Source organism: Bacillus paranthracis, from assembly GCF_024296885.1.
GTDB classification, from domain to species: domain Bacteria; phylum Bacillota; class Bacilli; order Bacillales; family Bacillaceae_G; genus Bacillus_A; species Bacillus_A paranthracis.
Genome location: NZ_CP101135.1, coordinates 3,947,923 through 4,002,134 on the forward strand (window position 1 = coordinate 3,947,923; position 54,212 = coordinate 4,002,134).

Consider the following 54,212-nt stretch of genomic DNA (forward strand, 5'->3'; position numbering starts at 1 on the left):
CACTAATAATGTTCGTCAAATTTAAATAGCTTTCTTTCGAAATCGTTGGTCCTACACAATACGCCTCATCAGCAATTTGTACGTGAAGTGACTCTTTATCTGCTTCTGAATAAATTGCGACTGTTTCAATATCCATTTCTTTACAAGCACGAATAATTCGTACAGCAATTTCCCCACGATTGGCTATTAATACTTTTTTTATCATCACAAAGACTCCCTTATTACGCTTTTACAAGAAATAGCGGTTGTCCATACTCAACAAGCTGTCCGTTATTAACAAGAATCTCAACAATTTCTCCATCTACATCTGCATCGATTTCGTTAAATAACTTCATAGCCTCGACAATACATACGATAGAATCTTTCGATACTCTATCCCCAACACTTACATATGGAGGCGTATCAGGAGAAGAAGAAGAATAGAATGTACCTACCATTGGTGATGTAATTTTATGTAGGTTTTCATTCTGAACAGCTTTTTTCTCTTCTTGTTTTGGCACTTCCACTTGTGCTGCCGCTACTGTCGTTTCAACTTCAACAGGTGCTACTGGTTGCACGGCTTGTTTTGCTACAGGTGCTTGCACCGCAACAACTTCATTACCACGCTTTTTCATTTTGATTGTCGTACCATCTTTTTTGTATTCAAATTCATCAATATTAGAGCTATCAATTAATTTAATTAATTCACGAACTTCTTGAATTTTAAACATGTAAAATCCACTCCCATACTCTTGTTTGTCCCGTTTTTACAGATTTCTCTTCACTAAAACTAGATTGACTGTAAAAATACGATGTACTCTATTAGAAAATGTATTTCATTTACTAATAGAAATAGTTACTATTTCCATCTTACGATAAATTTTTTAAACATTCCAATTTATATTTCTTTATAATAAATCGAAACTCCTGTAAAAATATTATTCCAATAAAAATTTATTACCTAGTAATAATACCAAGTTTCACACAAAATTGGCAAGACCACTTCCGAAAAAACATTCCTTACTTTTCAAAATACTATAAAGTAAACCTACCATTACCGCTTTACTCGTCACCTCATCTATAGTCAATAACGTATTTTTACCAAATATTATTTTTTTGTTTACACGTCGTTCATCATTCCTTCATATAAGAATAGTATGTTCAAAGTGTAGAAAATATATCGTATCGAGGTGTGGACATATGATATGGCTCATTCTCTTCTTACCTGCCGTAATGGTCTGGGCATTCGTTCTCTTCATCCACGTCAAATCCGGAAAAAGTAATCATCACTACCATGAACCGCTAATCTTTTACTCACAACGTATTTCTCCGTTCCGAGTTGAACATAGTAAAAACAAAGACGAAACAGAAAAAAGCTATCGAAAATGATAGCTTTTTTCTATTATTATTTTTATCTAACTATTTTCAAACAATCCGATTACTAAAAACGAATAATCCGCGGAGGAATTCCCCGCGGATTATTCGTTTTATTTTGTTGGTGGATCAAATTTTACACCTACATCTTTTGATCCGCCTTCACTTCTTACAAGTTGTATAATTTTATTCGCTTCTTTTTGTGAATGTTTTGCTGCTTTTACAGTTACTTTAATGTCAGTTCCATCGGCTCTTACAAGGGCATCTTTATATCCACCTTGAGATTTAATTACTGTCTCAAGTAATTCTTGCTTCGTTTCCATTGTAGTGATTGCATCAAAATTTTCTTTCGCTTTATTCTTTTCTGTTGCTGAAGCTTTTGTTGAACTCATCACTTCTTGTAATTTTGCTTTTTGTTCACTTCGCTGATCTTCCATTTGCATACGTAATGCTGTGAAATTTTCATCACTTGATTGAACTGTTACGTTAGCTTCTTTTTTGCTTGTTTCTTTTGTAGCACTCTCTTTTTTATCTGTTTCTTTGTTTGTTTCTTTATTTGATGTTTCTTTATTTGATGTTTCTTTATTTGATGTTTCCTTGTTTGTATTTTCTTTTTTAGGCGTTTCTTTAGGTGCTTCGTTTGTTACTGCTTTATCAGTACCTTGTTTTTCTTGTCCAATCTTTTCACCTGTTGCCGGCGATGCTGTATTCATTTTGTCTGGAGTTGTTACGTAATACACAGATAGTACAACAACTAAACTTAACATCGTTAATAGCCAAACCGTTTGTTTTTTTAACACTTTATTTCCTCCCTATCAATTTTTCGGTGAAACTGAAACGCGATGGGCTGGTACATCTAGTAGCCGTATGACAGCTTCTTTTACCATCGCTTTAACTTGTATATTATCCACTCCCTTTGCTACGACAAGAACACCTCGCACTTTCGGTTTCTCTGTTCGTAAAACAACGGGAGTTTCTTTATCCCCTTCACGTATAATGACTGTCTTTTCATCAAGAGACTCATCTTCTACTTCCCTCTTGCCACCTGTTTTATCTGTTTCACCTGTTGTTTGTGAACGTTTCACTGTATTTTTTTCTAATATTTTTTCCTCTGATGAGTCTAAATTTACATTAATCGTTACATCTTTTACTCCTGCTATTTCTTCTAAGGCTGCTTTTAATTCTTGTTCATACGCTTTTTCATATTTTTCTACATTTGACATATTATCATTATTTTTTTGTCCAAAAGTTGGTACGTCTTTTTCTTGGTTTTGAGTTTTTTGTTCTTTAAATACAGGTACTTCTTCTTTTTTACTTGAAAAGAAACTACTAGAAAACATAAGCAACATTCCAAGTATGAGTAGGACAAGTAAGAACTTAGGTGTTACCTTTTTTCCCTTCTCATTACTTTCTTTTTCATCTCCATTCAATAAGTTTCGAAAAAATGAGAACTTCGAATTTTTATCTTTATTGTCCATTTACTCTACCTGTCCTCCCTTCCATTTGAACTTGGATTTGTTTATTCTCTAGTTGCCACCTGCTTGAAAAGAAGTCTTTCATTTCTCCATTTGTTTCCTCTACTTTTTTCGGTGGTTCTTTCGTATTAATTTCAACTGGTTTTACTGTTTCGATTGCATCATTTTTACTACGTTCTTTTTCTTTCAACGTCACAACAACAGATTGAATATCTTTCGCTGACTTTACTTCCGCTGTGTTTTCCGCTGCGACTATTTGTATTTCAGAGACTGACATACCATACTGTTTCTCAAACTCTTTTCCTACTTCTTTTTTCATTTTGGTAGCCATCTCTTCTAAACTATATGCACGTGTTAGAGCTTGTATTTCTTTTTTCTTCGAATCTATTGAATTTTTTACAGATCCTTCTGCTACGTACTTCTCTTCATTAAAATTTGCGATTACTTCATTTACATCTGTTTGCAATAGTTTAAATAGAGGCGTTAAAATTAAAACAACTAATAATAGACTTACAACGAATTTAACGTACTTTTGCAAATTGGAATTTGGAAGAATAAGATGAAGCATTGTCGCTAAGAGTAAAAAAACGATAATATTTCTAATCCACTCTGTAACAAATTGCATACCCTTCACCTCCTACCGCATCATAAGTGTAATGTTCCCCGCAGCAATAATAATTGTGATACTTAAAAAGAACATAAACGATACGATAGCTAAGCAAGCAAATACATAAATGATGCTCCGTCCAATGATATCTAAACATTGAATGATTGCTCCGCCGCCAACTGGTTGCAATACTGCTGCTGCGAACTTATAAATAAATGCGATGCAAAAAATTTGAATCGCTGGAAAAGCGACAATTAAACATAGAATGACGAGTCCGATAATTCCGACTGTGTTTTTTAATAATCCCGACGCACTAATAACTGTATCCGCCGCCTCTGTAAACATTCTTCCTACTACGGGAATAAAGTTTCCTGTTACAAATTTAGCTGTTTTCACAGCGATTCCATCAGCAACAGCTGTCGCTGTTCCTTGTACAGATAATACGCCTAAAAAAATCGTTAAAAAAATACCGATAATCCCGACGCTAACGTTTTGCAGAAGCTTGGACAATTTCGTAACTTTATATTGATCACTCATCGTACTTACAATACTTAATATCGTTGCAAGTAATAAAAGTGGTAGAACGATATAATTCATCAAAAGCCCACTCGTATTCATTAAGAAGATGATAATCGGATGAAAAAACGATACGGATACAACACCACCGCCTGTCGCTATGAGTGCAAGCAAGATAGGCAATAACGCTAATATGAAATCTACCATTGTTTGTATCGTTTCTCTTGCATATGTCATAACAACATAAAAGCTATTTAAAGCGAAAATAATTAGTACCATATATACAACTGCATCGGCTATTTTGCTTACGCTACTCTTTGAAAATGCAGATTGCAGTGATTGCAACAATGCACTAAAAATTGTGAGCATAATGAGCGTTCCGAGTAGTTTCCCATTTGCAACAAGTTCGTGAAATAAGTACTTTAATAAACCTAGCATCCACTCTTTTATAGAGATTTCTTTTTCTCCCTTTACAAACTCCATAAAGCTACCTTTTTGACTCTCTGGTAAATAACCTCCATATTTTGTAACAAGCCCGTCCCAAAATTGCTTCACATCTTCAATTCCGAGCTTATCCAATTGTTGATCAACGACGTTTGTCTCTACAGGAGAAGCTTGTACAACAACCGGTAAAGAAAAGAAAAGGAAGCAAGCAAATAGCAGCTTAGCTCCAAACCCCCTCAACATTCACTCCCCCTTATCCCGTCGGTAAAAATCCGAGAATAGTTTCAATTACAACCGTCAAAATAGGGATCGCCATAACGAGAATTAAAATCTTTCCAGCTAATTCAATTTTCGAAGCGATTGCCCCCTGCCCTGCATCCTTTGTAATTTGCGCTCCAAACTCAGCGATATAAGCAATCCCAATAATTTTTAGCAACGTTTCTACATATACGTTGCTAACTTTCGCTTCACTCGCTACTCTCTCAATCATTTGTAAAATAGCGTGAATTTGATCGATTAAAAGAAGGAACATTACGCTACCTACGAACACAATAAATAATGACGTAATGCTAGATTTATGCTGATTCAATACAGCCGCTAAAAACGTAGCAACGAGGCCTAATCCGACAATTTGTATAATTTCGATTCGAACCGCCCCCTTTACTGGAAGAGAAAGACACTTTTAATCTTGTCGAATAGTGTATTAATTAAAAATGCGACATGAAATAAAATAACGACAAAACCGACGAGGATAACCCAATTTGCAATATCCTCACGCTTTAATTCTTTTAGTACAGTATGAATGAAAGCTAAAACAATGCCGATTCCGGCGATTTGAAATATTAATCCAACATCAATGGACATCGCCTTTCTCCCCCCTATAGCAGTAAAATTACGATAAGTAGCCCCGCTAGTACTCCTAAGCTCTTAATCATCTTTTCATATTGCAGCTGTAATGCTTTCGCTTCTTCTTCTTCTCTCTCTAAATGTGTAATACATAACCGAATATGTTTTTGTTGTGATTCACGATCATGTTGTCCGAGCGTTTCACCAAATTGCTGCAAAATCTCATACTCAGTTTGTTGAAATGCTGTTAGCTTCCAATTTTCTTTCAAACTATCTATCCAAGCTTCTCTAACTGTTTGTTCTCCACTTTCTAGCCTGCTAGCGAAACTTTGAAATATCCAATTTAACGGCTTCGGCATTTGTTTCACTAATCGCTCAGCAGCTTCAGACAACGGTGTATGCCCATACATAATTTCTGCCTCTAATGATTGCAGTGCCGCTTTTAATAATCTAAGTTGCCTCGGTCTCTCACTGTATCTTTTGGCGTATGAAAACCCGAAAAAGGTGCTGACCGCAACGATTAACACTGCACCAAATATTTTCACCATACGCCCTCAGCCTTTCTATGAGGTAATACCGGTTTTCCATATTTATCTTTCACTTGCATAACTGTTCCTGGCCCTCTTGCTTTTGACAATTCCACAAACCTATCAAAAATGCCGAGCTCTAGCACTGCTTTTAATGATGGGCGTTTCACAACATCATCATAGGAAAATCCATGTGCACTTATAAAAAGCTGAACCCCTGCATGTACAGCCTCCATAATTGCTTCACTATCTTCTTTACGACCAATTTCATCCACAATTAATATATCTGGGCTCATAGAACGGATCATCATCATCATTCCTTCAGCTTTTGGACATGCATCTAACACATCTACTCGTGTGCCAAAGTCATATTGCGGAATGCCTTTCACACAGCCAGCAATTTCTGACCGTTCATCAACAATCCCGACTTTACAAGAAGGAATTTTCGAAGTACTTACACCTTGACTCATGCAACGCGCTACATCTCTTAAAAGTGTTGTTTTTCCCGTTTGTGGCGGGCCAATTACCATCGTGTTTAACCATCGTGATTCATACAAATACGGTAAAAGTGGTTCAGCAATGCCTATTTTTTGACGAGCAATACGAATATTAAAAGAAGAGACATCTCGAATCATTTTCACTGTGCTTTTTTCTGTAATAACTTTTCCTGCTAAGCCTATTCTATGCCCACCTCGGAGTGTCACATACCCACGCTTTAATTCTTCTTCCATTGTATAAATTGAGAAGTGGCTTAACTTATTCAATAAGTAAATAGCATCCTCTGCTGTAACGATATAGTCATAAAAAAACACTTCACCTTGAGCAATACACTCTAGCGGTCTTCCAATTCGAACACGGATTTCCTCTAGAGCATCGTACTGCTTACAATTTTCCACTAACTGCTTCATCGTTTTTGGTAAAACTTCTAATACTTCTTTCATCAGCTTCGCCCCACTATACTCGACTTACTTATTTCAACAACGCGATAAAAATGCAGCCAATTCCAAGCGCTAGAAAAAAGAGTTTCAAGAAAGAGATCTCACTTGCCACACTCGCTATGCCTATTGTCATTGTTAAAATTAATACGGTCGGTCCAACAAACGCCAACATACCATTTATAAACAATGCTTTCTTCGCATCATTCACATAAAGCATAAGCAAAGCGGCGAATATTTCCGCGCTACCTGAAAACAACCGAAGTAGCCCCATTACAAGCACAGATGTTTCCATTGCCGCTAGCCACTGTTTCATTCTCCCACCTTCTCCCATAACGGTTACTAGTGCATGTGCTAAAAAAGAATATATTTGTACAACCATATGCAGAGGTTGTCTATTTCAGAATTAAAAACATAATTTTTATCTACCGCCTATAATAATTTGAATATTCTTAATAATAATGGTATTTTATGGTATATTTATTGAAAAGGAGGGAAAATGATGCAACGAGTTACTTTACTACCACTCGATTTCCGTTATGCAAATGCGATTTTCAAGCTATCAAGTGATCCACATGTAAAAAACGCATTAGGAATAAAAGTAGAAACAATCGAAGACACGAAAGCATTCCTTCTTTTCGCCATAGAAGAACACCACCAAAAGAAGTCTTTATCGAGAGTGATTGTAAATGCAGAGAATGAAATAATTGGTCTCACCACACTTAAACATATTAATTATGAGAAGAAACAATCTCACATTGGCAGCTGGCTCGGCTATCCATACTGGGGAAAAGGATATAATGAGGCTGCAAAAAAAGAAATTTTTAAGATTGCTTTTTTAGACTTACAACTTTCCTATGTATTTGCTGGTGCTAAAACGAATAATATTCGCTCTTTAAAAGCACAAGAAAAACTACCTTATATTTCATTGCATGTGGAAAACAAATTTCCAGATGAACACGCTGCACTAGAGAAAGAAGTAAGGTCACCTTGCTCTCTGCACGTCGTGTCACGTGAAAAATTTTTAAACTGGTTGGAATTACAAAATGAGGAGGAAAAATATGAAGAGATTAAAAATTAGTTTAACAATCGTAGTAGAAGTAACTCTTATTTATCTTTTTTCATCATTGGTCGGCTGGTCATTCATGGAAGCCTTTTTCCTTGGTAGTTTAGCGATATTCGGGGCAATTTGGCTCGTTGCTTTAAATATAAGCCAAAATAACAACATTGATCACACTATATATAAAACAGGTACAGTAAAACCTTTTCAAATGAGATGGGGTCCTTACACAACAGGTGCTGCTAGTCTTACAGCTTTCAGTTTTATAATAACTACTATTTATTATTTGCCCTATTTTCTATAAAAAAAGCACTCGTGATAATCACGAGTGCTTTTCTACTATGCACGAGAAACGTATTTACCTTCACCAGTGTTGATGATAAGTGTTTCGCCTTCGTTAATGAAGATTGGTACTTGTACAACAAGGCCAGTTTCTAATGTAGCTGGTTTTGTTACGTTAGAAGCAGTATCACCTTTAATACCTGGCTCTGTTTCTGTAACTTGTAATTCAACTGTGTTTGGAAGTTCAACACCAAGTACTTCGCCTTGGTAAGTCATAATAGATACTTCCATGTTTTCTTTTAGGAATTTAAGCTCGCGCTCGATTTGTTTTTCACCAAGTTCGATTTGCTCATAAGTTCCGTTATCCATAAATACGTGAGACTCACCGCTTGCGTATAAGTATTGCATACGACGGTTTTCGATGTGTGCTTTTTCTACTTTCTCACCAGCACGGAATGTTTTCTCTTGAACAGAACCTGTGCGAAGGTTACGTAGTTTAGAACGAACGAATGCAGCACCTTTACCTGGCTTTACGTGTTGGAAATCAAGTACTTGCCAAAGGCCATTATCCACTGCAATTGTTAAACCTGTACGAAAATCGTTTACTGAAATCATGTAAAAAAATCCTCCTGTGTATTACAAAATAATAAGTTCTTTTGGTGATTTCGTAATTACTTCATTACCTTCACTTGTCACAATGATATCATCTTCAATACGTACGCCGCCAATACCTGGAATATAAATACCTGGCTCTACTGTTACAGCCATACCTGGTTCAAGTACTGTATCAGAACGGAATGCTAAACCTGGTGCTTCATGGATTTCAAGACCGATTCCATGACCAGTAGAATGTCCGAAGTATTCACCGTATCCTTTTTCCGTTATGTAATCACGCGTTAACGCATCCGCTTCACGGCCAGTTAAACCAGCTTTAATACCGTTCACACCACGTAATTGTGCTTCTAAAACGATATTATAAATTTCTTTCAATTTATCAGATGGTTCACCAACTGCAATCGTACGAGTAATATCAGAGCAATATCCTTTGTAATAAGCGCCGAAGTCTAATGTAACGAAATCTCCTGTTTCTATCACTTTTTCAGATGCCACGCCGTGCGGTAATGCCGAACGAAGACCTGAAGCAACGATAATATCAAACGAAGAAGATGTTGCTCCTTGTTTTCTCATGAAAAATTCAAGTTCATTTGACACTTCAATTTCAGATACTCCCGGGCGAATGAATGATAGAATATGTTCAAAGGCAGCATCTGCAATCTGTGCAGCTTCCTTTAATATCTTAATCTCTGAATCAGTCTTTATCAAGCGTAACTTTTCTACAAGCCCAGAAGTTGGGATAAATTCAGCATCGATCGCTTCTTTATGAGCTGAATAAGAACTATATGTAAGAGTATCTTGCTCAAAGCCAAGCTTTTGAATTCCTAATTCTTTCACTTGCTTTGCAACTTCATCGATAATTAATCCCGCATGCTGTACAATCTCGTACCCAACCGCTTGTTTAGTAGCTTGCTCTACGTAACGGAAATCTGTAATAAATTGAGCGCGGTTTTTCGAAATGAGTACAACACCAGCTGTTCCTGTGAAGTTAGCCATATATCTACGACTATGTTCATTTGTTAACAAAATACCGTCAATACCAGCCTCATCAAATGCACTTCTTAATCTTTCGATTTTCTCCATTACTTTATGCCTCCCTCAATTTCTCCATTAATGCAAATAACGCTAACTTATAGCCATAAAAACCAAATCCAACAATTTGTCCCGCACAAACAGCTGCCGTCACAGATTCGTGACGGAACGACTCACGTTGATGAATGTTAGAAATATGTACTTCAATAACAGGAATCGAAATGCTTGCAATTGCATCTCGAATCGCATAGCTATAATGCGTAAATGCTCCAGGATTTAAAATGATCCCTTCATATATATCTTCCGCCTCATGAATACGATCGATAATCGCACCTTCATGATTCGATTGGAAACATTCTAACTCCACTCCCATTGTTTCTGCTTCTTGCTTCATATCTGCTTCAAGTGTCGCTAGCGTGCCCTTTCCATATACATTTACCTCTCTGACACCGAGGCGATTTAGGTTAGGACCGTTTACGAGGAGTACCTTTTTCATATGCTTAAAACTCCTTAATATTAAATGTCTATATAACATTTTAACATAGGAGTTACTTGTTTGAATAGTTTGTCTTCTCTTCCCCTTCTCGCTCGGCCTTATTGGTATTTACTGCGTAAGAAACAGAGTATGCTATAAATACACCATACAATATAAAAATGCATATCGTCGTCACAATTGTTTCTTTCGGTAAATGGAGTGCACTTTTAATAGCAGGCGCTATTAACCCCACTCCGAAAAATAGTAACGCCCACCAAAATAGACCATAAATAATCCCTGGCAGAATTCCTTCAAACTTTGCCAAAAACGCTTTATACAAAAAGGCAATTAAAATCGAAAGTAGTCCCATACAAACAATTCCTGACACATTTCCCCATACCCCTTCTTTCCAACTTCCAAAGGCAAATGGTAGAAGTAAATAGTTCGGTCCCGCTTCTGTAAATGAAAATATATGAAGAAAATACCATATTCCTCCCCAAAAGAGTCCACCAAATAAACCAATTTGCACAAAATTTCTTGTTCCTATATGTTCTTGACTCACATCAACACCTCCGCTCAATAGTATGCCCGAAACTATTTTGAACCATGTTTAAATACTGCGAAATTTGTCTATAAAAAGAATAAGAAATGTCCGACTCTCGTAACATTTTTCCTTGTCATCTACTTGTATTTGTCGATAAAATAAAGGAAACTCGGTGATTGTCTTATTTCAAAACGACAGAACCCAGTATGACAATTGCCTCTTTTTCTACATAAGAGAGAAACAAATACAGGTTGGTGTTAACATGGCAGAAGAGTCAAAACAAATATATGGCGGGCAAGCAGTCATAGAAGGAGTTATGTTTGGCGGTAGAGAATATACTGTTACAGCGGTTCGTCGTAAAGATAAATCGATTGAATTTTATCGATTACCACGCGTTCGTAATAAAGCATTATCTATCCTGAAAAAAATTCCATTTTTACGAGGGATTGCCGCTATTGTGGATGCAAGCGCGAACGGGGCAAAACATTTAAACTTTGCTTCAGAACGATTTGATGTTCACCCAGAAGAAGATGAACAAATTGCAAATAAAAAAGAAGAACAATCGAAGTTAACGATGGTATTAGGAGTTGCAGCAGTTGGCGTTTTATCTTTCATATTCGGTAAAGTCATTTTCACAGCAGTTCCTGCATTACTAGCTGAATTAACGAGACCGATTTTCCCATCTCATACAGGGCAAATCATTGTCGAAAGTGTCATTAAGCTCATGTTATTATTGAGCTATATATACTTTATTTCTTTAACGCCACTCATTAAGCGGGTATTTCAGTACCATGGTGCGGAGCATAAAGTAATTAATGCCTATGAGAATAATCTTTCATTGACTGTAGAAAATGTTCAAAAACAAACTCGCCTTCATTATCGTTGTGGCAGTAGCTTCATTATATTTACAGTCATTATTGGAATGTTTGTTTATTTCCTTGTCCCTACAGATCCACTTTGGGCCAGAGTGGTAAACCGAATTTTATTAATTCCAGTCGTTCTCGGTATTTCTTTTGAAGTGTTACAATTTACGAATCGATTACGCGATATTCCAGTATTACGCATACTCGGATATCCCGGATTACGGCTACAACTATTAACAACGAAAGAACCAACAGATGATCAAGTGGAAGTAGCCATTGCATCGTTTGAAGAATTATTACGTTTAGAAAACAAACAATAATTATTTAAAAATGGTGTTCAACTCCTTTCCTCATCGTTAATATACTAATTTTAATATATGTTTTTAGGAGGTGTTCCTTATGAACGGTCGTTCGTTTACTTTCGCTATATTTGTGCTTATTATCGGATTAGCAATATTCGGCCTTGTTTCATCTGTCATTACAGATCCAATGGGAGTGTTAAGAAATATTGGTATCATGTTGGCTGTCGTTGGTATCTTTTATTTACTCTACAAAATGTTTACAAACTCTAGCGGTTCAGCAAATTCGCAAAGCTCATATAAGCGCGCTGCAAAACAATCGAGCCGCAAGCATGGGAAACAAAATGTAGCACCCCTAAGCAATTCTTTCTTTAAATCAAACGCTTCTAATGACAAAGGGAAAAAAGGGAATCTTTCTTCTTTAAAGCGAAAAAGAAAACAATCTCATTTAACTGTCATTGAAGGTAAAAAAAACAAAAAGAAAGACCGTGCTTCCTTTTAGGAAATACGGTCTTTCTTTATATTTTGCAGTACTTCTTTCAAGCTTTTATCTTTCATACTTTCAATTCGAAGATGGTGATTTGCAAATGGTAAATTACGTGTCACATCATTAGGTACAACGACGTACGTTCCCCTTAATTACTTTTCTCTTCATTTGCTTTTTGAACGCCACGAAGTGTTTCCACTCGAACCTCATCTTGTTCAAAGTATTGCACTAAATCACCAATGCGATCAATTGCTTCCCAGCTTAAATGATGTTCAATTCCTTCTACATCATTGTAAATCTTACTTTCATCCACACCGATAATACGCATAAATTGCTCTAACAATTCATGACGATATACGAGACGTTCTCCGATTTTTTTACCTTTTGATGTTAATACAAGCCCTCTATATTTTTCATAAATTAGATATTCATCTTTGTCTAATTTTTGCACCATTTTTGTTACAGAGGATGGATGTACACTAAGCGCTTCAGCAATATCAGATACGCGGGCATAACCCTTTTCATCAATCAACAAATAAATTTGTTCAATATAATCTTCCATACTAGGGGTAGGCATCGGTTTCCTCCATCCAATTTCATTTTGCTCATTCCGTACGAAGCAATCAATAAAATGATACACCAGAAAGAATAACGTGACAAGTTGAAAACAAGCCTAAATATATAAAACAAAAAAGAATCTGTATTTGTATACAGACTCCTCTTAAGTAAAGTATTGTATTTCTGCATCAGGAAAAAACTCATATATATAGCCTCTTATTGTTTCTTCCAATACTTCCGCATCATCTTTTTTATATACGTATTTCCCGATGCCGTACCGTCCCCATTTATATTTACGCTTCTCTTCATCCATTTCAAGCTTCGTACTCGGATAACGCTCCTGAATGACCTTTTTTGCTGGTTTTGTAAAGCGATGTTGAATTAATTCAAATGTTAAATTCGGTATGGACAAATCTTTTAGTGCATTGTACAGTCTTTCAAATAATTCACGGTATCCTTCTTCCCATCCTTCATGCATATAAAGTGGCGCAACTATAAAACCAAGTGGATAATCAGCGCCTGCTACTTTACGTGCTGCTTCAATACGCTCTTCAAAGGGTGACGTCCCCGGCTCAAAATTTTTAATTACATACCGTGAATTAATACTAAACCTAAAACGAGTTTTCCCATTATGTTTTGCATCTAACAAATGATCAACGTGCGAATATTTCGTAACGAAACGTAAACGCCCATGCTCACTTTCTCCAATGAATTCAATCGCCCGCTTTAATGCATGTGTTAAATGATCGATCCCAACGATATCTGATGTACAAGCAGCTTCAAACCTTGTTATTTCAGGTGCTCTTTCATCCATATATTGCTGTGCCTTCTCAAATATTTCATCAAGATTCACATACACGCGAACGTAAGGCTTACTCCCAAGTGTCGTTTGCAAGTAACAATAATGACAATGTCCCATACATCCTGTTGCAAGCGGAATTGCATATTCAGCTGACGGTTTTGACGTATCAAACTTTAATGTCTTCCTCACCCCAACGACAAGCGTCGCTTTTGCATTACGATACTTTTGCAAATCATTTTCACCCGGCAAATTTCGAATTTGATTATGGGATGTCGTTTCACGAATCTCTAGTCCCATCTTCGTAAACTTCTCATATAGCTCTTTTCCAAGTGGATATTCAAGTGCCTTCGGTTCAAAGTAAACGAGTTTTGGCATAAACGGTTTCATATACTTCCCTCCTCTCGTTAGTATGGGGAACGTGGAAAAATTAAAACGCATTAAAGTTTTCCACGTTTTAACAGCCTTTCAAAAGGCTGTTTTTCTTCTGTCTAATTTTACAAATTGAAAAATTTCATAAAGAAAATAAGAAAAATGCAAAATAATTAAAGTTAATTGTTGACGTGATGCTTTTATTATCGGTATCATAAATCTTCGTGAGCAATTATTTTTCGTTATACGATTTTTTTATTATTACTGAATTTTTGAGAGGAGAAATTAGATGTCAGTTAAGAAGAAAACGCAAGTACGCACCGGCAAAATGGTACGTGAACTAATGTTAGCAGACGAAGATGTAAATGCTTCGCTAATTATGGTATATAGTGAAAACGGTGTAAACGCAGAAATTAAAATCGAGGGCTTAACGCCGAAATGTAACGAAGAATTATTTTTGAGCGGAAACGTGGATTGGAACAAGAGTGTTATTTATAAAATTGTTGATTTCACTGGAAACGCTGAAGTTGGTAAAGTTACATTAACAGCGATGAACAAAAATAATGTTTCTCTAGAAATAGAACGCGTTATGTGGAGTAAAGAAAATAAAGAGGCTGCTGAACAAGAAGAAACAGTTGTAGAAGCTACTCCGAAAAAAGAAGTAATTGTAGAAGCTCCAAAAGCAGTTACACCTGCTCCAAAGCCTATTACACGTGTGGAAACACCTACTACAGCACCAACACCGAAGCCTACTCCGGCACCGAAGCCAGTAAGTGTAGAAGCAGCTGTGGAATTATCTACTCCAGCACCTGTGAAACGAGAAGTACCAACTCCGGTTACAAAGCAAGAGACAGCACCGGTCGCGCCTGCAAAACCGAAGCAACCTGCTTTGACTGAAACAAATTCAAAACTACAAGAAAATTATGTGAAACTCGTGAAAAAGACAATTGAAGTTTGTCAAGATTACGAGCTTGGCATCGACATAGATGATTCTATTGAAGGCTTAAAAGAAGAACTACAAAGCCAAGGTATTAGCGTTACATTTGACAAAGAAATTATGGACGTTGTCAATCGCCTTCGTTCTTTACAAGATAAAGGAATCAAAGTAGAAAAAGTACTTAATTTACTATAAAAAAATAAGAGGCGGCAATTGCCACCTCTTATTTTTTATAATTCCATTCTTTACTTTCATACTTTTCTTTTGCTAACGTTTGCACTTCATGTAATTGTTCTTCTGTTAATTCATACGGAACAAGCTCTACATCTAATCCTTTTTCAAACCCAACCTCAAACGCTTTAATTAACTGCTCGATTGTAAACGTACGGTCTGTTAATTCATTAATTGCTACCGCTTTAGATGAGAACATACTCTTCATACGTTCTTTCACACGTTCATTCGGGAATAAAAACAGATCATATAACTCATCTAAATCTATTTCTAATGGAATCGACCCGTGCTGTAAAATAACGCCTTTTTGACGTGTTTGCGCACTACCTGCGATTTTTCTTCCTTCTACTACAATTTCATACCAAGACGGCGCATCAAAACATACGCCTGAACGTGGATTTTTTAAATTTTCACGATCTGCTTCTGTTTTTGGAACTGCATAATACGCTTCTAACCCTAATGCTTTAAAACCATCTAATAAACCTTGCGAAATAACACGATACGCTTCTGTAACTGTTTTTGGCATATTTGGATGATCTTCAGACACAATAACACTGTACGTTAATTCTTTATCATGTAGTACACCCCTGCCGCCTGTTTGACGACGAACGAATCCATATTTCTTTTCGTTAACTACATCCATATTAATATCTTTTTCAACACGCTGGAAATATCCGACTGTTAATGTTGGTACTTCCCATTCATAAAAGCGAATAGTTGGTGGCATTTTCTTTTCACTTTGCCAATTTAATAGACATTCATCTAACGCCATATTAAATGCCGGTGAACATTGACCAGAGTTAATATAACACCATTTTTCTTTTCCCATCCTGCACCTCATATAACCAATTATTTTTCACATTCTCTAGTCTACCAAATTCGACAAAATTTGTGAAAGAATACGAAATTTCTTCTTATATACAAATGAATCTGTTGCATAAATACATACGGGCATTATAATATTGAAAGTAGGATAAGAAAAAAGGGAGCGATAGAATCGTGTCAACAACTTGGATTATTTTATTAGCCGTAATCGTAGCGTTCATCGGTTACACTGTATGGATGTATTTCTATCAGAAGAAATTAACTACAACACTTTCAGAAGAAGAGTTTCGCGCTGGCTACCGTAAAGCACAGCTTATCGATATTCGCGAAGCAGACGAATATACTGCAGGGCATATTTTAGGCGCACGTAACATTCCGTTATCACAAATTCGCCTTCGTCATAAAGAACTTCGTAAAGATCAACCAGTTTACTTATACTGTCAAAGTGGATTCCGTACCGGTCGTGCGGCTCAATACTTAAAGAAACAAGGCTACAAAGATTTCTACCAATTACAAGGTGGATTTAAAACGTGGACTGGAAAAATTAAAAAGAAATAATAACATACAAAAACTAGCTGAATAATTCAGCTAGTTTTTTCATTTGAAAACTTTCCACGTTATTCTCACACATTTTGACAAAACTTCTTTTATAGACGCAAGAAAGACCCCTATCATTCTCACGCCCAAATAAAAAGGTTACGCGAATAACAGAAGTCATATTTATAACATAGTTTGTGAAAAGCTTTTCAGGTCAAGATTTTTTCATTCTTATTATTTTCCCTTTATAATAAGGAGAGAGGTGATACATATGGCCAATATAAAACAAATTGCAAAAACCGCTGGTGTATCCATATCAACTGTTTCTCGTGTCCTGAATAATCACCCTTACGTAAAAGAAGAAAAACGTAAGCGTGTTCTAGATGCTGTTGAAGAATTGAACTATGCCAAAAATATAAATGCTATTCATTTAATAAAAGGAAAAACATATACGATCGGTGTTATGCTCCCTTTCATTAACCTTCCATACTTCAGTACCATTATTGAAGGAATCGGGAACGAAGCGTTAGCAGCTGGATATCACATTAATTTATGTCAAACGAATTACGATAGTATCGAAGAAATTCGTGTTCTGGAAATGATGAAAATGAAACAATTCGACGGGATGATTATTTGCTCTCGAACGAGTTCATGGGAACAAATTGAACCTTTCGCAAAATTTGCTCCTATTATTTCATGCGAAAAAATGCACCACCCCCTCATTTCATCTGTCTACGTAGATCATTATGAAGGCTTCCGTCTCGGCACCGCCTATTTACTCAATAAAGGTCATGAAAAAATCGGGATTTGTTTAGCAAGAAAAACAAGTGTAAATTCTATGGAACGTGAAAAAGCGTTTGCTGATACACTTCGTAACGAAGGCAAAACGTTACATCCCGAATGGATTTTTCACCAATGCTATACAATGCAAGACGGTGCACAAATACTCCATCGTATTTTAAACATGAAAAATCGTCCAACCGCTATTTTTACAGCGAACGATCAAGTTGCAGCTGGTTTATTAACAGAGGCTCGAAAGCAAGGTCTTCGAGTACCCGAAGATCTTGCTATCCTCGGATTTGATAATCATGAAATTTCAAAGGCGTTAGAAATTTCAACAATTGAACATCCCGGTCTCGAAATGGGCTCACATGCGTTTTCTTTATTCCATAAACAAATCCAAAGCGAGCAAATTATCGGGAACGCAAAAGAGCTTTCATTCCATTTAATCGAACGAGATACTGTCTAATAAGAGCGTTACCTATAGCGCTCTTTTTCAGCTCTTCACCTATTGACTTTATATTTTTACTCGCATATAATAAACCTAACGAACGGTAGGTAGGGGATGAAAATGACAGCAAACCGCATTAAAGCTGTAGCACTTTCTCATTTCGCACGCTACGGCTACGAAGGAACTTCATTAGCAAATATTGCTCAAGAAGTCGGGATTAAAAAACCATCAATTTACGCACACTTTAAAGGAAAAGAAGAGCTATATTTTATATGCTTAGAATCCGCTCTTCAAAAAGATTTACAGAGCTTCACAGGCGATATCGAAAAGTTTTCCAATTCGTCTACTGAAGAATTGCTCTTACAGCTACTAAAGGGCTATGCAAAACGATTTGGTGAAAGTGAAGAATCAATGTTTTGGTTACGAACTTCTTATTTTCCGCCTGATGCATTTCGCGAACAAATTATTAATAAAGCAAATGTACACATTGAAAACGTCGGAAAACTTTTATTCCCTGTATTTAAAAGAGCAAGCGAACGAGATGAGTTGCATAACATTGAAGTAAAAGACGCCTTAGAGGCTTTTCTATGCTTACTTGACGGTCTTATGGTTGAACTACTATACGCAGGTTTAAATCGTTTTGAGACACGTTTAGACGCTTCTTGGAAAGTATTTTGGCGTGGACTTTCAAACTGACGGATTGCTCCTTTGCAATGCGTCGTTTTTAAGCCCTTTACCTAACGACTGGTAGGAAGGAGAAATGACATATGGCATGGATTTATGTAATCTTAGCTGGTATTATTGAAATCTTTTGGGTAATTGGATTAAAACACGCGGAGGCTCCACTTGAATGGGCTGGTGTTGCGTTATTAATTACAATTAGTTTCGTCTTATTATTTAGAGCTTATAAAGATTTACCTGTTGGTACTGTATACGCAGTCTTCACTGGAATTGGAGCTGGTGGAATCGTTCTTACAGAAATTTTCGTTTTCGGAGAGCCATTCTCTATCGTAAAAGTATTATTAATTGGTTTAATCTTCTTTGGCGTAATTGGTTTAAAGCGAGTAACAGAAGAAAAAGAAGCGAAGGAGGCCGCATAAAATGGCTTGGGTATTTTTAATTCTAGCTGGTATTTGTGAAATTATTGGTGTACTCTTTATGAAAGTAGCCACTGAAAAGAAAGGCTGGGCACCAAAAGTTATTCTAATCGCTAACTTCGGCGTAAGCTTCTTCTTCTTATCCCTTGCGATGAACACATTACCGATGGGAACTGCTTACGCGATTTGGACTGGAATCGGAACTGCCGGAAGTGCACTTCTAGGCATCCTTATTTTCCGCGAATCAGCGGATTGGCGTCGTCTTGCTTTCTTAAGCTGCATTCTATGCGGCGCTGTTGGCTTAAAACTATTAAGCTAACGTGAGGTGAATGTCATGTGGAAAGAAAAAGGGAAGCAACTGTTAGCATGGATCACACTTAGTATCGTCATTCTATTACAAATAAGTTTTCACATAATAGAATGGTTGTTTCATAAAGTAGTATCCATTCTCACATTCCTTCCTAACATGACACTTGAAATAATATCAATCGTTTGGTCCATTATTGCCTCCATTGCAATCGTTATTATATGGAGCATCGCCAAGCTATGGAATAAGTTATTTAAAAAGGACAGTTCTTCTGAAAAAGAGTAACTGTCCTTTTTTATATTCATTCGGACTTTCTGTAGACGTTTGATGTGATAAGACAAAGAAGACCAACTATGACAATACTTATACCCATCCCTTTATGCAAACTTGGAAATAGCGGTGGTATATCTGAATAAACATTTGCTAATATGAGACCAATTGAAAATAAAAATACCCCTATTCTATATAACCATTTTCTTTTGTTCATCATTCTCCCCTCCTAAAATTTTTCATACACTCCTTTCTTTTGGACATACTACCTAAAAAAGGAGTGAATAATATGCAAAATTCTATACATAAGCAGATCCTATTTTTATTTTTCCTCTTTCTTATTCTCGTTATCGTTTTCAGCTTTATATTACATACTCCAAAAGATGTTGTACCGAGTAACCTCTCTGTTTATAAAGTGAAACTTTAATCAGTGGGGGTTTTGTTCATCCCCACTGATTATTAGTTGAACCAATCGGACTTTTACGGACAGTTGATCCCCCACCTAACTTCTTTGCTTCCACTGAATTTTGAGGTGGGGGTCTTACTGCCCGTTAAAGCGGGATAAACTTTTACTTTCCTATTGTCGTTATTGAAGAAGGTGCCTTTTATAGGGCACCTTTTAAAATTCTCTTTTTTCATATAGCTTTACTGAAGCAAGTACAGATACAAGCAACATACAAATAGAACAAATTAACAATACTCCATTATGTAAATGAATTTGTTCTATGTTAACTTGAAAGAACATTTCTACAATAACAATCGGTGCCATTAGTATAAAAATCGTAATAAAAATAGATTTTTTATATCCTAACCAAAACGATATCGGTAAGACAAGACTTAAATATATAAAAACAAAGCCAGTAATCGTAACTAATGTTGTCGTTATAAATTCAAAAGTTCCACCCTCAAACTGATTGATTACTAAAGGACTAGACACTATCATACTTATAATAAAAACAATAAGTGCCATTATGTATTTAGCTACTACAATTTCTTTTTTTGCTAGCGGTAAACTATTTAACATTACTTCACCATCATATTTTTTATCATCATTAAATGTTTTTAAAATTGCTATAACTGGAATTATAGCTGACATAATTACGTAAAAGCTTTTAATATCTGTTAATGTCATATACAAGAAAAGAGGGTATATTAAGTACCATATTAAATGCTTCCATTGCATGATAAAATCCTTTATTATGAGTTGCCTCACGATTACTCCTCCCCTCATAAATCACGCTCATTATATAAGCTAACTGAAAGCAACATGGACATAATATACAAAAGAATGAGTCCTGCTATAAAACAAATATTTACGACTAGACTCGTGTTCCAAACATTTTCTACATCTAACCAAACGTTACTTACAATCAATCCACTCAAATATCCCAATGCAAGTCCGGCGAACGGAGCAATTTGTTTTGCACTGCTATATCCTACTGAGAATTCAATCGGAAGTACAATTATGCTACAAACAACCCCACCTGTTATACCACCGAGAATTTGTCCCCACAGCATAAATCCAGTCATATGTTCATTTTGTAACTGTATGAAACCAACTACTAGTGAGAAACATCCACCTAGAGCAACTAAAACACTTACAAATATGTATTTCCCTATTACAATATCTTTACGCTCAAACGGTAAACTATTTACTATCGTTTCACTTTTATTTTTCCCCTCATAACTCATTGAGAGTATTATGCCAAGAGCAGGTACAAACATGCTAAATGTCATCAAAAAACTATCACTGCGAAAACCAACAATGAGTAGGAACAAGAAACATATAAGATAAACAAACCCTAACTTTCTTTGCATCATCATATCTTTTAAAACTAATTGCTTGATCATGTATTACACCTCCTAATATGAAAATGCCCCTTCTATAACTCTACCGCCTGAAACATCTTCATTGAGAGAATCATTGATATGAATACGCTTACTAACACTCCGGTTCCAAGAACACCCATTGCTAGTGTAGCATCTTCAGATTGAAGTACTTTTAACATAATTGTTTTATCACCAAAAACATTGCACATAAGACCGATCATACCTGTTAAAGGCAAAACCATAATAACATTCAAAACAGAAGTAGCTTTATATCCTCCAATGTAATTAGCAGGTATCGTTACAATACAATAGATCAAAGTTGCTACTATTGCTGAAAATATTGCATATCCAGGCATGACTATATCCCTGCCCAATAAAATATTTCCTAATATTACGACTATAAAAGTTACACTCAAACCAACCATAATAAATAATGTGCTTGAAATATATTTAGCTATAACTATTTCTTTTCTCGTTATAGGCAAACTCACTAATACTTTTTCTGCTTTACTTTTCTCTTCATAATAAAAAGAAATATATATAATCGTACTACATGTTATAAATAATCCTATTGCAATCCCCATTGGTTCGACGGAATCCTTAAAAATAGATAAAATAGGGATTAAAAAATAGAAAGGAAACATCTTCTTCTGTAAGAAAAACTCCTTCAAAATCAACTGTTGCATATAAATTCTCCTCTCTATAAATCACGCGTTTCATAAATTTTAATTGTAAGGAACATAGAAACGATATAAATACTAACTAATGTAATAAATCCAGCTATAAATACAGCAACATGCATAGGATTCATAATCCATTCAATGAATGAAAGCGCTGTTTCATTTAGCCCATCACTAATAAATATCCAAAGTATCCCTCCCACTCCTATTGAGGCTGCTGATACTATACTTCTTACTACCTTCGATTTTGTACCATAATAACTAGGAAAGAATGTTACAACAAAAAATATGGCGTAAACAGCTCCATTTATTACTTCATACCACGGAATTTCAATGTATAAATTAGGATGATATACACCGATATCACCAATAACCGCAATGCCCCTTATAAGAAAAACAACTAACATCGTAGAGAGCATGCCACCAATAATAAATATTGCACAGGAAATATATCTAGCAATTATGATATCCTTTCGACTTACCGGCAAACTATTTATAATAATGTCACTTTTATTCCTTTCATCCATAAAGGTTAACGTCATAACGGAAGAAAGGGTTATAAATAGACAACTCATCGAAAATAACAATTCAACACTTGGGTCTAACATAAATAATACAAACGGCATAATTAAATACACTAACCACATCACCCGAAAAAAGAACAAATCTTTATAAATGAGCTGACGCATAGGCACCTCTCCCTTTCGCAGTGTAAACGATAATATCATCTAATGTAGGCTTTTCTAGTACAACCTCATTTCCAAACCAGTCAATAATTGCTTGTTTATCCTTCGCTAAACCTTCAAAACCAAATTTATTTTTTCGTAATCCAACAAATAGTTCTTTTCCTTCTCGATCTAATAAATCATTACTTCCTTTTACGATTACGTAGTTCTCCATCAAGTCTTCTTTTTCACCAGTAAATATAATTTCTCCATCGTTGATAAACGTAATATAATCTGCAATGCGCTCTAAATCTGTTGTAATGTGCGTTGAGAATAATACCGATACTTCATCTTCCATTACAATTTCTTGCAACATATCAAGTAATTCACTTCGAACAACTGGATCTAATCCTGCTGTTGGTTCATCCATGATGATAAATTCTGCGTGGTGCGAGAGCGCGATGGCAATCGCAAATTTCATTTTCATTCCTTTTGATAATTCTTTAATTTTTTTATACTTCGGAACTTGCAATCTATGCATATACGATTGATACTGCTCTTCATCCCACTTTTTATATAACGGTGCAATAATACGCTTCATTTGCTCACACGTTAAATCTTCGTAATAATGATTTTCATCATATACAAAGCCGATATTTTGCTTTATTTCCTTTTCGGCTTTCTTATTGTCCTTGCCAAAAATTTTTATATCGCCGCTATCTTTTCGAATTAAATTCATAATCATTTTGATCGTCGTACTTTTCCCGGCCCCGTTCGGTCCGACAAATCCCATAATATATCCGCGTGGTAATGTAAAACTTATATTTTTTACTGCAAAATCTTCATAACTTTTACATACGTTTTTTAACTCTAACATCTCTTATTCCCCCTCATATAAACACGCAATCATCTGCTGTAATTCTTCAAGTGAAAGCTGTAACGCTTTACTTTCATTTACAATCTCTTCCGCTTTACTTTCCAATAGACGAAGCCTTTGTTCTTTTAATAGTTCATTATTTTTACGTGAAACATAAGTCCCCTTCCCAGCAACAGTTTCTATATATCCTTCTTTCTCAAGCTCCTCGTACGCACGCTTCGTAGTAATTACACTAATCTGTAATTCCTTTGCTAAGCTACGAATAGACGGTAATTGGTCTCCACCCTTTAAACCACCATTTAAAATAAGCTGGCTTAATTGTTTTCTTATCTGTACATAAATAGGGTCTTGGGAAGAATTCGAAATAATAATATTCATGTTTTCCTCCAGTGTGTATATACTGTATATACCTTATATATACAGTATATACACATCATCCTATTTTTGGCAAGAAAAAAAGACCAACATTTTCCTGTTGGTCTTTCGTATATGTATCACTTTTCAAAGCGATCTAACATCTCATCTCTCATTCCGAAACTCACTACCGCAATTCCTACATACATAAACAGAAGGAACGCCGGATGAACTGTGTTGTACCAAGTGCTATCAACAATTAAATAAATCGTTAATGCCACAACAAGAACAAACGCTAAGATAAACATATAAAAGTGTCTTGTACTACCCATGATAAACTCCTCTCTTCTCACTTCACCATTCAACAGTATATTTTATCGAATAATTCGATATGACTCAAGGTTAACTTTCTGTTATGTAATCAAGTTCCACCTTTACAATGTCCTCACATGCTATTGAAATGATCGTTCCTTGCTTATCAATTGCCGTCACTTCTCTATTATCCATTACACGATGCGCTACTCTTTCTAACACTTTTCCTTGGTCTCGATAGCAAAATTCTTTTACATCTTTAATTGTTTCTCCATTTTCTAAATGGTATACCATTCTATAACATCGATATCCCACACTTTCACCCCCGTCTTGCTCGTTTTTTCACATATACATAAAAATGAGTAATTTTTGCCTCATCACATCTTCTTAATTTCAATAAAATTCTAACAAAAATAAATACTTTTATCAAACTGACTTTTTCAACAAAATCACCTATAAAACTGCCTCTTTACACCATTATGAAACAAAAAATATAAATTTTTAACATTTTCTTCACCACTTCTGCATAAAGTGAAACTTTAATCAGTGGGTGTTTTTGTTCATCTCTACTGATTACCAGGTCACAAATTGCGGAACAAATTCTCCATACAAAAAAAGAACTCGCATATAGCGAGTTCTTCCTTTGTTATTCTAATCAAACTTGTACAGGAGCTGGCTTTTCATAACGTAAAACTGGTTTACGTGCAGCCATCGTTTCGTCTAAACGTTTAATGACTGTTGTATGCGGTGCTTCTTGTACAACTTCTGGATTTTCTTCTACTTCTTTAGCAATTTGAATCATCTTATCAATGAAACCATCTAATGTTTCTTTTGATTCTGTTTCCGTCGGCTCAATCATAATACATTCTTCCACATTTAACGGGAAGTAAATTGTTGGTGGATGGTAACCGAAATCAAGCAGACGTTTTGCGATATCTAATGTACGTACACCAAGTTTCTTTTGACGACGACCTGATAATACAAACTCATGCTTACAATGTCTATCGAATGGAAGATCATAAAATGGTGCTAATCTTCTCATCATATAGTTCGCATTTAATACCGCATACTCTGTTACTGCACGCAAGCCATCTGGACCCATAGAACGAATGTATGTGTATGCACGAACGTTAATTCCGAAGTTACCGTAGAATGGTTTTACGCGCCCAATTGCTTCTGGACGATCATAGTTAAAGTGATAGCCATTTTCCGTTTTCTCTAAAATTGGTTTTGGTAAGTACGGAATTAAATCAGCTTTCACACCTACTGGACCAGAACCTGGGCCACCGCCGCCGTGAGGACCTGTAAATGTTTTATGAAGGTTTAAATGCACAACGTCAAATCCCATATCTCCTGGGCGCGCTTGGCTTAATACCGCATTTAAGTTTGCACCATCATAGTATAATTTACCGCCTGCGTTATGGACGATTTCTGCCATTTCTAAAATATTTTCTTCGAATAAACCTAATGTATTAGGGTTTGTTAACATAAGTGCTGCTGTTTCTTCATTTACAACACGTTTTAAGTCTTCTAAGTCAACAAGACCATGTTCATTTGATTTTACCGTAATTGTTTCAAAACCAGCTACAGTTGCAGATGCTGGATTCGTTCCGTGAGCAGAGTCAGGAACAATTACTTTCGTACGGTTAAAGTCACCATTTGCTTCATGGTATGCACGAATTAACATTAAGCCTGTCCATTCTCCGTGTGCACCAGCTGCTGGTTGTAAAGTAACAGTATCCATACCTGTAATTTCAATTAAATGCTCTTGTAAATCGTACATTAATTCCATTGCACCTTGTACTGTCTTTTCATCTTGCAACGGATGAATATTTGCAAATCCTGCGAAACGAGCTACACTCTCATTAATTTTCGGATTATATTTCATCGTACAAGATCCAAGTGGATAGAAACCAGAATCAACACCGTGGTTACGGTTTGAAAGTGCTGTATAGTGGCGCATAATATCAAGTTCAGATACTTCTGGTAGCTCTGCATCTTCTACTCGAATATAATCGCTCTCAAATACATCTTCTAGTTTCACTTCTTCTACATCTAATTTTGGTAAGCTATATCCTATGCGTCCTTCTTTACTCACTTCAAAGATAAGTGCTTGGTCTTGATTCTTCATTGGATAGCCCCCATTTCGTTTACAAGTGTGTCAATTTCATCTTTTGTACGAAGCTCAGTTACTGCTACAAGCATATGGTTCTCATGCTCTTTATAATCACGGCCTAGGTCGTAACCGCCGATAATATTCTTTTGTAATAATGCATCGTTTACTTCTTTCACTGGGCGCTTGCAATCTACAACGAACTCATTGAAGAATGGTCCAGCAAATGTAACTGTGAAGCCTTTCGCTTCAAATTGACGTTTTGCATATTGTGCTTTAGAAATGTTTTGACGTGCCATTTCTTTCACACCTTGTTTACCAAGTGCTGTCATTGCAACAGAAGCTGCTAATGCATTTAACGCTTGGTTTGAACAAATGTTAGACGTCGCTTTATCACGGCGAATATGCTGTTCACGTGCTTGTAACGTTAATACAAATCCACGTTTACCATCTGAATCTACAGTTTGCCCGACAAGACGTCCTGGAATTTTACGCATGAATGCTTTCGTCGTTGCAAAGTAACCACAGTGTGGTCCACCAAACTGCGTTGGGATACCAAATGGTTGTGCATCACCGATGACAATATCAGCACCAAATTTTCCTGGTGGTGTTAATGCGCCTAATGATAATGGATTTGAAGAAACGATAAATAATGATTTTTGTTGATGAACGATTTTTTCAATATCAGCTAATTTTTCAACTTGTCCGAAGAAGTTTGGATATTGAACGATTACACAAGCAACTGTATCATCTACTTCACTTTGTAATACGTCTAAATCTGTTACACCATCTTTATGATTAATTTCAACAACTTCAAGATGTTGACCTTTTGCATACGTTTCAAGTACAGCTCTTGATTCTGGATGAACTGCGCTAGATACAAGAATTTTCTTTTTACGAGTATGGCCAGCTGCTAGCATTGCCGCTTCAGCTAAAGCTGTACCTCCGTCGTACATAGAAGAGTTTGCTACATCCATTCCTGTTAACTCACAAATCATTGTTTGGAATTCAAAAATTGCTTGTAATTCCCCTTGTGAAATTTCCGGTTGGTATGGCGTGTAAGCTGTATAAAATTCTGAGCGAGAGATAACATGATCTACAATTACTGGAGCATAATGATCGTATACGCCTGCTCCTAGGAAAGAAGCGTATTCTTTTAAGTTCGCATTTTTACTAGCCATTTGAGATAACTCTTTTAAAAGCTCTGGCTCTGATTTTGCTTCTTTAATTTTTAAATCCCCTTTAAAACGAACACTCTCTGGAATATCAGAGAATAACTCATCGATCGTTTGAACGCCGATCGTTTGTAACATTTCTTTTTTGTCTTCTTCTGTCATTGGAAGATAACGATGCAACATGAAATCTACCCCTCTCCCCGTTACTTTGAACGTTTATAAAATGGTGTTGGAACAACTACTGCTTTGACGCGTTTATTACGAATTTCAATTTCTACTTCTGTATCAACTGCTGCGTATTTTACATCAATTAGTGCTAAACCAATGCTTTTCTTTAACGTTGGAGATTGTGTACCACTCGTTACTTCCCCAATTTTTTCTTCTCCAATAAATACAGGGTAATGCGTACGAGGAATTCCACGTTCAATTACTTCGATGCCGACTAACTTACGAGGCGCACCGTTTTCTTTTTGCTCTTTTAAAGTCGCTTTCCCAAAGAAGTCTGCTTCTTTATTTGGTTTTACCGCAAAGCCAATTCCAGCTTCAACCGGTGTAATATCTTTTGATAATTCTTGACCGTAAAGTGGTAATGTTGCTTCGAAACGAAGTGTATCACGAGCACCTAAACCACATGGTTTTAAGCCCTCTTCTGCTCCAACTTCAAGAAGTTTCTCCCAAAGTTTTGCAGCATCTTCACTCTTACAGTAAATTTCAAATCCATCTTCACCTGTATAACCTGTACGAGATACAAGTGCTGGAATTCCATCTACAAGAATATCGTTTTTAAATTTAAAGAACTTAATTTCTTTCAAATCTTCTGACACAACTTTTTGTAAAATGCCTTCTGCTTTTGGTCCTTGAATTGCAAGCTGTGCAACTTCACTAGAAACATTGACTACTGTCGCATCGCCAATTACATGGCTAGCTAACCATTCGTAATCTTTCTCGATATTTGATGCGTTGATAACTAATAAATAGTCTTCTTCACCACGTTTGTAGATTAATAAATCATCTACTGTACCACCATTTTCGTAGCACATTGCTGTATATTGTGCGCCTCCTACCTTTAAGGTAGATACGTCATTTGTAACAACACGTTGTAAAAATGCTAAACTATCTACACCTTTTACCTCAACTTCTCCCATGTGAGACACATCGAACAAACCTGCCGCTGTACGTACAGCTTCATGTTCTTCTTTAATGCTTGAAAATTGAACTGGTAACTCCCAACCACCGAAGTCGATTGTTTTCCCACCATACTTCGCGTATACATCAAATAACGGTGTACGTTGTAATGTAATCATGATCTCTCCCCCTTATGCTCTGACAAATCAATAAAAGTTGTTACTCATTTCTAAACATTTTCATTCTAAAAAGATAGGATATACGGAATCTCATTATATTTTTTTATGAAAGCGTAAATAAAAAATCACTTTCTTGGATAAAATACGAAAGATTCCACACATTTCACACCATTATCCTAACATTATTCGCTATATTTCATCAATATTCTAGCATAAAAAATAATTTAGAATTTTTTACGCTTAATCTTATTACATACAGTTTTTAAGATTTAGTCCTTTATCTTTACTTATTGTTTACCTTTCAGTAAGTGTAATAGCGCCTTATTACAAGGCTTATATAGTAAAGAGTTTTTCATATATTACTTTAATTTATAAAAGGTGGGAGAGTCGTAATGAATGTCGATATTTCCATAGATCGAACGTGGCAAAACAATTTTTTAAATAGAATTGACGAAGATGGTCCTTGGACAAACTGGGATTTATATCATTTAGCTTATGAAACAGAAAAATCATTACTTGTTCCTACTTTTGATGGATTACAAGCACCGAAACATTTATCCCATTTCACACCACTGCCTCATCAATTAGAAGTCGCTCAAAATGTTATTGAACAAATGAATGGTAAAGCGATTCTAGCAGATGAAGTAGGACTTGGAAAAACGATTGAAGCTGGACTTATTTTAAAAGAATATATGGTCCGCGGCCTTGTGAAAAAAGTACTTATACTCGTTCCAGCCTCTCTCGTATCACAATGGGCATACGAATTAAATACAAAGTTTTTCATTCCAGCTGTAGCTCAAAAGAAAAGCTACTCGTGGGAACAAGCCGATGTGATTGTATCATCAATTGATACTGCAAAACGTTCCCCACATCGTGATATCGTTTTGAACTTAGAATATGACCTTATTATTATCGATGAAGCACATAAACTTAAAAATAATAAAACAAAAAACTATGAATTTGCACAGCGATTAAAAAAGAAATTTTGTTTATTATTAACCGCTACTCCTGTTCAAAATAAGATTGATGAAATTTTCAACCTCGTTTCTTTATTAAAACCAGGACATTTAGGCAATCAATCCAATTTTGAAGAATATTATGCTTCAAAAAATCGTTCAGCCGAATCTGATGAAGATTTAAAAGCTCTTATTAACAAAGTAATGGTCCGAAATCGGCGTCATAATACCGGGATTGATTGGCCAAAGAGACATGTACGTACAATTTTTGTTGAGTTTAATGAAGAAGAGCAAGCTCTATATAATGATATCGAAAATTGGCGAGGACAAGACGCCTTCACATCTGCTTTCTCATCATTAACTTTAAAACGGGAAGCGTGTAGTAGTCGCGAGGCCGTTTACTATTCATTAAAAAAACATGTAGAAAAACGACAGAAGGAAAATGAGAATTACGTAAAAGATCCGCATATTGATGTGCTAATGGACAAAATTAACCGTATTCCTTTTAACTCAAAAGCAAATAAAGCGCTAGAGCTTATAAAAGAAATTGACGATAAAGTCGTCATTTTCACAGAATACCGAGCGTCACAAATGTACTTACAATGGTTTTTACAACAGCACGGTATTTCTTCTGTCCCATTCCGCGGCGGATTTAAACGGGGAAAGAAAGATTGGATGAAGGAACTTTTCCAAAATCATGCGCAAGTGCTAATCGCAACGGAAGCTGGTGGTGAAGGAATTAACTTACAATTTTGTAGCCATATGATCAATTACGATTTACCATGGAACCCAATGCGCCTTGAACAAAGAATCGGACGTATTCACCGCCTTGGTCAAAAGAATGATGTTCATATTTATAACTTAGCTACAAAACACACTGTTGAAGAACATATTTTGAAACTGTTATATGAAAAAATTAATTTATTTGAGCGTGTGATCGGTGAACTTGATGAAATTTTAACGAGAATTAATATGAAAAACATCGACGCACACATTCAAGAAATATTTGCGCAATCAAAAAGCGAAGGAGAAATCCGAATTAAGATGGAAAACTTAACATCTATTATCGACTTTGCGAAGCGAAATGAAGCTGAGGTGCAAGGCTATGCAGCAACATGAAATTCATAATTACTTATACAATTTTTTTGAGGCGAATAACTGTGAAATTTTAGAACGTTCTCCTCATCTATTGGATGTGCAATTAACAATTGAGATGGATAAATTATTAATGAACCGTCCTTTTTATTGGCACTATCTTGAGAAGACAGGAGGCGTACCGAATCCGATGCGCCTTACTCTTATTACAAATCCAGAAAATGAAGAAAACGATGGTGAACTTATTCACTACGGTTCACCACGTCTTCATCAAATTTTTCAAACGACAAAAGAATTAGGCTCTTACATACGCTTATATGAGGAAGTACGGCATAGCGGAGCAACACATACACCGCTCCATCCGTGGCTCGGTGTAAATATAAAAGTTTCCTATCAATGTGATCGAAAAAAAGATATCCTCCACTCGATTGGCATTCATCTTATTTCTGGCACAATGATTGCAAACTTTCATGAAACATTAACTAAAATTAAACTTACACCGAAAATACCTGACTTTTGTTTTACGCTCTCGCCTATTATTAAACCGCAAAGTGGTTTACAACGTATAGAGGATGCTTTAAAAAATATTATTGCAGAAGATGACCATACGTGGGCGAAAGAAGCAAGAGTGCGCTGGAATCACGATTTGGACCTTTTAAATCGTTTTTATGAAGAAAGTGATGAACTTCCTGAAAGCTATGAAATTGAAAAACAAGCACTGCAAGAACAATATGAACCCCGCATTACAGTACAAATTATTAACGGTGGACTCTTTTATGTTACCGCGAATCATTTTCTAACTTAAAAAGCCCCTTCTGTTTTAGAAGGAGCTTTTTTGAGTTATCCTCTATCGCCATTACGCTCTTGTTGTTTTTGCTTTGCCATGCGTTTTTGATGCGCACGATCCTTTGCACTCACATGATTAGCATCAGTTGGAAGATTTTCTTTTGAACGACCAATTCCATTGCTCATTATTTCCCCTCCTTTTTATATCTTTCAAAATACACCCTTATTTTCAGCTAGAGGCACCATCCTTATACAAAAAAATAAGAGCAGCCGTTAGCTACTCTTACTTCTTACTTACTCACATATTTTTGAAACATATCATGGATGCCTTTATTTACTAGGTTCGAGATCTGCTCGTCAGATTTATTCGGATAACGATCACGCAATCTGATAGATGCCTTCACCATTAAATTTTCTAATACAGAACGGCCACCTTCTCCATAAATAATTTCAGCATACTTAACAAGCCTTCCATCCTCTACTGTTGCTGGATTATGATTGAAGAAAAATTTACTCATTGTCTCCACCTCTCTCTTTTGATAACGTTTACATTTATATAGATTATTTATGTTATTTATTTCACAATATTGTATGCATGTATATTTAATTAGTTTCATTATAAAGCAACATATCGATAGTAAATATGTGATTTTCCGTCCATTTTGTGAACAAACTAGAAATGAAAGCGTTTCCTTTATTATATACTAAAAAAACTTACTACGCTAGGGGTATTTTTTTCAATCTACTACTCCCTCAAAAAGTGATATATTTTTCCTTTTCCTATTAAACCTTATACAATTTTCAGAAATTATATTATAAAATATATGTATGACTTAAGGAGGATTTGTATGAATCAAAATAAAAAAGCTATATTAGATCTTGTCTTTTATCTCGTAATCCCATTCCTCATTTGGAAATTTGCAAAACCTTATATCGATCCTTATTACGCAATGTTACTTTCCTCTGTTCCGGGGATTATTTATACACTGTATACCTTTAAAAAAGAAAAACAGTTTAACGTAACAGGGTTCTTTATTTTAATTACACTCATTTCTAATACAACGGTAGATCTATTATCTGGATCAGCTGAACGAATGTTGTGGAACGATGCGTATTATCACATCGTACTCGGTATTATCGTTATATGCACAATTTTTATAAAAAAACCAATTATGTTATATTTCGCAGCAGATATTGCTGCACTGCAAGGCCATGACCGTGATAAAAGTCGTGAACTGTATCGTGATAGTCGTATCTATCCAGCATTGCAATATTTAACGCTCTTTTTCGGTCTACAATTCATATTAAAAAGCTTCTTAAAAATTTATTTCATCTCTGTTTTCGGTGTAGATGGCTACGGTGAAATGAGAGCAATTATGACCGCCGTTGGATGGGGTATTTCCATTTGTATCGGAATTGGATTTGTCTGGGTGAACAATAAAATACATGCCGTTACAGAAGAAAAAGAGTCTATGCAGTAAATGAAAATCCCCTAGTAGTATGATGCTACTAGGGGATTTTCATTTTGCTACACATATTACGAAATCTTTAACTTGATTTTTTTCTTTTATTTTTTACGTTTTGATAAAACAAAGCAGCACTTAGCGGCATAACACCAAACCACTTATTCATAAATGGCTCTTTTTCAGCACGGCGTTGTTCTTTCTTTTGTTTACGATCTTCTTTTGGAGCATCCATATACGACACAAACTGCTGTGTCACAAAGCGAACATAATCATTAGTAGACATATTATCATCACCTCTACTTGATTAGTATGTCCACTTTTTTATTCATTAATCTTTTCTTTTAATTCATCCATAATTTGCTTTACAGACTTATTCGTCGTATCAATATGGATATGGGCCTCTTCATAATAAGCTCGGCGCAATTCGAATTTCATTACAAATGCATCTATATCTTTCTTCTGAAATAGTGGACGTGTCGTATCTTCACGAAGCCTTTCTGCAATTACATGTGGATCACAATATAAATACACGACAGTTCCATTTTCCTTCATCCACTTTCGGTTTTCCTCTCGCTCAATGATTCCGCCGCCAGTTGTAATGATTACATTTTCAACAGGTAGTGAACGTAACATCTCACTTTCATATTCCCGAAAAGCCATTTCACCTTCTTCGGCAAAAATATCACGAATCTCCTTCTCTTGCTTCTCTTCAATTTTTTGATCTGTATCTATAACATCCATATGAAGTTCTTTACTTAATGCTTTTCCAATTGTTGTTTTCCCAGCTCCCATATAGCCGGTTATGTATATAGATTTCATTTTCGTTCCTCTCAATCGTCATGTATTACTTGTTATTATAACGAAAGATGCTACTTTATTTAATAAAAAAACGTTTTGTTCTTCTTATACACTGAAGAACAAAACGTAACATACTCGCTTTATCTATAAGTACCTCTTCTCACCCACTGCGTTGCAATCCATTTCTCACCTTTCGTTACAGGTGCCCCTCCGTGTAACGTAAGCTCATTTAGTGATTGATCTTGATAGAAATACTCAAAGTATACTGCCATTCCCTTTCTAGGGTGCACAGAAAGATTTAATTTCGGAAAGAAAGTTTCTCCGCCTTCTTCTACATCATTTAAGTACATGACAAGCGTACTAATACGATTATTAGCAGCTGATCTACTATGTTCGGCAAAATAATCATAGTGTGCTTTATATTGTTGATCCACTTCATAATTTAAAATGTGTAATCCTTCTCCATGCGAAACAGGAACATTCATGATAGATGAAATTCGTTTTTCAATCTTCGCAGTAAGTTCATTATCATCTAAAAATGCACCACTACTCGTTCGAATATCATTTACATCACGTGATGAACCAACTTTAGAACGTGCTAATTTATTTTTAGACAATTCAATTAATTTGTCACACTCTTCATCACTTAATACATTTCCTAACACGACAATAAGAGGTTCTTCGAATTTTGAAATAATTTGTATTTCCCTATCTTCTGTCATAATTGCATTTCCTTTATGATCAAAAATAGTTTGTTCCTTATTTTCACCTATTTGATTGTTGTTTGTCATTTCCCTATTCTCCCTAAAAATAATGATTGGATAGCATGAATATATCATATTCTTTCTACCCTTCTCTTTTTTGAGAAAATTTAAACTTTTAATTGTTTTATTTATCCATTTCCTTTTAAAAAACAGCCTATTTTCAAATGATAAATAATGGTTTTTTATCCATATATTTCACATACTATCCTTCTATCCAATCGAATATTTTCTCATCTTTTTTTCTATACCGAAAGCTTACTTTATAGAAAACTTCCTGTTTTATTTTGCACTGCAATGAAACGAGAATAACGTCGTTTTCAAATACGTAATTTCCACTCGCTTCGCCCTTTTCATATGAAAAGAAAAAAGTATCTTCCTTTTCTTTTTGCCGTAAGTCTTTTTTTATATTTGTAATAGATTGATTTAGTATTTCCTCCAGTACAAACTTTTGCTCTATTTCAATATAAAATTTTTTATCTATAAGCAACATATTCGTTTCGTATATAAAGAACGAAGTTAATAATATAAGAAAAATGATTGTTCCTGGCATCGTAAATCCATCTTGTTTTATCATACATGTATTCCCATTTCGCTATACCTTATAGCTACACCTTCATATTTTTTCCCGCTCCTATCTTTCACATTGATAAAGAGCAAATGAGGTGTTACTTCATACGAAACCATTTCAACATTTTGTAATATAACTTCTCTTCCGCGCATGTTCACTTTTCTTATAAGGTGATTATTCAATTTTTCATACGTCACTTCATCTCCAGTGCGAAGACGGAAGCGCAACATACTCTCTCTATTTTCAGGAACTATTTTTTCCACAAATGATACTTCACGAAACTCTAACTGTACTTGTCCTACAAACACATCCCATTCCCAATTATTTAACCCTTTTGATTGCTTGTTTTCTATTCCAATAAAGCTTAAACGTGGTAAGAGTAAAAAGAAAAGCGATAACAGAAAAAAACATACAATCATTTCAATTAATGTAAATCCAACTTCTAATTCATTTTTTCTCCCGCATAAAAGCATTGTTCCATCATTTTTCCTTTCACATCTTTCCACATCGCACAAACTTCATTTCCTCCCCAATATGTGTAATATACATTTCCATTTATGACTTTTTCTTTCTGTTGTTTTGCCTCATTCTCATACATATATAAAGCTGCTTCTTTTTTTAATAATACAAATGCCTTATAACGAATTTGTATGTTTTTTCGTTCTTGCATAATCAATACTGTTTGCGGAAGTAGTAAAGATACCATCATCATTACTATACTTAATGCTACAAGCATTTCAGCCATCACTGACCCTTTTTGACATTTCACGATACGTAAATCTCCCTCTTCCAAGCTGGAATACAATCTCATATTTATAACTTCGATACGAAAGTAAAATCGTGCCACCTCTATTAATATTTCCACTCGGATTATATGTCATCGGATTTGGAAAAGTATTCAAATCCAATTGTATATCGCTATCATATTCTCTTTTAATGATAGAATGATCCGTACTCGATTCCCCTATATAATACATATGTCTATCTTTATGCCATCGTAATGTATAGTGTTTTTGACGGTTTATAGCTAATTGTTGCATATACAAAATATCATTTGAAAACTGTCTTAAAAATTGTTCGATTTTTTGTTTTTCGTATAATGAATGTACATGAAAATACGTGACCATACTTAATACAGAAATAGCAAATAAAACGAGTAGCATTTCTAAAAGTGTAAAACCTTTTTGCTTCACAGTTTCCCACTTGTTACCGTGCCATCATTGGAAATATGAATAGCTTCACCATTCGGACACTCATCCTTTGTAATATATTTCCCATCAATTAGCTCTTTTAGCGAGGGAATTTTATTATGTTGTAGTTGATATACTTGTATTTGCGCTTCTATAGATTTCACATAGGCTTTACATCCTTTTCCTTCGACGGATGAGCGCTGCGTAACTACATTTGGAATAATTAATAGTAATAATACAGTGATGACGACCATAACTAATAACATTTCTAAAAGGGTAAACCCTTCCTCATTCTGCATGTAAATGCCTCCTATATAGAATTCATCATTTGAAACATTGGCATAATCATCGCTAAATACATAAGAACAACTATTGCTCCAATACACGTAAATAAAATCGGTTGAATAATCACTAACATACGTTTAATTTTTTGCTCCATCTTTTCCATAATCAGATCACTATAATCACCTAATTCAATCGCCAAATTACCGTTTGCTTGACCATGTGTAATAATATAAGAAAGTTCTTCCTCATAATATCCGCTTTTAGCAATAATAGATTGCAACGGTTCTCCCGCAATTAATTGGTGTTTAACTCGGCCCGCTTCATACTGAAAGAACGGCTGATACTTTTGCTCCATCATTATTGTTAGAGCCTCAAGTACTGATAGTCCTCCGTGTAATAAGCTGCTCAATTGAGTAGCGAAATAATGCGAATGCTTTAAAATAAGAAATGTTTTTACGAGGGGGATACGAAGCATAATTTTTACTCGCTTCATATGCGGGAGTTTCCGAAAGTACAATATATATACACTACAACCCACCATAACAATAAAAATAGTGCTAAAAATAAGATAGGGTAGTAGCTTAATTGTACTTAATATTTGTTCTGTGAATAACGGTGCTGTAGAACCAAATGAACTATATACCATGTCAACTTGTGGTAATAAAATGCGGTTAAAAATCAAAATCATGATTATTAAAAAGAACGCCAAAAACATAGGATACTGCATTATTTTCATCATATCTTTCCTATACTTATCCTTTTTATAAAGAAGTGCACTCCCTTGTTGCAACGCAAAAGAAATATCACCATGTTGCTCGGCATAAAATAAATAGCTTAACATCTCCTGATGAAACTTTAATTGATGAAAAGAATCGTGTAGACTTTTTCCATTTTTTAATCCATCAATCATGCGCTGCAATTGTACTTTCTTTTCTAAAGGTAATTGAAACCGTAAAAATTCTAATGCCTGCAAAAGAGAGTATCCTTTTTCTAATAGTTCTCCTAATCGTTTCAGTAATATTACTTGATCACTTAAACTCCATATTTTCTTAAACATAAACATCCTCTTCTAAAAATCCTAAAGCGTATCCTTTTCGCAACGAAGACTCTAATGTCTCATGCTTGTACGTGACACATTCCCCGTTTGCTTCTTTAATCGCTTGTTTTAACTCATATCCATATAACAACTCATAAATACTCGCTTGCCTTACTTGCCTCATTGATTTACATACAGTTGAGCACTTTCTTTTACAAAACGGACACTTCAATTCAACAAGTCGCTGTGCAGCTATAGCCAATAAAGATTGTTCAATCTCTTGCCTTGTTATGCCAAAGTCCATAAACCGAAGTATTGCTCCTTTCGCATCATTCGTATGCAGTGTCGTCATTACTAAATGGCCAGTCAAACTTGCTCTTATAGCGATTTTTGCTGTTTCTTCATCACGAATTTCACCCACTAAAATAACATCTGGATCATGACGCAAAATAGCCTTTAGTCCCGCCTCATATGTGATACCTGCTTTTTCATTTATTTGAATTTGTAATACATCGTCATTTCTTTTTTCAACTGGATCTTCCAGTGTAACGATGCGGCGTGTTTTCTTTTTTCTAATTACCTCTAATAATGCATACATTGTTGTTGTCTTCCCCGATCCAGTCGGTCCAGTAAATACGAGTAACCCATGGGAATAATGTAAAAAAGAAAGTAGTTTCTTCGCTGTACTTGGAAATAACGAAAGATGAGATAACGGCTGAATAGATGCTTGTAAATGAAGACGAATAACGAGACTTTCTTGATATACAGTTGGAAGCGTGGAAAGACGTAAATACACTTCCTGTCCATCCATTTGTAAATACAGTGAACCATTTTGTGGCTTCCGCCTCTCCCCTATATCCATGGATGCTAAAAATTTAAAGTGTGAAACAAGTTTTTCTCCAAATTCCTTTTCAATGTATTGTTTCGTCATTAAATCTTTCCCTATGCGTAGTTGAATCACTACATCCTTCTTCCGGGGCACAATATGTAAATCCGAAGCTTGTACCCTACACGCCTCTTTCAAAATCGTATTCGCAAAGCTTTCAATTCCATTCATCATTTTTCCCTCCCCACTATGTATATAGCATGAAGAAATCCATCTGAAAAATCGGTATTTTTGCATTTTCACTAGATAAAAAAGGAAAAATATGTTTGTGAAATTATGAACAATTTCCGAATTATTGTCTAAAATTACCTATACCCATGTTTATCTGTATTATAATGTTATTATCTTGGATAAAGTGATAAAGGTGGAGATCTTCATGGAACAAGCTTTAAAAATTACAGGTGTTTTAGCTGACCCAACTCGTTATTACATTTATAAATATATTTCTCAAAAACATAGTTACGTAACTGTACAAGAAATTGCTGATGAGTTTGACATTCATCCAAACGTAGCGCGTTTACATTTATCTAAATTAGAAGATGTTCATATGCTGAAATCTGAAACGAAGAAAACTGGAAAAGGCGGACGACCAAGCAGATTATATGTATTATCTGAAGATGTTATCCAATTACAATTCCCATTCCGTGATTATCAATTATTAGCAAAAATAGCGTTTAATTCTTTACTTAGCCTTGGAGCTGCTGGTGAAAAAGCGCTCTACGAAACAGGGAAACAATTCGGGGCCGAATTAATGCAACAACATATGCAGCGTTTAAATGTGAGTGAAGATGCCTTAACAGTTGAACAAAAAATTCAAATTGCAAAAGAAGCCTTTTCGACAGCTGGCTTATCACCTGCATTTGAATTAAGTGCAGATGGAACGAAAATTTTCTATGATGTACACAATTGTCCATTTAAAGAAGTTGCTGTCCATCACCCAACTGAAATTTGTAATATGCACGGGGATATGATGAAAGGGATTTTTGAAATCCTATTCCCTAACACGGAATTAACACGAAATGATAGTTTACTAGATGGATGTAAATCTTGTAATTATAAACTAACAATTTGATTTCTCATATAAAAAGAAGCCAATTATAATTGGCTTCTTTTTATATGAACGAATATTTACAATAGTAAGAAAAATAAACTATAATGAAGTGAGGTTTACTTTTTTTAGAAAAGGAGGGAGATGGCATGGAGCGCATGTTTCGCGTTCTCGGCTTTTGGACTGGAATTTTCTCGGTTATGTTTTACGTAGGGGATATGCAACAGGCCGCACTACTATTTTTAGGACAAACAGGATTCTTCGTACTTTTAAGCTATTTAAATTTAACAGAGCGTATGTATATATACGTATTCGGGGCATATTTAACTGTTTTCTTCATAGGATTTACATACTACACGACATTTTTACTTGTCCCTGGGGCTGGACATTAAAAGATGGCATTTTGCCATCTTTTTTTTAATTCCGGAATTCCCTAGTTGACTTATAGGTTTTATTGATTTATATTCTATATAACAGATTGGAATTAGGGGGAATCATCATGAATACACTGCTTGTCGGAATTAACGTTGCAGTCATGCTCATTTTAGTTGGCGTATTATATTATATGCAACGTAAGCATGTATCTTTTAATAAACGTGTATTTACCGCTTTAGGAGTCGGAATTATCTTCGGCCTTATATTACAATTTATTTATGAGCCAACTTCTAAAGTAATTATTGAATCAAATACTTGGTTTGGCTTAATCGGTAACGGTTATGTGAAGTTACTTCAAATGATCGTTATGCCACTTATTTTAGTATCTATTATTTCAGCATTTACAAAATTACAGTTAACGAAAAACCTTGGTAAAATTAGTGGTCTTATTATCGGAATTTTAATTCTGACTACAGGAATTGCTGCAGCTGTCGGTATCGCTGCAAGTGCAGGATTTGATGTATCTGCAACTGGTCTGCAACAAGGTGATGCAGAATCTGCTCGTCTGAAGCTAGTTGAAGAAAGATTTACTTCTATTGAAAAAACAACAATTCCAGATAAATTATTAGAACTATTGCCTACAAATCCATTTCTTGATTTAACAGGCGCTCGTCCAACATCAACAATTTCTGTTGTAATATTTGCAGCCTTTATCGGCATCGCCTTTATAGGTGTAAAACGAAAATATCCAGAACAAGCAGAGCTATTTAAGAAAATGCTTGATGCTGTATATGCAATTGTAATGCGTATGGTAACATTAATTTTACGTCTTACTCCATACGGCGTATTAGCTCTTATGGCAAAAACAGTTGCTGGTAGCGACATAAATGCTATTTTAAAACTTGGTAACTTCGTGTTAGCGTCTTACGTGGCACTTATCGTAATGTTCGTTATCCACTTATTATTAATTGCTCTATCTGGTTTAAATCCAATTCAATATTTGAAAAAGGTGTTCCCTGTATTAACATTTGCATTCACATCTCGCTCTAGTGCTGGTGCAATGCCATTAAATATTGAAGCTCAAAAAGAAAAACTTGGTATTTCTGAAGGGATTGCAAACTTCGCAGCCTCATTTGGAGTATCTATCGGACAAAACGGTTGCGCAGGTATTTATCCAGCAATGCTTGCAATGATGGTCGCTCCAACTGTAGGAATTGATCCATTACAACCACAATTTATTTTAACTTTAATCGCTGTCGTTGCTATTAGCTCATTCGGTGTTGCCGGCGTTGGTGGCGGTGCAACATTCGCAGCGTTAATCGTACTATCTACAATGAACTTACCAATCGGTATTGTCGCTCTTGTTATCTCAGTTGAACCATTAATCGATATGGGGCGTACAGCTCTTAACGTAAGTGGTTCTATGACAGCAGGTCTTATTTCTAGTAAATGGCTTGGTGAATTAGATCAAGATACGTACAATCAAGATGATACAAAAACTGGTGAAATTGCTTCATAATGAAAAGGACGCTAACAAAACGGTTAGCGTCCTTTTTTAGTTCTTTTCATCTTCCTCTTTATCTTTTATACATAAGGCATAACATATTGTTTCAAACACTATGTACAGATATAAAGAAATTACACCGTTTTTCATTTTTTTAATAACTATTAATTATAAACTACAGATTAACTATTATTCCTCATCTGCAAACTGTAAAAATTCTTCCAACCGCTCCTTTAACTCCTCCTCTATCTCACAATAAGATTCATCAACAAGTTCACCACTTAACTTATTTCCCCAAAACCTTATTTGAAGCGGTACTCCTAAAAAATAACTACAACATTCCCAGATAGGAACTGTATAAAATTCAATCATCTTTCCTTCTTCATCTAATACAGCTATCGAAATTGATGAAGAATATCCTGTTTCAAAAGGATTTTCTTTATCTCTGATGAGTTCTATAAATAATTCCATGTTTTTTTCTATGTACAAATGTGAATAATCTTTAAAAAGTTTAAATGCTATTCTCTCTATTTCCTTCTCCATGCATTGAATGTTCTCTTTTAACTCCAATGTAAAATCTCTTTCTGTATACTTCATCTCCGTCTCCTTACACATAGAAAAAGAGAATACAATAACATATTCTCTTTCCTCACATATACTTCATTATCTCACAGCCCGTCCTTTTCACAAATAACCATTTTGTTCGCACCATTTATGAAATTGTCCTACGTCTACTCCAACTAACACGATATCTTTTAGCTCTACCTCAATGATTTGTTCTCCAATTACAATAGCAAACTGCGATTCTAATTTTGTCTCGTTTTTCTTTACAATTCCAATTCGGTTCCGATGCGGTCCATCTTTTATATATGCTTTTTGTCCTACAATATCAAAGTTCAAGATCTTCACCTCTTTTACTGCGCTCAAATTGGAAATACGATCTCCACCTCGGAAAATTTCCTTTCATTGCACTATTTCTCTATATATATGACGAAACAATAAAAGAGTCCTTCCTTCTTTACAATTATTTTTTCTTTGTTTCATTTTTGTGATTGAAACGTAAAGTTTATAATAAAATACACTTGGAAGCGCTTTCTATGTAATTTTTTATGTTATAATGTATAAGTAGAACTTCGTAAAGAGGGTTAAAAAAAATGAATACAAAAATGATAAAAAAAGTAATTGAAGCATTAAAAGTATATGGCTTTCAGAATGTATCATTCTGTGACAAAACGAAGCAATTTTTATTTCATAACGAAACAGATATTATGAGCGGCTATGCAGAAATAACATATAGTAGTCAATTTGAAAAATTCAACGTACAAATTCATCCTATTGAAACGCATCACCAAGCAGAGTTACAAGAGGTTGAAAGACATATACAAGCCTGTATAAGAAAAGTGGAATATTTAAACGCACTTCTTAGCGGACAAACGAAACTAGATGATAAAATTATTATAATGTAAAAAAAGAACGTGAGGTGATCACGTTCTTTTTTTACATTATACGTTCATCTTTTCTTTCAGTTGTAATCCTGTAATAGACTCTAATACATCCATTGCTTCTCCAAATGTCATGTCAAAAATTGTTTTATCTTCTATGTATGGAAATTGTCTGAAACGCTTTTCTAACATTTTCACAGCATCCGACGTAAAGTGTGCACTATCGATGCCAAATTCTGTTTCAAGAAGAACGATCCAATCTAACACATGAAAACCTAATCCATTTACGAATGAAATAAGTTTTTCTTCTGACTGTGAAGATAAGAATACGTGTCGTTCCATCTCACTAAAAAGTTCTTCTCCTAAAATATCAGCTAATTCATCATCATGTTCGCGGTCAATAATTTCTTCATAACCATAATCATCTACAAGCTCCTCAACTTCTTCACTATCTGCAAAAAGTAATTGGCTAAGAAGTGCCTCTTTCTTAAATTCGCTATTTTGTACGACTTCTAAAAAGCTCGTTTCCCATCCATTTTCTAATTTCATATTATGTACTCCTTTATATATGTTTCTTATCATCACTGTACCCAAAAGATCACTTTTATAACCTTTTAGATAGTTACTATTATTTCACATGATTCATAACATAAGATGCAAATTCTGCTGCATCTCCTTCAAAAATATTTATTTCTGGCAAATGATAGAACGTTGTTTGGAGCGGATTTCCTTCATGATATACATATATATTTTTCTCTAACGCGATCGCCATTCCAAACTCTGTATGGCTCCCGTTTCCGCCATCTAATATAAGTAAAAATATATCCGCTTCTTTAATAGCATTCTTTTCTGCCTGACCAATTTCTCTTAATTGCTCTTGATTCACAGCTCTTTCGTTTCTTGTCCAATCATATGTATGGTGCCATCCTGCATATTTCAGTTCATTTGCTACAGAACGTACAAGATGTTTATTTTGGAATCCTGAAGCGATATAAAAATTCATTTATATACACCCCTTCTTTATATACGGGAAACTCCTTTTTAGCGTTACTTGCTATATAATAAAAAACGACTTCAAAAAAAATCCCCATCTTTAAAACTTATTTGCGTTTAAATGATGGGATGCTTCATGATCTTCTTTTATTTTTTGCTTTTTATAACTTTCATCAGCTAACATTTCTAGTTCAGCTGTTATCTCTGATTTTTCAAGCTCTCTTTCTTGCGAAAACTTCCTTGAAATATAAACAATAACACTACCAACGTACAACACAAAGCATATAATAAGTGCAGTATTTTCATAGAGACTTAGCTCCAACACAGTCACTCCTAATCCATTCGTATTTTCACGCTTCATTAATTGGAATTTCCCTACTAATCCATTTGCTATTGTAACATAAAAACACCGTTTCTTGGAATCTTTCATCCTACTAAAAGAGGCATGATTGTTTCATCATGCCTCTGAAATATGTTGAATGATTGTTTGAATTGCTTCTTTTCCATTATATTTTTTTAGAGCTGTTCTATACACTTCATTATTTTGATTTAATTCTTCGACATGCTTTATAAGAGATTTCACAGTCACATCTTCTTCATACAATACGGAAGCATATCCTTGTCTCTCAAAAGACTCTGCATTTAGTATTTGATCTCCACGACTTGCAAATTTCGATAGTGGAATTAAAACCATCGGCTTTTGCAATGTTAAAAACTCAAAAATAGCGTTGGACCCCGCACGTGAAATAACAAAATCTGTTATGGCTAATATATCTGGCAGTTCTCCGTGTACATACTCAAATTGTTTATATCCTTCTTTATTTTGTAAACTATCATCAAGATTACCTTTTCCGCAAAGGTGAACAATTTGATATTTTTTCAGAAGTTCTGGTAACGCTTCTCGAACCGTTTCATTAATTTTTTTTGCGCCCAAACTTCCTCCCATAATTGTAATAACTGGCTTTTTACGTGAAAAACCTAAAAATGCTAAACCTTTTTCACGATTTCCCTTTAGTACTTCTTCACGTACAGGAGATCCTGTATAAATTACTTTTTCTTTCGGTAAATGTTTCGCAGCTTCTTCAAATGTAACAAATATTTTTGAAGCGAAACGGAGCGCAATTTTGTTTGCTAGTCCTGGCGTCATATCAGATTCATGTAATAAAACTGGTACCCTGTTTAACCATCCTCCAATTACGACTGGTACAGATACGAAACCACCTTTTGAAAAAATTACATCTGGTTTTAGTTTTCGAATCCTTACATACGCATCCATAACACCCTTCATCACAAGAAAAGGATCTTTTATATTTTTTAAATCAAAATAACGGCGTAGCTTTCCGCTCGCAATACTATAGTACGGAATGCCTTCCTTTTCTATAATCGTTTTCTCAATTCCTTGATGAGAACCAATATAAGAAATATCCCAATTTTGTTCTTGTAAATGTGGAATGATGGCTAAATTAGGTGTTACATGCCCTGCCGAACCGCCACCTGTAAAGACTATTTTTTTCATACGTCTCCCCCTTCTAGACTATAATACACTAAAATATCTTGCCTCGGGGTGAGAAAATACCATAGCCGTTACAGACGCTTCTGGCTCCATCATAAATCCTTCCGTTAATGAAATACCTATTTCCTCTGGATGAATTAAGCGAAATAACTTTTCTTGATCTGCGAGTTCTGGACATGCTGGATAACCGAAGGACACTCGTATCCCTCTATATTTCGTACGGAAGCGTTCTTCCATCGTCAATTCTGGCGAATCTGGAATCCCCCAGCGATCGCGAATGAGCATATGTGTTTTTTCAGCAAGTCCTTCTGCTAGTTCAAGCGCTAACGATTGAATAGCATGACTGCGTAAATAATCACCTTTCGCCTTCCACTCTTCAGCAATGTCACGAACACCTTCTCCAACCGTAACAGATAGGAAAGCAACATAGTCCATCTCATCTCCAACTGGGCGTAAATAGTCACCTAAAGTACGATATGGTGCTTTTCCTTGTCTTGGGAATGTGAAACGCTCTATAACACGCGTATGATCTTCTGGATCATATATTACAATATTCTGTCCGTCGCTTTGCGCTGGGAAAAATTGATACACTGCTTTCGGTTTTAACCAAGATTGTCCTTCCTGCAATAATTCATCTATTAAATCATTTAATTCATGCGCTCTTTTATCTCCCTCTCGCAAAAGTTTCTTCACACTTCCCTTTAGGCCAAGGTGATGTCCAAGCAGCATTTGTCTATTTAGAAATGGCGTGAGATGTGAAACAGGAACATCTCTTAATACAATTCGTTTTGTTGAATCCGGTACGATAACCTCAGCCTTCGGTAATGGCTCAATTACTGCTGGAATTTCTACTTTCTTCTCTTCTTTTGTTACGATATGAAGATGACGTTCTTTTTTATCCTGCTTCATCTTCTCACGCTCTTCTTCTTTTTGAAGCTTATTAATAATATCCAGCCCCGTCATCGCATCACTCGCATAACATACGAGCCCTTTATAAGATGGCGAAATGCGATTATCTGTAAACTTTCTCGTTAACGCTGCCCCGCCTACAACAATTGGAATATCAATATCCGCCGCTTTTAAATCTTCAGCAGTCGTTACCATTTGTTGAGCCGATTTTACTAATAAACCAGAAAGACCTATAATATCAGGCTTCTTTTCTTGTACTTCTTGCACAATTCGATCCGAGCGAACATTAATTCCTAAATTAATAATCTCATATCCGTTATTTGCTAAAATAATTTCAACGAGATTTTTCCCAATATCATGCACATCACCTTTTACAGTTGCTAATAATACTTTCCCTTTTTTCGCACTATCGCTAGATTCCATATGTGGCTCTAAATAACTTACAGCAGCTTTCATACTTTCAGCACTTTGCAATACTTCAGCAACGATAAGCTCATTATTATTAAATAATCTTCCTACCTCATCCATTCCTGTCATAAGTGGGCCATTAATAATATCCAAAGGTTTTCTTCCTTCTGTAAGTGCGAGACTTAAATCTTCGTGTAAACCTTGTTTCGTACCTTCTACAATGTAATTTGCGAGCCTTTCATCAAGTGTTAATGTTTCTTGGACAACAACATCTTTCTTTTTTGCCACGCGATAGAAGTTTGTAAATTTCTCCAACGTCTCTTGCGTCGTTTCAAAAAGCAATGCATCTGCAAGGCGTTTTTCTTCATCAGGAATTGACGCATAGCGCTCTAATTTTTCCGTATTTACAATCGCGTAATCTAACCCTGCTTTCGTTGCATGATATAAAAAGACGGAATTTAACACTTCGCGACCAGCTGGTGGTAAACCAAATGATATGTTACTTACACCTAAAATCGTTAAACACTCTGGTAATGCTTCTTTAATAAGGCGAATCCCTTCTATCGTCGCAGCCGCCGAGCCAATATACTCTTCATCACCTGTCCCTACAGGAAATACAAGTGCATCAAAAATAATATCTGATGGGCGTATACCATATTTCGTCGTCAATAACTCATAACTTCTTTTCGCAATTTCTAGTTTTCTTTCCGCACTTACTGCCATTCCATCTTCATCGATTGTTCCAACTACAATTGCAGCACCATATTTACGAAGAAGCGGTGTCACTTTTTTAAATCGCTCTTCTCCATCTTCTAAATTAATTGAATTAATAACAGCTTTCCCTTGAATATAAGTAAGAGCTCGCTCCATCACATGTTCATCTGTTGAGTCAATCATAATCGGTACTTTTAACACTTTCGTAACTTCTGCCAAGAAGTTTTCCATATCTTCTATTTCATCGCGGTCCGGGTCTGCCATACAAATATCAATAATATGAGCATTTTTCTTCACTTGCGCTCTAGCGATTTCAGCAGCCTCTTCAAATTTCCCTTCTGCTACTAATCTTTTAAATTTACGTGATCCAATAACATTTGTTCTTTCACCAACAAATAACGGTCTCATAGAGTCATCATATTGCAGTGCCTCTAATCCACTAACCCCATGTCCCGCTCTCTCTTGCTGTTCACGAGGTTTAAGAGACGTTAATGCGGATTTCATTGCTTTTATATGTTCTGGTGTTGTACCACAACAACCACCGATAATATTAACCCATCCTTCTTCTGCAAATCGCTTCACTTTCTCGGCAAGCGAGGATGGAGATTCATGATAATGTCCATCTTCATCAGGAAGACCTGCATTTGGATAACAAGAAATGTAACACTCCGATAAATCAGATAGAGAACGAATATGGTCTCTCATAAACTCCGGACCAGTCGCACAGTTTAATCCAACAGATAATGGCTTCATATGTTCTACCGATAAGTAAAAAGCCTCAATTGTTTGCCCAGCTAGAGTCGTTCCCATCGGTTCAATCGTTCCCGAAATCATGATAGGTACAACTGTATTTAGTTCATCAAAAGCCGCTTGAATTCCAATATAAGCAGCCTTCACGTTACGCATATCTTGACTCGTCTCAACGAGTAATACATCCACTTCTCCTTTCAACAATCCTCTTGCCTGCCGCGTATAAGCTCCAATTAATTCTTCAAACGTTACACCACCAGTAACACTAATCGCTTTCGTTGTCGGTCCCATTGCTCCCGCAACATATACTTCCTTCCCGCTTTCTTCGACTGCTTGCTTCGCTAAACGCGCTGCCTTCTCATTTAGCTCCTCGTCTAAATGAGATAACTCATAATCACTTAGTACAATATTGGTTGCCCCAAATGTATTTGTTTCAATAATATCCGCTCCAGCTTCAATATAGGCTTTATGAATCTTTAAAATAACATCTGGTCTTGTTTCTACTAAATACTCATTACACCCTTCGTACTCCTCTCCTCCGAAATCTTCCGCAGTTAAATCCTCTTGCTGGATCATCGTTCCCATTGCACCATCTAATAGTAAGATGTTATTTTGTAATTTTTCTTCTATACATTTCATCAATTAATACCTTCTTTCACTTCTTGCTTTTCTCTCACATATTTAACAAGATGTTCTGTAATTTCATATTTTAAAAATGGTGTAATAAGATAAATGCCGTTAAAGTATTTCATCGCCGCATCGATTAATTCTTGAGAAATACGAATCCCTTCCTCAATTGCTGCCTCTTTCGTTTCATGTCCATCCATTCTCTCTCTTACTGCTTCAGGTAAAGTAATACCTGGCACCTCAAAATGAAGAAAATCTGCATTCCGTTTACTTATTAATGGCATAATCCCAATAAAAATAGGTTGTTCTAAATGCTTTGTCGCTTCATACACTTCTTCAATTAACGCGATATCATAGATTGGCTGCGTTAAGAAATATTCTGCTCCAGCATCTATTTTCCGTTCCATTCGCTTAACCGCTGCTTTTAAATGTCTTACATGCGGGTTAAATGCACCGCCCACAGAAAACCTTGTTGCCGGTCCAATGGATTTCCCTAAAACGGAACGCCCATCGTTCATTTCTTTAATCATTTTAATGAGCTCGATAGAGGACAAATCATATACAGAAGTGGCACCTGGAAAATCACCAACGCGCGCTGGATCTCCAGTTAAAGCTAACACTTCTTCCATGCCTAACGCTGATAATCCTAGTAAATGAGATTGTAGTCCGATGACGTTATGGTCTCTACATGTTAAGTGCGTCAATACCGGAATATCATGCTTCGTTAATAATGCTCCCATTGCCATATTCGAGATACGGGGCGATGCTAATGAATTATCTGCTAGAGTAATAGCATCTGCTCCAGCTCTTTTCAATGCTCTTGCGCCTTCAAAAAACCGCTGCGTATCTAACGTTTTTGGTGGATCTAATTCCACTACTACGGTCGTTTGTTTTTTTGCTTTCTCTGCTAAAGTGACATGAGCTTTTGAACGTTTCTCATGTGTATGAACTACTTTCGGTCTTTGAACCGTATCCTTTTCTATTACAGGCGTAACATTTAGAGTAGCACGTTTCATACTTTCAATATGCTCTGGAGTCGTGCCACAACAACCGCCCAATAACCGAATACCTTGCTCAATAAATTTCGGTGTCATCGCTTCAAAATAAGCTGGACTTCCCTCATATACGTATCGTCCCTCTACATAATTTGGGAGACCTGCATTTGGATATGCTGACAAGTAACCATTTTTCGGAATCGATATCATTTTAAAAGCTTCCGTCATATGAAGTGGCCCTAGTTGGCAGTTCAATCCAACAACATTTGCACCGTAATCTAAAAGTTGTTTTAATATTTCATTTACATCATTTCCATTTTGAGTCGTACCCGCCTCATGTAACGCCAATTGCGCTACAATTGGAATATTTGTTTCTTTTCGTAACACCTGGACAGCATGAAGTAATTCAAACTCATCATAAAAAGTCTCTAATAGCAGTCCATCAACCTGTTCTTCTAATAATGCACTTGCCTGTTCCAGTAACATAAATTCTCGCTCCATATCAGTTGTCGTAACCGCCCCGATATGTTTCATACCACCAATTGTGCCTAAAATTGCATTTCTGTCTGTAACAGATGCTTTCGCCAATTTTACTGCCGCTCTATTAATTTCAGTAACTTGATTTTCTAATCCATACATACGTAATTTCGCTTCATTTGCTCCGTACGTATTTGTTTGAATCACATCTGCCCCAGCCGCTACATATTGCTTATGAATCGATATAATTAAATCTGGATCAGATATATTCAATTCTTCAAAACTACTTTGCAAACCATGTGAATGTAATAACGTCCCAACCGCACCATCACCTATTACAATTCCTTTTGATAATAAATCTAGTAATTTCACAAATCTCCCTCATTTCTATCAATATAAAAACCCCCCTCTTCACTTTGAAGAGGGGGACATAATCGATCCTCCTCTTATTATGCAAAACATTCGTTTTGCAGGTATTAGCACCGTTTCAAACATTTCGTTTGAAGGTTGCCGGGTTTCACAGGGCCTTTCCCTCCACCGCTCTCAATAAGAGTTTGTCTTTATTATTTTATTTATGTAGCTAAAAGGAAATGCGTTCCCCTTTTAACAATGTTTGTTAATTTTTTTATAAATTTAGCACGCACAAATACAAAAGTCAATGACACTTGCGGAAAAATAAAAATTATTTAAAATAAAGTTGCAATTCAATTATCTTTTGTTGTAAAGTTAAAAACATAATAAAATTTCATACGAACATTCTTATCTAGAGAGGTAGAGGGACTGGCCCTATGACGCCTCAGCAACCATTAACATTTGTTAATAAGGTGCTAATTCCAGCAAATTGTGAAAGATTTGACAGATGAGAAGAAGACTCTATTCAAACCGAAAGCCTTCTTCTTAGAAGGCTTTTTTATTTTATATTCAACTAATGGTTCAATTTAAAAAGGAGGAATTTTCACATGTCAACTATCGAAACAAAATTAGCGCAAATCGGAAACCGGAGTGAAACTACAACAGGAACTGTTAATCCACCTGTTTATTTTTCAACTGCTTATCGTCACGAAGGAATCGGTAAATCTACTGGATTTGATTATTCACGAACTGGAAATCCAACGCGCGGCCTATTAGAACAGGCAATCGCAGACTTAGAGTGCGGCGAACAAGGTTATGCCTGTAGTTCAGGGATGGCAGCCGTTCTTCTTGTCCTTTCCCTATTCCGCTCTGGAGACGAACTTATTGTTTCTGAAGATTTATACGGTGGCACTTATCGATTATTTTCTGAGCACGAAAAAAAGTGGAACGTTCGATGTAGATACGTAAATACACAATCTATTAAACAAATTGAGCAAGCCATCACAACGAAAACGAAGGCTATTTTCATAGAAACTCCAACTAATCCATTAATGCAAGTTACCGATATTGCCGCTGTTGCAACTGTAGCGAAAAGACACGGACTACTTCTTATTGTAGACAACACATTCTACACACCTTATATACAGCAGCCATTAACAGAAGGTGCCGATATCGTACTTCATAGTGCAACGAAATATTTAGGTGGTCATAACGATGTACTAAGCGGACTTGTCGTTGCAAAAGGAAAGGAACTTTGTGAGGAAATCGCTCATTATCATAATGCCTCTGGTGCGGTCTTAAGTCCATTTGACTCATGGCTATTAATCCGTGGTATGAAAACGTTAGCGCTTCGCATGAGACAACATGAAGAAAATGCAAAAGCAGTTGTTGCTTATTTAAATAATGAGGATGGGGTAACAGATGTATTTTATCCTGGAAGAGGCGGCATGATCTCGTTTCGTCTGAAAGATGAAACATGGATTAATCCATTCTTACAATCTTTATCCTTAATTACATTTGCCGAAAGTCTCGGTGGTGTTGAAAGTTTAATGACATATCCAGCAACACAAACACACGCTGATATTCCTGAAGAAATTAGAACAGCAAACGGTGTATGTAATCGTCTTCTTCGATTTTCCGTTGGTATTGAAAATAGTAACGATTTAATTCAAGACTTACAGCAAGCCATTAAACTTGTAAAAGAAGGTGTAAGAATATGAGTTATTCTATAGATACACTCTTACTGCACAACCAATATAAACATGACTCGCAAACAGGAGCTGTTAACGTTCCCATCTATAACACATCAACATTTCACCAATTTGATGTAGATACGTTCGGGAAATATGACTATAGCAGGTCAGGCAATCCAACTCGTGAAGCTCTTGAAGACATCATTGCTTTATTAGAAGGCGGAACAAAAGGATTTGCCTTCGCATCAGGAATTGCAGCGATTTCTACTGCATTCCTCCTCCTTTCACAAGGTGATCACGTACTCATTTCAGAAGACGTATACGGAGGAACTTATCGAATGATAACTGAAGTTCTCTCCCGTTACGGTGTTTCACATACATTTGTTGATATGACCAATTTAGAAGAAATAAAGCAAAACATTAAGCCAAATACAAAACTCTTTTATGTAGAAACACCTTCCAATCCACTTTTAAAAGTGACAGATATTCGTGCTGTTTCTAAACTTGCAAAATCTATTGGCGCCCTTACTTTTGTTGATAATACATTTTTGACACCACTATTCCAGAAACCACTTGACCTTGGCGCTGATGTCGTTCTTCATAGTGCCACAAAATTCATTGCCGGTCATAGTGATGTTACTGCCGGATTAGCAGTTGTAAAAGATACCGATCTCGCTCAAAAACTTGGCTTTTTACAAAATTCATTCGGCGCTATTCTAGGCCCGCAAGATTGTTCTCTCGTACTTCGTGGTCTAAAAACATTGCATGTACGTCTTGAGCATTCAGCTGCTAATGCCAATAAAATTGCACACTATTTACAAGAGCACGCTAAAGTTCAAAATGTCTATTATCCAGGATTACAAACACATCTTGGATTTAACATTCAACAATCTCAAGCTACATCAGCAGGAGCTGTCCTATCTTTCACTTTACAATCAGAAGACGCACTTCGCCAATTTTTATCAAAAGTAAAATTACCTGTCTTTGCGGTTAGTTTAGGGGCTGTCGAATCGATCCTTTCCTACCCAGCTAAAATGTCACATGCAGCACTATCGCAAGAAGCTCGTGATGAAAGAGGGATTTCAAATTCATTACTTCGGCTATCCGTCGGTCTTGAAAATGTTGACGATTTAATATCCGATTTTGAAAACGCCCTTTCTTATGTAGAAGAACCTGTAAATGCATAGAGCGAAAAGAAGATATGAAATTAAATTTTCATATCTTCTTTTTATGTTTTCGATTATACTTTTTACTTTTCGTATAGTTCATAAAAAAAGAAAGAGTACATCCATTTCCAAGTAATGAATTAATTGATATATTAAGAAGTAAAAAAGGGGCAAAAATAATGGATACTTGTGCAGATATTTTAATCGTTATCGATCTACAAAATGGAGTATGTTATAGCGAAGAACATTTATTTGACTTACAAAACTTACTTACAAAAGTAAATAAAAGAATTTCTTCATACAGAAAATCAAATAAACCAATTCTTTTCGTTCAACATTGTGATGATGATTTAGTACCCGAAAAAGAACTTTGGGCTATTCATGCTGATTTAGATGTTCAAGAACAAGATTTTTTTGTAAGAAAGACACATGCCAATTCATTTTATAACACAAACTTAAAAGAGATTTTAGATCAATTATCTGTACACCGTATTGAATTTTGTGGTGCCCAAACAGAGTACTGTATGGATACCACGATTAAATTTGCCCATGGACTAGGGTACGAAAACTTCATGTTCCAGA

Annotated in this window: 73 protein-coding genes, 1 pseudogene and 2 riboswitches (2 of these 76 only partly in view); of the genes and pseudogenes, 23 read left to right on the plus strand and 51 right to left on the minus strand. The window is 35.6% G+C overall.

The genetic code is table 11. The annotated features are described in order from the left end of the window. Both accC and accB read right to left on the minus strand, forming a co-directional pair. Positions 1-205, minus strand: partial view of an acetyl-CoA carboxylase biotin carboxylase subunit gene (gene accC, locus NLJ82_RS20345; RefSeq protein WP_000592876.1) — the start only. Its footprint begins 1,148 nt before the window's first position; the window shows 205 of its 1,353 coding nt (coding positions 1-205); the start codon lies at positions 203-205; the stop codon falls past the left edge of the window. Between the two features lie 16 nt (positions 206-221). Continuing rightward, the gene (gene accB / locus NLJ82_RS20350) at positions 222-710 is read right to left on the minus strand and encodes an acetyl-CoA carboxylase biotin carboxyl carrier protein (protein ID WP_000472870.1); all 489 of its coding nucleotides are present in this window, start codon (positions 708-710) and stop codon (positions 222-224) included. A gap of 469 nt (positions 711-1,179) precedes the next feature. On the opposite strand from accB, the gene NLJ82_RS20355 reads away from it, so the two are divergent. Further along, positions 1,180-1,368 (plus strand): hypothetical protein, encoded by a 189-nt coding sequence (locus tag NLJ82_RS20355; RefSeq protein WP_002081027.1) that lies wholly within the window; start codon positions 1,180-1,182, stop codon positions 1,366-1,368. A gap of 98 nt (positions 1,369-1,466) precedes the next feature. Here NLJ82_RS20355 and NLJ82_RS20360 read toward each other — a convergent pair whose 3' ends face one another. Genes NLJ82_RS20360 through NLJ82_RS20400 form a run of 9 tightly spaced genes read right to left on the minus strand, consistent with a single transcriptional unit; the run spans position 1,467 to position 7,019 of the window. After that, on the minus strand, positions 1,467-2,153 hold the full coding sequence (locus NLJ82_RS20360) for a SpoIIIAH-like family protein (protein ID WP_000914704.1): 687 nt from the start codon (positions 2,151-2,153) through the stop codon (positions 1,467-1,469). A 15-nt stretch (positions 2,154-2,168) separates the two neighbouring features. Next, positions 2,169-2,831: a stage III sporulation protein AG gene (spoIIIAG, locus tag NLJ82_RS20365; protein WP_000368876.1), complete on the minus strand. Its 663-nt coding sequence runs from the start codon at positions 2,829-2,831 to the stop codon at positions 2,169-2,171. Then, entirely contained in the window at positions 2,821-3,453 is a 633-nt protein-coding gene (gene spoIIIAF, locus NLJ82_RS20370; protein WP_001161045.1) for a stage III sporulation protein AF, read from the minus strand. Before spoIIIAF ends, spoIIIAG begins: the two co-directional genes overlap by 11 nt. Positions 3,454-3,465: 12 nt before the next feature. Then, positions 3,466-4,638, minus strand: coding sequence for a stage III sporulation protein AE (spoIIIAE, locus tag NLJ82_RS20375; protein WP_000943695.1), 1,173 nt, complete (start codon positions 4,636-4,638; stop codon positions 3,466-3,468). 10 nt (positions 4,639-4,648) lie between these two features. Further along, entirely contained in the window at positions 4,649-5,032 is a 384-nt protein-coding gene (spoIIIAD, locus tag NLJ82_RS20380) for a stage III sporulation protein AD (protein WP_077317075.1), read from the minus strand. Between the two features lie 23 nt (positions 5,033-5,055). Further along, complete coding sequence (gene spoIIIAC, locus NLJ82_RS20385) at positions 5,056-5,259, minus strand: stage III sporulation protein AC (RefSeq protein WP_000020914.1); 204 nt, start codon at positions 5,257-5,259, stop codon at positions 5,056-5,058. 14 nt (positions 5,260-5,273) lie between these two features. Continuing rightward, positions 5,274-5,789, minus strand: coding sequence for a stage III sporulation protein SpoIIIAB (gene spoIIIAB, locus NLJ82_RS20390; protein WP_000238697.1), 516 nt, complete (start codon positions 5,787-5,789; stop codon positions 5,274-5,276). Further along, entirely contained in the window at positions 5,783-6,709 is a 927-nt protein-coding gene (gene spoIIIAA, locus NLJ82_RS20395; protein WP_000665886.1) for a stage III sporulation protein AA, read from the minus strand. The genes spoIIIAB and spoIIIAA overlap by 7 nt, the downstream gene beginning before the upstream one ends. Before the next feature lie 28 nt (positions 6,710-6,737). Beyond that, positions 6,738-7,019, minus strand: a complete 282-nt coding sequence (locus NLJ82_RS20400) for a YqhV family protein (protein ID WP_000816054.1) — start codon at positions 7,017-7,019, stop codon at positions 6,738-6,740. 186 nt (positions 7,020-7,205) lie between these two features. On the opposite strand from NLJ82_RS20400, the gene NLJ82_RS20405 reads away from it, so the two are divergent. Further along, entirely contained in the window at positions 7,206-7,784 is a 579-nt protein-coding gene (locus NLJ82_RS20405) for a GNAT family N-acetyltransferase (protein ID WP_001190075.1), read from the plus strand. Next, complete coding sequence (locus tag NLJ82_RS20410; RefSeq protein WP_000825745.1) at positions 7,765-8,067, plus strand: hypothetical protein; 303 nt, start codon at positions 7,765-7,767, stop codon at positions 8,065-8,067. Before NLJ82_RS20405 ends, NLJ82_RS20410 begins: the two co-directional genes overlap by 20 nt. Before the next feature lie 35 nt (positions 8,068-8,102). Here NLJ82_RS20410 and efp read toward each other — a convergent pair whose 3' ends face one another. The 4 genes from efp to NLJ82_RS20430 are packed head-to-tail and all read right to left on the minus strand — an operon-like array spanning position 8,103 to position 10,729. Then, on the minus strand, positions 8,103-8,660 hold the full coding sequence (gene efp, locus NLJ82_RS20415) for an elongation factor P (protein WP_000626512.1): 558 nt from the start codon (positions 8,658-8,660) through the stop codon (positions 8,103-8,105). Between the two features lie 21 nt (positions 8,661-8,681). Continuing rightward, positions 8,682-9,743, minus strand: coding sequence for a Xaa-Pro dipeptidase (gene pepQ / locus NLJ82_RS20420; RefSeq protein ID WP_000411051.1), 1,062 nt, complete (start codon positions 9,741-9,743; stop codon positions 8,682-8,684). Positions 9,744-9,747: 4 nt separating this feature from the next. Next, a complete protein-coding gene (aroQ, locus tag NLJ82_RS20425) occupies positions 9,748-10,188 on the minus strand; it encodes a type II 3-dehydroquinate dehydratase (protein ID WP_000757087.1) in 441 nt (146 codons plus the stop codon). A gap of 52 nt (positions 10,189-10,240) precedes the next feature. Beyond that, the gene (locus tag NLJ82_RS20430; protein WP_000076575.1) at positions 10,241-10,729 is read right to left on the minus strand and encodes a YqhR family membrane protein; all 489 of its coding nucleotides are present in this window, start codon (positions 10,727-10,729) and stop codon (positions 10,241-10,243) included. Positions 10,730-10,973: 244 nt separating this feature from the next. Here NLJ82_RS20430 and NLJ82_RS20435 point away from each other — a divergent pair, with 244 nt between their 5' ends. Both NLJ82_RS20435 and NLJ82_RS20440 read left to right on the plus strand, forming a co-directional pair. Beyond that, on the plus strand, positions 10,974-11,894 hold the full coding sequence (locus tag NLJ82_RS20435) for a DUF1385 domain-containing protein (protein WP_000797110.1): 921 nt from the start codon (positions 10,974-10,976) through the stop codon (positions 11,892-11,894). A 79-nt stretch (positions 11,895-11,973) separates the two neighbouring features. Continuing rightward, on the plus strand, positions 11,974-12,375 hold the full coding sequence (locus tag NLJ82_RS20440; RefSeq protein ID WP_001014446.1) for an SA1362 family protein: 402 nt from the start codon (positions 11,974-11,976) through the stop codon (positions 12,373-12,375). Here NLJ82_RS20440 and NLJ82_RS20445 read toward each other — a convergent pair. The 3 genes and pseudogenes from NLJ82_RS20445 to splB all read right to left on the minus strand — a co-directional run. After that, positions 12,372-12,503, minus strand: a pseudogene (locus tag NLJ82_RS20445) (HAD family hydrolase); the annotation flags it as partial. The gene NLJ82_RS20440 and the pseudogene NLJ82_RS20445 sit on opposite strands and share 4 nt — an antisense overlap. Positions 12,504-12,508: 5 nt before the next feature. Further along, positions 12,509-12,937 (minus strand): transcriptional regulator MntR, encoded by a 429-nt coding sequence (gene mntR, locus NLJ82_RS20450; protein ID WP_001143076.1) that lies wholly within the window; start codon positions 12,935-12,937, stop codon positions 12,509-12,511. A gap of 144 nt (positions 12,938-13,081) precedes the next feature. Beyond that, positions 13,082-14,107 (minus strand): spore photoproduct lyase, encoded by a 1,026-nt coding sequence (splB, locus tag NLJ82_RS20455; protein ID WP_000802117.1) that lies wholly within the window; start codon positions 14,105-14,107, stop codon positions 13,082-13,084. A gap of 271 nt (positions 14,108-14,378) precedes the next feature. Here splB and NLJ82_RS20460 point away from each other — a divergent pair, with 271 nt between their 5' ends. Continuing rightward, positions 14,379-15,221: a hypothetical protein gene (locus tag NLJ82_RS20460; protein WP_000111905.1), complete on the plus strand. Its 843-nt coding sequence runs from the start codon at positions 14,379-14,381 to the stop codon at positions 15,219-15,221. 28 nt (positions 15,222-15,249) lie between these two features. Here the strand turns inward: NLJ82_RS20460 and NLJ82_RS20465 are convergent, their stop codons facing one another. Beyond that, the gene (locus NLJ82_RS20465) at positions 15,250-16,086 is read right to left on the minus strand and encodes a lipoate--protein ligase family protein (protein ID WP_000514079.1); all 837 of its coding nucleotides are present in this window, start codon (positions 16,084-16,086) and stop codon (positions 15,250-15,252) included. Between the two features lie 170 nt (positions 16,087-16,256). Between NLJ82_RS20465 and NLJ82_RS20470 the strand changes: the two genes are divergently transcribed. From NLJ82_RS20470 to NLJ82_RS20495, 6 genes are all read left to right on the plus strand, one after another. After that, the gene (locus NLJ82_RS20470; protein ID WP_254754589.1) at positions 16,257-16,640 is read left to right on the plus strand and encodes a rhodanese-like domain-containing protein; all 384 of its coding nucleotides are present in this window, start codon (positions 16,257-16,259) and stop codon (positions 16,638-16,640) included. 250 nt (positions 16,641-16,890) lie between these two features. Continuing rightward, positions 16,891-17,868, plus strand: a complete 978-nt coding sequence (locus tag NLJ82_RS20475; RefSeq protein WP_001273958.1) for a LacI family DNA-binding transcriptional regulator — start codon at positions 16,891-16,893, stop codon at positions 17,866-17,868. A 96-nt stretch (positions 17,869-17,964) separates the two neighbouring features. After that, positions 17,965-18,546: a TetR/AcrR family transcriptional regulator gene (locus NLJ82_RS20480; protein WP_041184139.1), complete on the plus strand. Its 582-nt coding sequence runs from the start codon at positions 17,965-17,967 to the stop codon at positions 18,544-18,546. A gap of 71 nt (positions 18,547-18,617) precedes the next feature. Continuing rightward, entirely contained in the window at positions 18,618-18,950 is a 333-nt protein-coding gene (locus tag NLJ82_RS20485; RefSeq protein ID WP_000312349.1) for a DMT family transporter, read from the plus strand. A gap of 1 nt (position 18,951) precedes the next feature. Then, positions 18,952-19,266, plus strand: coding sequence for a DMT family transporter (locus NLJ82_RS20490; RefSeq protein ID WP_000312623.1), 315 nt, complete (start codon positions 18,952-18,954; stop codon positions 19,264-19,266). Positions 19,267-19,281: 15 nt separating this feature from the next. Then, positions 19,282-19,539, plus strand: a complete 258-nt coding sequence (locus NLJ82_RS20495; protein WP_000265385.1) for a DUF3975 family protein — start codon at positions 19,282-19,284, stop codon at positions 19,537-19,539. Positions 19,540-19,555: 16 nt separating this feature from the next. On the opposite strand, the gene NLJ82_RS20500 is transcribed toward NLJ82_RS20495, so the two are convergent. The 12 genes from NLJ82_RS20500 to gcvT form a co-directional block, all read right to left on the minus strand. Further along, complete coding sequence (locus tag NLJ82_RS20500; RefSeq protein WP_041185189.1) at positions 19,556-19,744, minus strand: hypothetical protein; 189 nt, start codon at positions 19,742-19,744, stop codon at positions 19,556-19,558. Positions 19,745-20,143: 399 nt separating this feature from the next. After that, positions 20,144-20,737, minus strand: a complete 594-nt coding sequence (locus NLJ82_RS20505) for an ABC-2 transporter permease (protein WP_001249398.1) — start codon at positions 20,735-20,737, stop codon at positions 20,144-20,146. Between the two features lie 14 nt (positions 20,738-20,751). Next, the gene (locus NLJ82_RS20510) at positions 20,752-21,375 is read right to left on the minus strand and encodes an ABC-2 transporter permease (RefSeq protein ID WP_000595385.1); all 624 of its coding nucleotides are present in this window, start codon (positions 21,373-21,375) and stop codon (positions 20,752-20,754) included. 32 nt (positions 21,376-21,407) lie between these two features. Next, positions 21,408-22,040 (minus strand): ABC-2 transporter permease, encoded by a 633-nt coding sequence (locus NLJ82_RS20515; protein WP_001186547.1) that lies wholly within the window; start codon positions 22,038-22,040, stop codon positions 21,408-21,410. A 14-nt stretch (positions 22,041-22,054) separates the two neighbouring features. Further along, on the minus strand, positions 22,055-22,723 hold the full coding sequence (locus tag NLJ82_RS20520; RefSeq protein WP_001249430.1) for an ABC-2 transporter permease: 669 nt from the start codon (positions 22,721-22,723) through the stop codon (positions 22,055-22,057). Then, the gene (locus NLJ82_RS20525) at positions 22,704-23,576 is read right to left on the minus strand and encodes an ABC transporter ATP-binding protein (protein ID WP_000891295.1); all 873 of its coding nucleotides are present in this window, start codon (positions 23,574-23,576) and stop codon (positions 22,704-22,706) included. The genes NLJ82_RS20520 and NLJ82_RS20525 overlap by 20 nt, the downstream gene beginning before the upstream one ends. A 3-nt stretch (positions 23,577-23,579) precedes the next feature. After that, positions 23,580-23,954, minus strand: a complete 375-nt coding sequence (locus NLJ82_RS20530; RefSeq protein WP_001021352.1) for a GntR family transcriptional regulator — start codon at positions 23,952-23,954, stop codon at positions 23,580-23,582. Positions 23,955-24,070: 116 nt separating this feature from the next. Further along, positions 24,071-24,262 (minus strand): hypothetical protein, encoded by a 192-nt coding sequence (locus NLJ82_RS20535; RefSeq protein ID WP_000535935.1) that lies wholly within the window; start codon positions 24,260-24,262, stop codon positions 24,071-24,073. Positions 24,263-24,332: 70 nt separating this feature from the next. Beyond that, complete coding sequence (locus NLJ82_RS20540; RefSeq protein WP_000262495.1) at positions 24,333-24,536, minus strand: DUF3929 family protein; 204 nt, start codon at positions 24,534-24,536, stop codon at positions 24,333-24,335. 361 nt (positions 24,537-24,897) lie between these two features. After that, positions 24,898-26,373: an aminomethyl-transferring glycine dehydrogenase subunit 2 gene (gene gcvPB, locus NLJ82_RS20545; RefSeq protein WP_000795699.1), complete on the minus strand. Its 1,476-nt coding sequence runs from the start codon at positions 26,371-26,373 to the stop codon at positions 24,898-24,900. Beyond that, positions 26,370-27,713 (minus strand): aminomethyl-transferring glycine dehydrogenase subunit 1, encoded by a 1,344-nt coding sequence (gcvPA, locus tag NLJ82_RS20550; protein ID WP_000903230.1) that lies wholly within the window; start codon positions 27,711-27,713, stop codon positions 26,370-26,372. The genes gcvPB and gcvPA overlap by 4 nt, the downstream gene beginning before the upstream one ends. Positions 27,714-27,733: 20 nt before the next feature. Beyond that, on the minus strand, positions 27,734-28,834 hold the full coding sequence (gcvT, locus tag NLJ82_RS20555; protein WP_000631772.1) for a glycine cleavage system aminomethyltransferase GcvT: 1,101 nt from the start codon (positions 28,832-28,834) through the stop codon (positions 27,734-27,736). Between the two features lie 392 nt (positions 28,835-29,226). On the opposite strand from gcvT, the gene NLJ82_RS20560 reads away from it, so the two are divergent. Next, entirely contained in the window at positions 29,227-30,909 is a 1,683-nt protein-coding gene (locus NLJ82_RS20560; protein ID WP_001100019.1) for a DEAD/DEAH box helicase, read from the plus strand. Further along, on the plus strand, positions 30,896-31,690 hold the full coding sequence (locus tag NLJ82_RS20565) for a YqhG family protein (RefSeq protein ID WP_001183969.1): 795 nt from the start codon (positions 30,896-30,898) through the stop codon (positions 31,688-31,690). The genes NLJ82_RS20560 and NLJ82_RS20565 overlap by 14 nt, the downstream gene beginning before the upstream one ends. A gap of 35 nt (positions 31,691-31,725) precedes the next feature. On the opposite strand, the gene NLJ82_RS28680 is transcribed toward NLJ82_RS20565, so the two are convergent. Together NLJ82_RS28680 and NLJ82_RS20570 are read right to left on the minus strand one after the other, a co-directional pair. Then, a complete protein-coding gene (locus NLJ82_RS28680; protein ID WP_000064661.1) occupies positions 31,726-31,857 on the minus strand; it encodes a hypothetical protein in 132 nt (43 codons plus the stop codon). Between the two features lie 104 nt (positions 31,858-31,961). Beyond that, a complete protein-coding gene (locus NLJ82_RS20570) occupies positions 31,962-32,189 on the minus strand; it encodes a hypothetical protein (RefSeq protein ID WP_000032703.1) in 228 nt (75 codons plus the stop codon). A gap of 73 nt (positions 32,190-32,262) precedes the next feature. On the opposite strand from NLJ82_RS20570, the gene NLJ82_RS20575 reads away from it, so the two are divergent. Together NLJ82_RS20575 and NLJ82_RS20580 are read left to right on the plus strand one after the other, a co-directional pair. Continuing rightward, positions 32,263-32,379, plus strand: coding sequence for a hypothetical protein (locus NLJ82_RS20575; RefSeq protein WP_002028452.1), 117 nt, complete (start codon positions 32,263-32,265; stop codon positions 32,377-32,379). A gap of 140 nt (positions 32,380-32,519) precedes the next feature. Beyond that, positions 32,520-33,152: a VC0807 family protein gene (locus tag NLJ82_RS20580; protein WP_001073103.1), complete on the plus strand. Its 633-nt coding sequence runs from the start codon at positions 32,520-32,522 to the stop codon at positions 33,150-33,152. Between the two features lie 67 nt (positions 33,153-33,219). Here NLJ82_RS20580 and NLJ82_RS20585 read toward each other — a convergent pair whose 3' ends face one another. The 10 genes from NLJ82_RS20585 to comGA all read right to left on the minus strand — a co-directional run bounded on the left by NLJ82_RS20585 (position 33,220) and on the right by comGA (position 38,835). Continuing rightward, a complete protein-coding gene (locus tag NLJ82_RS20585; RefSeq protein WP_000106079.1) occupies positions 33,220-33,420 on the minus strand; it encodes a YqzE family protein in 201 nt (66 codons plus the stop codon). Positions 33,421-33,458: 38 nt separating this feature from the next. Beyond that, entirely contained in the window at positions 33,459-33,956 is a 498-nt protein-coding gene (gene aroK, locus NLJ82_RS20590; RefSeq protein ID WP_000836625.1) for a shikimate kinase AroK, read from the minus strand. A gap of 119 nt (positions 33,957-34,075) precedes the next feature. Continuing rightward, positions 34,076-34,726 (minus strand): 2OG-Fe(II) oxygenase, encoded by a 651-nt coding sequence (locus tag NLJ82_RS20595; RefSeq protein WP_000183848.1) that lies wholly within the window; start codon positions 34,724-34,726, stop codon positions 34,076-34,078. A 175-nt stretch (positions 34,727-34,901) separates the two neighbouring features. Further along, positions 34,902-35,273, minus strand: a complete 372-nt coding sequence (gene comGG, locus NLJ82_RS20600) for a competence type IV pilus minor pilin ComGG (protein WP_000595196.1) — start codon at positions 35,271-35,273, stop codon at positions 34,902-34,904. After that, positions 35,270-35,740, minus strand: a complete 471-nt coding sequence (gene comGF, locus NLJ82_RS20605; RefSeq protein ID WP_000923058.1) for a competence type IV pilus minor pilin ComGF — start codon at positions 35,738-35,740, stop codon at positions 35,270-35,272. The genes comGG and comGF overlap by 4 nt, the downstream gene beginning before the upstream one ends. Beyond that, positions 35,710-36,012 (minus strand): competence type IV pilus minor pilin ComGE, encoded by a 303-nt coding sequence (comGE, locus tag NLJ82_RS20610; protein ID WP_000829518.1) that lies wholly within the window; start codon positions 36,010-36,012, stop codon positions 35,710-35,712. Before comGE ends, comGF begins: the two co-directional genes overlap by 31 nt. Continuing rightward, positions 36,005-36,460: a comG operon protein ComGD gene (gene comGD / locus NLJ82_RS20615; protein ID WP_000810387.1), complete on the minus strand. Its 456-nt coding sequence runs from the start codon at positions 36,458-36,460 to the stop codon at positions 36,005-36,007. The genes comGE and comGD overlap by 8 nt, the downstream gene beginning before the upstream one ends. Continuing rightward, entirely contained in the window at positions 36,457-36,756 is a 300-nt protein-coding gene (comGC, locus tag NLJ82_RS20620) for a competence type IV pilus major pilin ComGC (protein ID WP_001178694.1), read from the minus strand. Before comGC ends, comGD begins: the two co-directional genes overlap by 4 nt. Before the next feature lie 11 nt (positions 36,757-36,767). Further along, positions 36,768-37,799 (minus strand): competence type IV pilus assembly protein ComGB, encoded by a 1,032-nt coding sequence (comGB, locus tag NLJ82_RS20625; protein ID WP_000473553.1) that lies wholly within the window; start codon positions 37,797-37,799, stop codon positions 36,768-36,770. Then, a complete protein-coding gene (gene comGA / locus NLJ82_RS20630) occupies positions 37,792-38,835 on the minus strand; it encodes a competence protein ComGA (protein ID WP_001013206.1) in 1,044 nt (347 codons plus the stop codon). The genes comGB and comGA overlap by 8 nt, the downstream gene beginning before the upstream one ends. A gap of 205 nt (positions 38,836-39,040) precedes the next feature. On the opposite strand from comGA, the gene NLJ82_RS20635 reads away from it, so the two are divergent. The 3 genes from NLJ82_RS20635 (at position 39,041) to NLJ82_RS20645 (ending at position 41,606) form a co-directional block, all read left to right on the plus strand. Next, complete coding sequence (locus tag NLJ82_RS20635) at positions 39,041-39,736, plus strand: helix-turn-helix transcriptional regulator (RefSeq protein ID WP_000434102.1); 696 nt, start codon at positions 39,041-39,043, stop codon at positions 39,734-39,736. A 125-nt stretch (positions 39,737-39,861) separates the two neighbouring features. Beyond that, a complete protein-coding gene (locus tag NLJ82_RS20640) occupies positions 39,862-40,104 on the plus strand; it encodes a DUF2626 domain-containing protein (protein WP_000440719.1) in 243 nt (80 codons plus the stop codon). A gap of 107 nt (positions 40,105-40,211) precedes the next feature. Continuing rightward, complete coding sequence (locus NLJ82_RS20645) at positions 40,212-41,606, plus strand: L-cystine transporter (RefSeq protein ID WP_001094339.1); 1,395 nt, start codon at positions 40,212-40,214, stop codon at positions 41,604-41,606. A gap of 174 nt (positions 41,607-41,780) precedes the next feature. On the opposite strand, the gene NLJ82_RS20650 is transcribed toward NLJ82_RS20645, so the two are convergent. Together NLJ82_RS20650 and NLJ82_RS20655 are read right to left on the minus strand one after the other, a co-directional pair. Continuing rightward, complete coding sequence (locus NLJ82_RS20650; RefSeq protein ID WP_000877911.1) at positions 41,781-42,188, minus strand: hypothetical protein; 408 nt, start codon at positions 42,186-42,188, stop codon at positions 41,781-41,783. Between the two features lie 87 nt (positions 42,189-42,275). Further along, positions 42,276-42,491, minus strand: coding sequence for a DUF3912 family protein (locus NLJ82_RS20655; RefSeq protein WP_001008331.1), 216 nt, complete (start codon positions 42,489-42,491; stop codon positions 42,276-42,278). A gap of 254 nt (positions 42,492-42,745) precedes the next feature. On the opposite strand from NLJ82_RS20655, the gene NLJ82_RS20660 reads away from it, so the two are divergent. Then, entirely contained in the window at positions 42,746-43,057 is a 312-nt protein-coding gene (locus NLJ82_RS20660) for a hypothetical protein (protein ID WP_001093243.1), read from the plus strand. Between the two features lie 36 nt (positions 43,058-43,093). Here the strand turns inward: NLJ82_RS20660 and NLJ82_RS20665 are convergent, their stop codons facing one another. The 6 genes from NLJ82_RS20665 to NLJ82_RS20690 form a co-directional block, all read right to left on the minus strand. Then, entirely contained in the window at positions 43,094-43,582 is a 489-nt protein-coding gene (locus NLJ82_RS20665; RefSeq protein ID WP_000764271.1) for a hypothetical protein, read from the minus strand. Positions 43,583-43,661: 79 nt separating this feature from the next. Further along, positions 43,662-44,036: a nucleoside 2-deoxyribosyltransferase gene (locus NLJ82_RS20670; protein ID WP_001012348.1), complete on the minus strand. Its 375-nt coding sequence runs from the start codon at positions 44,034-44,036 to the stop codon at positions 43,662-43,664. Between the two features lie 90 nt (positions 44,037-44,126). Beyond that, positions 44,127-44,387 (minus strand): DUF3966 domain-containing protein, encoded by a 261-nt coding sequence (locus NLJ82_RS20675; RefSeq protein WP_000817964.1) that lies wholly within the window; start codon positions 44,385-44,387, stop codon positions 44,127-44,129. A gap of 96 nt (positions 44,388-44,483) precedes the next feature. Further along, positions 44,484-45,542, minus strand: coding sequence for an undecaprenyldiphospho-muramoylpentapeptide beta-N-acetylglucosaminyltransferase (gene murG / locus NLJ82_RS20680; protein ID WP_000724749.1), 1,059 nt, complete (start codon positions 45,540-45,542; stop codon positions 44,484-44,486). Positions 45,543-45,560: 18 nt separating this feature from the next. Then, positions 45,561-48,959: a methionine synthase gene (metH, locus tag NLJ82_RS20685; protein WP_000649712.1), complete on the minus strand. Its 3,399-nt coding sequence runs from the start codon at positions 48,957-48,959 to the stop codon at positions 45,561-45,563. After that, positions 48,959-50,791: a bifunctional homocysteine S-methyltransferase/methylenetetrahydrofolate reductase gene (locus NLJ82_RS20690; protein WP_000770334.1), complete on the minus strand. Its 1,833-nt coding sequence runs from the start codon at positions 50,789-50,791 to the stop codon at positions 48,959-48,961. Before NLJ82_RS20690 ends, metH begins: the two co-directional genes overlap by 1 nt. A gap of 71 nt (positions 50,792-50,862) precedes the next feature. After that, positions 50,863-50,972, minus strand: a riboswitch (SAM riboswitch). Positions 50,973-51,175: 203 nt separating this feature from the next. Continuing rightward, a riboswitch (SAM riboswitch) is annotated at positions 51,176-51,285 on the plus strand. A 93-nt stretch (positions 51,286-51,378) separates the two neighbouring features. Here NLJ82_RS20690 and metI point away from each other — a divergent pair. From metI to NLJ82_RS20705, 3 genes are all read left to right on the plus strand, one after another. Further along, positions 51,379-52,491 (plus strand): cystathionine gamma-synthase/O-acetylhomoserine thiolyase, encoded by a 1,113-nt coding sequence (metI, locus tag NLJ82_RS20695; protein WP_000103877.1) that lies wholly within the window; start codon positions 51,379-51,381, stop codon positions 52,489-52,491. Then, positions 52,488-53,651 carry a cystathionine beta-lyase gene (gene metC, locus NLJ82_RS20700; protein ID WP_000122291.1) on the plus strand — a complete coding sequence of 388 codons (1,164 nt, stop codon included), beginning with the start codon at positions 52,488-52,490 and terminating at the stop codon, positions 53,649-53,651. Before metI ends, metC begins: the two co-directional genes overlap by 4 nt. Positions 53,652-53,809: 158 nt before the next feature. Further along, a protein-coding gene (locus NLJ82_RS20705) for a cysteine hydrolase family protein (protein ID WP_000379160.1) crosses the window boundary here: on the plus strand, positions 53,810-54,212 show its 5' portion. Its footprint extends 110 nt past the window's final position; 403 of the gene's 513 nt are visible here — the first part of the coding sequence; it begins with the start codon at positions 53,810-53,812; its stop codon lies beyond the right edge, outside the window.

What these genes read in the sequence shown, in the direction of transcription:
- NLJ82_RS20525 (WP_000891295.1), bottom strand. Translation starts at nt 23,576, where the DNA reads ATGTTAGAGTTAAAAAACGTATGTAAAAGTTATGAAGATTTTGCAGTA.
- NLJ82_RS20640 (WP_000440719.1), top strand. Translation starts at nt 39,862, where the DNA reads ATGGAGCGCATGTTTCGCGTTCTCGGCTTTTGGACTGGAATTTTCTCG.
- spoIIIAA (WP_000665886.1), bottom strand. Translation starts at nt 6,709, where the DNA reads ATGAAAGAAGTATTAGAAGTTTTACCAAAAACGATGAAGCAGTTAGTG.
- NLJ82_RS20460 (WP_000111905.1), top strand. Translation starts at nt 14,379, where the DNA reads ATGTCAGTTAAGAAGAAAACGCAAGTACGCACCGGCAAAATGGTACGT.
- NLJ82_RS20480 (WP_041184139.1), top strand. Translation starts at nt 17,965, where the DNA reads ATGAAAATGACAGCAAACCGCATTAAAGCTGTAGCACTTTCTCATTTC.
- NLJ82_RS20465 (WP_000514079.1), bottom strand. Translation starts at nt 16,086, where the DNA reads ATGGGAAAAGAAAAATGGTGTTATATTAACTCTGGTCAATGTTCACCG.
- gcvPB (WP_000795699.1), bottom strand. Translation starts at nt 26,373, where the DNA reads ATGAAGAATCAAGACCAAGCACTTATCTTTGAAGTGAGTAAAGAAGGA.
- NLJ82_RS20475 (WP_001273958.1), top strand. Translation starts at nt 16,891, where the DNA reads ATGGCCAATATAAAACAAATTGCAAAAACCGCTGGTGTATCCATATCA.
- metH (WP_000649712.1), bottom strand. Translation starts at nt 48,959, where the DNA reads ATGAAATGTATAGAAGAAAAATTACAAAATAACATCTTACTATTAGAT.
- NLJ82_RS20635 (WP_000434102.1), top strand. Translation starts at nt 39,041, where the DNA reads ATGGAACAAGCTTTAAAAATTACAGGTGTTTTAGCTGACCCAACTCGT.
- comGB (WP_000473553.1), bottom strand. Translation starts at nt 37,799, where the DNA reads ATGTTTAAGAAAATATGGAGTTTAAGTGATCAAGTAATATTACTGAAA.
- NLJ82_RS20645 (WP_001094339.1), top strand. Translation starts at nt 40,212, where the DNA reads ATGAATACACTGCTTGTCGGAATTAACGTTGCAGTCATGCTCATTTTA.
- NLJ82_RS20435 (WP_000797110.1), top strand. Translation starts at nt 10,974, where the DNA reads ATGGCAGAAGAGTCAAAACAAATATATGGCGGGCAAGCAGTCATAGAA.
- comGG (WP_000595196.1), bottom strand. Translation starts at nt 35,273, where the DNA reads ATGATAAAACAAGATGGATTTACGATGCCAGGAACAATCATTTTTCTT.
- NLJ82_RS20540 (WP_000262495.1), bottom strand. Translation starts at nt 24,536, where the DNA reads ATGGTATACCATTTAGAAAATGGAGAAACAATTAAAGATGTAAAAGAA.
- NLJ82_RS20570 (WP_000032703.1), bottom strand. Translation starts at nt 32,189, where the DNA reads ATGAGTAAATTTTTCTTCAATCATAATCCAGCAACAGTAGAGGATGGA.
- metC (WP_000122291.1), top strand. Translation starts at nt 52,488, where the DNA reads ATGAGTTATTCTATAGATACACTCTTACTGCACAACCAATATAAACAT.
- NLJ82_RS20490 (WP_000312623.1), top strand. Translation starts at nt 18,952, where the DNA reads ATGGCTTGGGTATTTTTAATTCTAGCTGGTATTTGTGAAATTATTGGT.
- NLJ82_RS20485 (WP_000312349.1), top strand. Translation starts at nt 18,618, where the DNA reads ATGGCATGGATTTATGTAATCTTAGCTGGTATTATTGAAATCTTTTGG.
- aroQ (WP_000757087.1), bottom strand. Translation starts at nt 10,188, where the DNA reads ATGAAAAAGGTACTCCTCGTAAACGGTCCTAACCTAAATCGCCTCGGT.
- NLJ82_RS20535 (WP_000535935.1), bottom strand. Translation starts at nt 24,262, where the DNA reads ATGGGTAGTACAAGACACTTTTATATGTTTATCTTAGCGTTTGTTCTT.
- NLJ82_RS20495 (WP_000265385.1), top strand. Translation starts at nt 19,282, where the DNA reads ATGTGGAAAGAAAAAGGGAAGCAACTGTTAGCATGGATCACACTTAGT.
- NLJ82_RS20405 (WP_001190075.1), top strand. Translation starts at nt 7,206, where the DNA reads ATGCAACGAGTTACTTTACTACCACTCGATTTCCGTTATGCAAATGCG.
- NLJ82_RS20670 (WP_001012348.1), bottom strand. Translation starts at nt 44,036, where the DNA reads ATGAATTTTTATATCGCTTCAGGATTCCAAAATAAACATCTTGTACGT.
- NLJ82_RS20660 (WP_001093243.1), top strand. Translation starts at nt 42,746, where the DNA reads ATGAATACAAAAATGATAAAAAAAGTAATTGAAGCATTAAAAGTATAT.
- NLJ82_RS20650 (WP_000877911.1), bottom strand. Translation starts at nt 42,188, where the DNA reads ATGAAGTATACAGAAAGAGATTTTACATTGGAGTTAAAAGAGAACATT.
- NLJ82_RS20580 (WP_001073103.1), top strand. Translation starts at nt 32,520, where the DNA reads ATGAATCAAAATAAAAAAGCTATATTAGATCTTGTCTTTTATCTCGTA.
- spoIIIAC (WP_000020914.1), bottom strand. Translation starts at nt 5,259, where the DNA reads ATGTCCATTGATGTTGGATTAATATTTCAAATCGCCGGAATCGGCATT.
- NLJ82_RS20665 (WP_000764271.1), bottom strand. Translation starts at nt 43,582, where the DNA reads ATGAAATTAGAAAATGGATGGGAAACGAGCTTTTTAGAAGTCGTACAA.
- NLJ82_RS20410 (WP_000825745.1), top strand. Translation starts at nt 7,765, where the DNA reads ATGAAGAGATTAAAAATTAGTTTAACAATCGTAGTAGAAGTAACTCTT.
- NLJ82_RS20515 (WP_001186547.1), bottom strand. Translation starts at nt 22,040, where the DNA reads ATGCAACAGTTGATTTTGAAGGAGTTTTTCTTACAGAAGAAGATGTTT.
- NLJ82_RS28680 (WP_000064661.1), bottom strand. Translation starts at nt 31,857, where the DNA reads ATGAGCAATGGAATTGGTCGTTCAAAAGAAAATCTTCCAACTGATGCT.
- pepQ (WP_000411051.1), bottom strand. Translation starts at nt 9,743, where the DNA reads ATGGAGAAAATCGAAAGATTAAGAAGTGCATTTGATGAGGCTGGTATT.
- mntR (WP_001143076.1), bottom strand. Translation starts at nt 12,937, where the DNA reads ATGCCTACCCCTAGTATGGAAGATTATATTGAACAAATTTATTTGTTG.
- gcvT (WP_000631772.1), bottom strand. Translation starts at nt 28,834, where the DNA reads ATGATTACATTACAACGTACACCGTTATTTGATGTATACGCGAAGTAT.
- spoIIIAG (WP_000368876.1), bottom strand. Translation starts at nt 2,831, where the DNA reads ATGGACAATAAAGATAAAAATTCGAAGTTCTCATTTTTTCGAAACTTA.
- NLJ82_RS20530 (WP_001021352.1), bottom strand. Translation starts at nt 23,954, where the DNA reads ATGAATATTATTATTTCGAATTCTTCCCAAGACCCTATTTATGTACAG.
- spoIIIAB (WP_000238697.1), bottom strand. Translation starts at nt 5,789, where the DNA reads ATGGTGAAAATATTTGGTGCAGTGTTAATCGTTGCGGTCAGCACCTTT.
- NLJ82_RS20560 (WP_001100019.1), top strand. Translation starts at nt 29,227, where the DNA reads ATGAATGTCGATATTTCCATAGATCGAACGTGGCAAAACAATTTTTTA.
- NLJ82_RS20400 (WP_000816054.1), bottom strand. Translation starts at nt 7,019, where the DNA reads ATGAAACAGTGGCTAGCGGCAATGGAAACATCTGTGCTTGTAATGGGG.
- NLJ82_RS20575 (WP_002028452.1), top strand. Translation starts at nt 32,263, where the DNA reads ATGCATGTATATTTAATTAGTTTCATTATAAAGCAACATATCGATAGT.
- NLJ82_RS20510 (WP_000595385.1), bottom strand. Translation starts at nt 21,375, where the DNA reads ATGATCAAGCAATTAGTTTTAAAAGATATGATGATGCAAAGAAAGTTA.
- NLJ82_RS20355 (WP_002081027.1), top strand. Translation starts at nt 1,180, where the DNA reads ATGATATGGCTCATTCTCTTCTTACCTGCCGTAATGGTCTGGGCATTC.
- NLJ82_RS20440 (WP_001014446.1), top strand. Translation starts at nt 11,974, where the DNA reads ATGAACGGTCGTTCGTTTACTTTCGCTATATTTGTGCTTATTATCGGA.
- NLJ82_RS20565 (WP_001183969.1), top strand. Translation starts at nt 30,896, where the DNA reads ATGCAGCAACATGAAATTCATAATTACTTATACAATTTTTTTGAGGCG.
- NLJ82_RS20520 (WP_001249430.1), bottom strand. Translation starts at nt 22,723, where the DNA reads ATGCGTCAGCTCATTTATAAAGATTTGTTCTTTTTTCGGGTGATGTGG.
- spoIIIAF (WP_001161045.1), bottom strand. Translation starts at nt 3,453, where the DNA reads ATGCAATTTGTTACAGAGTGGATTAGAAATATTATCGTTTTTTTACTC.
- comGC (WP_001178694.1), bottom strand. Translation starts at nt 36,756, where the DNA reads ATGCAGAATGAGGAAGGGTTTACCCTTTTAGAAATGTTATTAGTTATG.
- accB (WP_000472870.1), bottom strand. Translation starts at nt 710, where the DNA reads ATGTTTAAAATTCAAGAAGTTCGTGAATTAATTAAATTAATTGATAGC.
- aroK (WP_000836625.1), bottom strand. Translation starts at nt 33,956, where the DNA reads ATGAAATCTATATACATAACCGGCTATATGGGAGCTGGGAAAACAACA.
- murG (WP_000724749.1), bottom strand. Translation starts at nt 45,542, where the DNA reads ATGAAAAAAATAGTCTTTACAGGTGGCGGTTCGGCAGGGCATGTAACA.
- splB (WP_000802117.1), bottom strand. Translation starts at nt 14,107, where the DNA reads ATGAAACCGTTTATGCCAAAACTCGTTTACTTTGAACCGAAGGCACTT.
- NLJ82_RS20500 (WP_041185189.1), bottom strand. Translation starts at nt 19,744, where the DNA reads ATGATGAACAAAAGAAAATGGTTATATAGAATAGGGGTATTTTTATTT.
- NLJ82_RS20585 (WP_000106079.1), bottom strand. Translation starts at nt 33,420, where the DNA reads ATGTCTACTAATGATTATGTTCGCTTTGTGACACAGCAGTTTGTGTCG.
- comGA (WP_001013206.1), bottom strand. Translation starts at nt 38,835, where the DNA reads ATGAATGGAATTGAAAGCTTTGCGAATACGATTTTGAAAGAGGCGTGT.
- gcvPA (WP_000903230.1), bottom strand. Translation starts at nt 27,713, where the DNA reads ATGTTGCATCGTTATCTTCCAATGACAGAAGAAGACAAAAAAGAAATG.
- metI (WP_000103877.1), top strand. Translation starts at nt 51,379, where the DNA reads ATGTCAACTATCGAAACAAAATTAGCGCAAATCGGAAACCGGAGTGAA.
- efp (WP_000626512.1), bottom strand. Translation starts at nt 8,660, where the DNA reads ATGATTTCAGTAAACGATTTTCGTACAGGTTTAACAATTGCAGTGGAT.
- spoIIIAE (WP_000943695.1), bottom strand. Translation starts at nt 4,638, where the DNA reads ATGTTGAGGGGGTTTGGAGCTAAGCTGCTATTTGCTTGCTTCCTTTTC.
- NLJ82_RS20595 (WP_000183848.1), bottom strand. Translation starts at nt 34,726, where the DNA reads ATGACAAACAACAATCAAATAGGTGAAAATAAGGAACAAACTATTTTT.
- comGF (WP_000923058.1), bottom strand. Translation starts at nt 35,740, where the DNA reads ATGCTTTTATGCGGGAGAAAAAATGAATTAGAAGTTGGATTTACATTA.
- comGE (WP_000829518.1), bottom strand. Translation starts at nt 36,012, where the DNA reads ATGGCTGAAATGCTTGTAGCATTAAGTATAGTAATGATGATGGTATCT.
- NLJ82_RS20675 (WP_000817964.1), bottom strand. Translation starts at nt 44,387, where the DNA reads ATGAAGCGTGAAAATACGAATGGATTAGGAGTGACTGTGTTGGAGCTA.